The sequence below is a fragment of the Mesorhizobium sp. ZC-5 genome (genome assembly GCF_025753855.1).
Lineage (GTDB): Bacteria > Pseudomonadota > Alphaproteobacteria > Rhizobiales > Rhizobiaceae > Neomesorhizobium.
The window spans coordinates 453,949-508,486 of record NZ_JAOWPT010000004.1 but is presented as its reverse complement, the minus strand read 5'-3'; the positions used below and the strand labels follow the sequence as shown (position 1 = coordinate 508,486).

The window sequence follows — 54,538 nt, the reverse complement described above, 5'->3', positions numbered from 1 at the left end:
ATCGGCTACCGAACGCAGCTCACAAGAAGCGCGAACGAAAAGGGGAATTTGACAATGACCAGAGTCATCAAGAACGGCACCGTCGTCACCGCCGACCGCACCTGGAAGGCCGACGTGCTGTTCCAGCACGGCAAGATCGTCGCCATCGGTTCCGACCTGCATGCCGATCACGAGTTCGACGCTACCGGCTGCTATGTGATGCCGGGCGGCATTGACCCGCACACCCATCTCGAAATGCCTTTCATGGGCACGTATTCCGCCGATGATTTTGAATCCGGCACGCGGGCGGGGCTTTCCGGCGGCACCACGATGGTGGTCGATTTCTGCCTGCCGTCGCCGCAGCAATCGCTGCTCGAAGCGCTGCAGATGTGGGACAACAAGACCTCGAAGGCCTGCTCCGATTATTCCTTCCACATGGCGATCACCTGGTGGGGCGAGCAGGTGTTCAACGAGATGGCCGAGGTCGTCGACCGGGGCATCACCTCGTTCAAGCACTTCATGGCCTACAAGGGCGCGCTGATGGTCGACGACGACGAGATGTATTCGTCGTTCCAGCGCTGCGCCGAGCTTGGCGCGCTGCCGCTGGTGCATGCCGAGAACGGCGATGTGGTGGCACAGCTCAGCCAGAAACTTCTTGCCGCCGGCAACAACGGGCCGGAGGCGCACGCCTATTCGCGTCCGCCGGAGGTGGAAGGCGAGGCGACCAACCGCGCCATCATGATCGCCGACATGGCGGGCGCGCCGCTTTATGTCGTCCACACCTCCTGCGAGCAGGCGCATGAGGCGATCCGCCGTGCCCGCCAGAAGGGCATGCGCGTCTATGGCGAGCCGCTGATCCAGCATCTGGTGCTCGACGAAACCGAATATTTCAACAAGGACTGGGACCATGCGGCGCGTCGCGTGATGAGCCCGCCCTTCCGCAACAAGCTTCACCAGGATTCGCTGTGGGCCGGCCTGCAGGCCGGTTCGCTGCAGGTGGTGGCGACCGATCACTGCGCCTTCACCACCAAGCAGAAGCGCAACGGCGTCGGCGATTTCACCAAAATCCCCAATGGTACCGGCGGCCTCGAAGACCGCATGCCGGTGCTCTGGACCAAGGGCGTCAACACGGGCCGGCTGACGATGAACGAGTTCGTCGCCGTGACCTCGACCAACATCGCCAAGATCCTCAACATGTATCCGAAGAAGGGCGCCATCGTCGAAGGGGCCGACGCCGACATCGTCGTCTGGGACCCAAGCAAGAAAAAGACTATCTCGGCCGGCAAGCAGCAGTCGGTGATCGACTACAACGTCTTCGAGGGCGTCGAGGTGACCGGCCTGCCGCGCTTCGTCTTCACCCGCGGCGAGGTGGCGGTGAACGACGGCAAGGTGGACGTGAAGCCCGGCCACGGCGAGTTCGTGGCGCGCGAGCCGAACGCCGCGGTCAACCGGGCGCTGTCGACCTGGAAGCAAATCACCGCGCCGCGCAAGGTAGAGCGCAGCGGCATTCCGGCGACCGGCGTTTGACGGTGCGGCCATGCGGTTAGCTTTCGCGGCGGTGGCATTGTTGACGGCTGGCGCGGCGGCGGCTGCAACGCTCGATCTGCCGGGTGTCTATGGCTCGCCGGAAGGCTGCAAATACCTGAAGGACCAGACACTGTGGGAAGAAGCCGTGACCGTGCTCACCTCCACCCAGTACAAGGACTTCGTCACCGAGTGCGAATATGTCCAGGTGCTGCCCGCGAGCGACGGAAGCCGCATCGTCACCATGCTCTGCCAGCAGGAGCTGGACGTGCAGACCGTCGAGATCGTGCGGGTGGTCAAGACGCCAAACGGCGACGCCTACCGCTTGTTCAACGCCGAGGGCGGGCGACTGGCCGAACTATCGGCTTGCCCGACCTGAGAATGAGCAGGGCCGCCAGCATCCGCGACAGTCGCGATTTCTATTACCCGTCAGCGCGGGACGAGGCCGTCCAGTTCCGGCAGCAACACCACGCTCTCCTGCTCATTCGCGTCGGTGCGGGCGATCACGGCGGTGCAGGGCGCGTCGGACACATTGGCCGGCAGATGCGGCACGCCGGCCGGGATGTAGAACATGTCGCCGGCCCTGGTGACCGCCATGTGCTCCAACCGGTCGCCATACCAGGTCACCGCCTCGCCGGAGATGACGTAGAGCGCGGTCTCGTGGCTCTCGTGAAGGTGGGCCTTGGCGCGCGCGCCGGGCGGGATGGTAACGACATGCATGCAGATGCCGCACGACCCCACGCTTTGCGCCGAGACACCCTCGAAGTAGGACAGGCCTTGCTTGCCGTGGTAACTGCCGGAAGGGCGAACGAGACTGCAGGTCCGCCTGTCTGTTTTGTTCATTGCAGTACACTCGTTGAGCTTGCCGCCGCGCGGCGGGCGAGGGAGCCGGAGGCAATCGCATGAAATGCAGGACCATCGTCGCGGCATCCATCGCGATGCTTTTCAGCGCCACCATCGCTTCGGCAAATGTCGTCGACCTCACCGGCATGTACGGCAACAAAGCCGGCTGCAACTACCTCTACAACGCCGATCGGGACGATGACAGCCTAATCGCGCTGACCTCTCAAGCCTACGAGCGCTTCGCTACCGGCTGCGAGTTCGTGCAGGCGTCGAAGGCGATGGACGGCAGCCAGGTGGCGACAATGCTGTGCAGCCACGAAGGCGAGACGTTCCGCTCGATCGAATTCATGCTTATCATGAAGGCAGGCGAGAGGGACGCCTACGAGTTGTACAGCGAGAGCGGCGAGCAGATCGCCGTCGTCGATCGATGCGAATGAACGGGTAGCGTATGGCGGGGCCGGCAAAGTCAAACTCGGTCGTCGAGGCGAAGGGTCTCGGGCTGACCTTTGAGACCAATGACGGCCCCGTCGAAGCGCTGTCGAATGTCGACCTCACCATCGGCAAGGGCGAGTTCGTCTCTTTCATCGGGCCTTCGGGTTGCGGCAAGACGACGTTCCTGCGGGTGATCGCCGATCTCGAAAAAGCCACCGCGGGGTCGATTTCCGTCAACGGCATGACGCCGGAACAGGCGCGCATGAAACGCGCCTATGGTTATGTCTTCCAGGCGGCGGCGCTTTATCCGTGGCGTACCATCGAGCGCAATGTTGGACTGCCGCTGGAAATCATCGGCATGCCGAAAGCCGAACAGGCGGAGCGCATCCGGCGCACGCTCGACCTGGTCAACCTGACCGGCTTCGAGAAGAAATATCCGTGGCAGCTTTCCGGCGGCATGCAGCAGCGCGCGTCGATCGCCCGCGCGCTCGCCTTTGACGCCGATCTTCTCCTGATGGACGAGCCGTTCGGGGCACTCGACGAGATCGTGCGCGATCATCTCAACGAGCAGCTTCTTGAACTCTGGGAGCGCACCAACAAGACGATCTGCTTCGTCACCCACTCGATTCCCGAGGCCGTCTACCTCTCGACGCGCATCGTCGTGATGTCGCCGCGACCCGGCCGCGTCACCGACGTCATCGAATCGACGCTGCCGAAAAAGCGCCCGCTGGATATCCGCGAGTCGCCGGAGTTTTTGGCCATCGCAGCGCGGGTGCGCGAGGGGCTGAGAGCGGGGCACAGTTATGATGATTGACGTCAAGAAAGTCCCCCTCCCCCTTGTGGGGAGGGGTTAGGGGTGGGGGTACTCATCGTGCCAACCGGCATCAAGCCAAGCGCCATTCCTCGTGCTCGAGGTTTGCGCCAGAACATGACCGATGGTGAACGGAAACTTTGGTCGGAGTTGAGGCAATTCCGGCGCTGGTATGGAATTCATGTGCGAAAGCAGGTTCCGATTGGCCCCGATGTCGTAGACTTTGCGATCCACGAACATCGACTCGTGATTGAGGTTGATGGTGAGCTTTAGCCCGGAAGGTCTTGCCAGAGAAGTCAAGCGAGATGTGTGGCTTGGATCACAGGGTTATAAAGTTCTTCGTCTCAACACGGGCGAATTAGCGGATTCTTTCGAAGGATGCATCGTGGCGATACTGCACGAACTCGGACTGATGGAGGAAAAAGTTACCCCCACCCCTAACCCCTCCCCACAAGGGGGAGGGGGATTCCGGTCCGCCTCATGACAGATCCGCTCCGCGCCAAATTCCTTCCCGTCACCACTATCCTGCTCGGCATCGTGGTGGGCTGGTACGTCCTTGCCGTATTCATGAACGCGCCGTTCCAACGCGATCTGGACCGGCGCGCGGGTGAACCGCCCCGCATCGTCGTCGACTTCGTGGAAAAGACGCTGTCGCAGCCGAAGCCGATCGTGCCGGCACCGCACCAGGTGGCACAGAACTTTTTCGAGAACACGTTCTTAAGGAAAATCACCAGCAATCGCAGCCTGGTCTACCATGCCGGGGTGACGCTCGCCTCGACCATGCTCGGCTTCGCGTTCGGCACGGCGCTCGGCATCCTGATCGCCGTCGGCATCGTGCATGTGCTGGCGCTCGACCGCAGCCTGATGCCGTGGATCATCGCCTCGCAGACTATTCCGATCTTGGCGATCGCACCGATGATCATCGTGGTGCTGGCGGCGATCGGCATCACCGGGCTTCTGCCGAAGGCGCTGATCTCGACCTACCTGTCGTTCTTCCCGGTGGCGGTCGGCATGGTGAAGGGGCTGCGGTCGCCCGAAATCATGCATCTTGACCTGATGCACACCTACAATGCCAGCCCGTCGCAGACCTTCTGGAAGCTGCGCGTGCCGGCTTCGGTGCCGTTCCTGTTCGCCTCGATGAAGGTGGCGGTCGCAGCCAGCCTGGTCGGCGCCATCGTCGGTGAACTGCCGACCGGCGCGGTGGCCGGCATCGGCGCCAAGCTGCTCAACGCCTCCTATTTCTCCAACACCATCGACATGTGGGCCGCACTTGTCGCAGGCTCGGTCGTCGCGCTGCTTCTGGTCGGGCTGGTGGGCTTTGCCGGGCGCATTGTGGATCGCGCCATGGGAGCGCGGCCGGCATGAACACCGCCTTCTACCTCTCCTGGCAATGCCTTGTCGCCGGCCTGCTGGCGATCGCCTCGCTGTTTTTTTTGCCCATAGCGGCGGTTGAGCCGGCCTACTCGGCCCCCGCCACGTCCATGCTTGTCACGGCGCTGATTGTCGGGTTGATCCTGATCGGCTGTGTCGTGGATGCGAAGTTCAGCAGCGCTGCGGTCAAGGCCACCGCGCTGTTCCTCGGCGCGCACATTGCCGTGTTCCTGCTGTTTGCCGAAATCGCCTCGGCCAACGGCATCGCCCGCACGCCATTCTATCTGCTGCTCGCCGCCTGCTGGTTGCTGGCCTGGCGTTGCGTGACGGTTCTTTCATCGATGCATCCGGCCAACCGGACTGCCAACGCTCTCCTCAGGCTTTTGATCCCGGCGATCTTCGGCGCCTGGATTCTGATCATCTGGGAGGCGGTGACGCGCGGCGCGGGCATCCCATTTATCCTCTTGCCGCCGCCGAGCGCCATCGGCGCGCGCATCGCAAATTCGCTGCCGGTTCTCGCGGCAGACGTCAACCAGACGATCTTCAAGGCGGTGATCGCCGGCTATGTCATCGGCTGCGGTGCCGGCTTCGTCACCGCCATCCTCGCCGATCGCGTTTCCTTCCTGCGCAAGGGCCTGCTGCCGATCGGCAACATGGTGTCGGCGCTGCCGATCATCGGCGTCGCGCCCATCATGGTGATGTGGTTCGGCTTCGACTGGCAGTCCAAGGCGGCGGTGGTCGTCATCATGACTTTCTTCCCGATGCTGGTGAACACCGTCGCCGGGCTCGCCGCCTCCGGCCACATGGAGCGCGATCTGATGCGCACCTATGCGTCCAATTACTGGCAGACGCTGGTGAAGCTCCGGCTGCCTGCTGCTGCTCCCTTCATCTTCAATGCGCTGAAGATCAACTCGACGCTGGCGCTGATCGGCGCCATCGTCGCAGAGTTCTTCGGCACTCCGGTTGTCGGCATGGGATTCCGCATCTCGACGGAGGTGGGGCGGATGAACATCGACATGGTCTGGGCCGAAATCGCGGTTGCGGCGCTCGCGGGTTCGGTCTTCTATGGCGTGATCGCTCTTGTCGAAAGAGCGGCCACGTTTTGGCATCCGTCCGTCCGTGGTGGGCGGGCGTAATCTCCAGAGGTAGGGCAATGAAAAAAACAATGACGGTACTTTTGGCGGGGGCATTTTCGCTCGCCGCCTTCCAGGCGCTGGCAGCCGACAAGGTGACGCTGCAGCTCAAATGGGTGACGCAGGCCCAGTTCGGCGGCTACTACGTCGCCAAGGACAAGGGCTTCTATGAAGAGGAAGGGCTCGACGTCGAGATCAAGCCGGGCGGCCCGGACATCGCGCCCGAGCAGGTGATCGCCGGCGGCGGCGCCGACGTGATCGTCGACTGGATGGGCGGCGCGCTCGCGGCCCGCGACAAGGGCGTCAACCTCGTCAACATCGCGCAGCCGTTCAAGAAGGCCGGCATGGAGCTCGTCTGTCCGAAAGACGGGCCGGTGAAGACCGAAGCCGACTTCAAGGGCAAGACACTCGGCGTCTGGTTCTTCGGCAACGAATATCCGTTCTATGCCTGGATGAACAAGCTCGGCCTGCCGACAGAGGGCGGGCCCGACGGCGTCACCGTGCTCAAGCAGAGCTTCGACGTGCAGCCGCTGATCCAGAAGCAGGCCGATTGCATCTCGGTCATGACCTACAACGAATACTGGCAGCTGATCGACGCCGGCTACAAGCCGGAAGACCTGGTCGTTTTCAACTACACCGCCATGGGCGTCGACCTCCTCGAGGACGGCCTCTACGCGATGGAAGACAAGCTCAAGGATCCGGCCTTCGAGGAGAAGATGGTGAAGTTCGTCCGCGCTTCGATGAAGGGCTGGAAATACGCCACCGAAAATCCGGACGAGGCTGCCGAGATCGTCATGGACAATGGCGGTCAGGACGAAAACCACCAGAAGCGCATGATGGGCGAGGTTGCCAAGCTGATCGACAACGCCGACGGCAAGCTGATCGAAGCGGCCTACAAACGCACCGCCGACGCGCTGCTGGCGCAGAAGATCATCACCAAGGAGCCGTCCGGCGCCTGGACGTCAGCGATCACCGACAAGGCGATCAAATAGCGGATTTGCAATCGGAACTGGAAAGGGGCGGGCGACCGCCCCTTTTTCGTTGCTGCATCGGCAGATCTACATCGCGTTCATCGTTAAAAGCTCGTAGCCGGCCACCTGCTCGCCATCCTGGTTGTAGACACCGACATCCCAGCGCACCTCACCGTACTCGTCGTTGCGGCGGGTTTTCTGCTTGGCCGTCAGCCGAACCTTCAGGCTGTCGCCCGGCGATACCGGCTTCATGAAGCGCAGGTTGTCGAGACCGTAATTGGCAAGCACCGGACCCGGCGCCGGGTCGACGAACAGCCCCGCCGCGAACGACAGGATCAGATAGCCGTGCGCGACGCGGCCGGGGAAGAACGGGTTCGCCTTCGCCGCTTCCTCGTCCATGTGGGCGTAAAAAGTGTCACCAGTGAATTCGGCGAAATGCTCGATGTCTTCCAGCGTGACCGTGCGCGATGCGGTGTTGATCGTGTGGCCGATGTCGAGTTCGGAAAAGCGCATGCGGAACGGGTGCTGCGGCTTCTCGACCGTCTCAGAGCCCGGCACATAAGAGCGTGTGATGCCGGCCAGCAGATTAGGGCTCGCCTGCACCGCCGTGCGCTGCATGTAGTGCAGCACGCCGCGGATGCCGCCCATTTCCTCGCCGCCGCCGGCGCGGCCGGGACCGCCGTGGATCATATGCGGCAGCGGCGAGCCGTGCCCGGTCGCCTCCTTGCCGGTGTCGCGGTTGGCGAAATAAAGCCGTCCATGCCAGGCGCCCGATGCCAGCACTGCCTGCCTCGCCACCGCCGGATCGTTGGTGAAGATCGAGGCCACCAGCGAGCCCTTGCCGCGGTTGGCAAGCGCCAGGGCATGGTCGAGATCGCGGTACCCCATCACTGTCGACACGGGGCCGAAGGCCTCGACGGCATGGATGCTTTCGGCGCCGTCGGGATCGACGCACTCAAACAGCATCGGCGGCAGGAAGGCGCCGCCTTCGCTATCGGCGCCGTCCGCCTTGAAATTCCCGGGATCGCCGAACACGCGCCTGGTTTCCCGGCCGATGATGGCCGCCTTTTCCAGCACATCCGCACGCTGCGCCAGGCTGGCCAGCGCGCCCATACGGGTCGCTTCGTTGCGCGGGTCGCCGACCACCGTCTTCGCCAGCCGGTCGGCGACTGCCTCGATTACCGCCTCACGGTGCGCGCCGGGCACGATGATGCGGCGGATGGCGGTGCATTTCTGCCCGGCCTTGGCCGTCATCTCGCGGTGCACCTCCTTGACGAAGATGTCGAATTCGGGCGTGCCGGGCGCGGCGTCGGGACCAAGCACCGAAGCGTTGAGCGAATCCTGCTCGGCAATGAAACGGACGGAATTTTCGACCAGCCGGCGGTTCGAGCGCAGCATCTGCGCCGTCGCCGCGGAGCCGGTGAAGGACACCACGTCCTGCGCCGTCAGCCGGTCGAGCAAGTCGCCGGTCGGGCCTGCGATGAACTGCACAGCACCCTCCGGCAGGATGCCGGACTGTGCGATCATGCGGAAGCAGGCTTCCGCCAGCCAGGCGGTCGCGGACGCCGGCTTGACGATCGCCGGCACGCCGGCAAGCAGCGTCGGCGCCAGTTTTTCCAGCATGCCCCAGACCGGAAAATTGAAGGCGTTGACGTGGACCGCGACGCCTTGCAGCGGAGTGGCGATATGCTGGCCGAGGAAGTTGCCGCCCTTGGAAAGCTGTTCCAGCGCACCTTCGACGAACAGCACGTCGTCGGGCAGTTCGCGGCGGCCCTTGGAGGAGTAGGCGAACAGCGTGCCGATGCCGCCGTCGATGTCGATCATCGAATCGGCCTTGGTGGCGCCGGTGTCGTAGGAGAGCTCGTAGAGCGCGTCGCGCCGTTCGTTGAGATATTGCGCCAGCGCCTTCAGCATGGCGGCGCGCTCGTGGAAGGTGTGGCGGCGCAGGATCTTGCCGCCGACATCACGGGCGTGCTGCGTCATCGCGCCGAAGTCAGGGCCGGACGAGCCGATCTCGGCGATGACCTTGCCGGTGACGGCACTCTTCAGTTCGCTGATCTTGCCCGATGGCGGCAACCATTTGCCGGCGGCGTAGCTCTGCAGGAAGATGCGGCTCATTTCGAAGACTCCAATCCGTTCATGGTCGCCGGCAATGACGCGAAACCGCGAAAACGCACGCGCCCGGTGCGCTTCGGCGTGCCAGCCAGCGTGAAGTCGGGAAACCGTTTCAGGAACCGCGCCACCGCGATACGCCCCTCCATCCGCGCCAGCGAAAAGCCGACGCAAAGATGCGGCCCGCCGGCGAAGGCGAGATGCTTGTTGGGCTTGCGCGCAATGTCGAGGCGGTCGGGCTCGTTGAAATGGCGCGGGTCGCGGTTGGCGGCGCCAATGCACAAATGAATGCGCGTGCCGGCGGGAATCGTCTCGCCGTGGAAATCGGCCGGCTCGGCCGTCATCCGGTTGCCGAGCTGGTTGGGACTCTGGAAGCGCAGGAACTCGTCGACGGCTGTATCGATCAATTCAGGGTTCTCCAGGAGCCGCCGCTTTTCCTTCGGCCACTGCGCCAGTTCGAACAGCGCATTGCCGATCAAATTGGTCGTCGTCTCGTGGCCGGCATTGAGGATGAAGATACAGTTCTGCAGCAGTTCGGTTTCGGTCAGCAACTCGCCGTCATTGCCGTTGATCAACCGGGTCAAAACGTCGGTTTGCGGGTCGCCCGGCTTCTTGCGGCGCTTTTCGGCGAGTTCGCCGAGATAGGTCTTGAAGGCGATGACGGCGCGGTTGCCGCGCTCCTGCTGCTCCGGCGACAGCACCGGCTCCAGCGCGCCGAGAATCGCCAGCGACCAGTCGCGCAGCGGGCCGCGTTCCTCGTGCGGCATGTCGAACAGATTGCCGATCACCTCGACCGGAATCGCCGAGGCGAAGTCCTCGATCAGGTCGACATTTTGCTTCTCGGCGAGCCGGTCGAGCAGGCGGTCGACAAGCCGGACCAGTCCCGGCTCCATCGCGGCCAGCGCACGCGGCGTCATCGCGCCGACCATTATTTTCCTGACCCGCGTGTGCAGCGGCGGATCGTTGAAGACGAGGCTGGTCGTGTGATGCTCGTAGAGCGGCGCGTTTTTGCCGAACTTCGGCAGGAACTCGACCTTCTTGTCCGACGAGAACGTTTTCGTGTCGCGGTAGACGCGGTCGAGATCGGCCCAGCGCGACAGCATCACCGAGCCGTCGGCAAAGCGCTTCAGCGGTGCGTGTTCGAGCAGCGCTCGGTAGACCGGAAACGGGTCGTCCGCGAAATCCCGGGGCAGGGCGGTGATCTCGAAATCCCGCGCCAGCTGTTCGGACGCGTCCATCAGGCTTTCGGCCGGTTGTCGACGATGCGCTGTGCCTTGCCCTGGCTGCGCGCCACCTTTTCCGGTTCGGTCACGTCGACGATCACGGTTACGCCGACGACTTCCTTGATGCGCTCCTGCAAGACGCCGGCCGAGCCCGCGCGCACGCTCTCCGAATCTTGCCCTGGAGCGGCCTCCACATGCACCGTCATGCAGTCCAGCCTGCCGTCACGCCACAGCTCGATCTGGAAATGCGGTGCCAGGCTCTTCACCTTCAGGATCTGTTCCTCGATCTGCGTCGGGAACACGTTGACGCCGCGCAGGATCATCATGTCGTCGGAGCGGCCGGTGATCTTCTCCATGCGCCGCATCGAGCGCGCTGTGCCCGGCAGCAAGCGCGTCAGGTCGCGGGTGCGGTAGCGAATAATCGGAAACGCCTCCTTGGAAAGCGAGGTGAACACCAGTTCGCCCATCTCGCCGTCGGCCACCGGCTCGCCGGTCTCCGGGTCGATGATCTCCGGGTAGAAATGATCTTCCCAGATGTGCAGTCCGTCCTTGGTCTCGACGCACTCGTTGGCGACACCCGGCCCCATCACTTCCGACAGGCCGTAGATATCGACCGCGTGCATATCGAAAGCCTGCTCGATCTCTGCACGCATGGCGTTGGTCCACGGCTCGGCGCCGAAAATGCCGACCTGCAGCGGGCTTTCGCGTGGATCGAGCCCTTGCGCGCGGTACTCGTCGAGGATCGAGAGCATGTAGGACGGCGTCACCATGATCGTGGTCGCCTGAAAATCCTCGATCAGGGTGACCTGCCTTGTGGTCATGCCGCCCGACACCGGCACTACGGTGCAGCCAAGCCGCTCGGCGCCGTAATGGGCGCCGAGGCCGCCGGTGAAAAGCCCGTAGCCGTAAGCAACATGCACGATGTCGCCGGGCCGCGTGCCGGCCGCGCGCATCGAGCGCGCCATGCAGTCGGCCCAGACATCGAGGTCGTGCTTCGTGTAGCCCACCACCGTCGGCTTGCCTGTGGTGCCGGAAGAGGCATGGATGCGGGCGACTTTTTCACGCGGCACAGCGAACATGCCGAAGGGATAGTTGTCGCGCAGGTCGGTCTTCACCGTGAACGGAAAATTTTTCAGGTCCGCCAGGCTGTTCAGATCGCCAGGATGGATACCGGCCTCATCGAAGCTCTTCCTGTAGTGCGGGACGTTCGCATAGGCATGGCCGAGCGACCATTTCAGCCGGTTGAGCTGAAATGCGGCAATCTCGTCGCGCGAGGCGATCTCGATCGGATCGAGGTCCTTCCTCTCCGGAGTGAGGTTCCTCATTTTTCTCCTCCCGTGGCGGCGTCTTCGAAGTGGACGCCTTTGATGACGCGCGATGCGCCCCGGAATTCGGCGATCAGGCGGCCATCCTGGTTGGTCACCCGGACATCATAAAGCCCGGAACGCCCACTGCGCGAGATTTCGCGCGCTTGGGCCGTAAGCCGGTCGCCGCGAAAACCCGGCGCGATGAAGCTGATCGTGTTGTGCTGCGCGACCGCGATCTGGTTGTAGGAATTGCAGGCGAAGGCAAAAGCCGAATCCGCCAGCGTGAAGATGAAGCCGCCGTGGCAGATGTCGTGGCCGTTGGTGTGGTGCTTTTCCACCGTCATCGACAGCGAAGCGGTGCCAGGCCCGACCGTATCGAGCCGGGCGCCCAGCCATTTCGACGCGTCGTCGCGCGTCCACATCGCGTCCGCGCTTTTGCGCGCGATCTCCTCCGGCGTCATGCTCCCCCCTACGTGGCGTCGAAATCCAGCACCAGTTTCCCGCTGGTCGGGCGCGACTGGCAAGCCAGCGTGAACCCGGCCTCGATCTCCCATTTCTCCAGCGAATAGTTGACCGCCATCTCGGCCGAGCCCTCGACCACGCGGCAGCGGCAGGTGCAGCACATGCCGCCGGCGCAGGAGTAGGGCAGTTCGATACCGGCGGCATGTGCGGCGTCGAGCACCGACAGGTCTGCCTCGGCCATCGGAAAGTTGCGGCGCACGCCGTCCAGCACGATTTCGATGTCGACGCCTTGCGCCACCGCTTGCTGGACCGCTTCCGATGGCGCTCTTTTCGGCGCGATCTCGCCGGCTGGCGTGAACCGTTCGAAGCGGATCTTTTCGTCCGGAACACCGAGCGATTGCAGCGCGGCCGCGACCTCGTCGATCATTTCGCCGGGTCCGCACAGGAACACGCCGTCGGCATTCTGCGGATCGATCAGCCCGCGTTCGGCCATCGCGGTGATGCGGGCACCATCGATGCGGCCGTTCAGCAACTCTACGTCCTGCTTTTCGCGCGACAGCACATGCACCAGCGTGAAGCGGCCGAGATGGCTGTCCTTCAGGTCCTCGAGTTCCTCGCGAAACATGATCGCGTCGGTGGCGCGGTTGCCGTAGATCAGCGTGATGGTGCTCTTCGGCTCGTGGCCGAGCACGGTCGCGGCGATCGACAGCATCGGCGTGATGCCGGAGCCGGAAGCGATCAACAGATAGTCCTGCCGTTTGCCGCCGCCGAGCCTCGGCGTGAAGCGGCCTTCCGGTGGCATGACGCGGATGCTGTCGCCAACGCCGAGGTGGTCGTTGACGAAGCGGGAAAAGCGGCCATCCGCAACCTTCTTGACCCCGACGCGCACCAGCGGCTCTCCCGGCATCGAGCAGATCGAATAGGAGCGGCGGATTTCCTCGCCGTCGATGTCGGCTGCGAGCGTCAGATATTGCCCGGGACGAAAAGCGAAAGTTTCGCGCAGTTCCGCAGGAACCGCGAAGCCGAGCGCCACCGCTTCCGGCGTCTGCCGGTCGATCTCGGCGATGGTCAGTTGATGGAACCGCGGCGCCATTTTCGATCAGCTCAGATGCATTTGAAATAGTCGAACGGCTCGGCGCATGTCTTGCAACGGTAAAGCGCCTTGCAGGCGGTTGAGCCGAACTCGGACAGGCGTTCGGTCTCAACGGAACCGCATTGCGGGCACGCGACTTCCGTCTCGCCAAACAGCGCGCGGATTGAGTTCGAAGCCGTCGCCGGTGGCGCGATGCCATAGGCTTTCAGCTTGTCGCGGCCTTCCGGTGTGATCCAGTCGGTGGTCCAGGCCGGCGCCATCACCCGCTCGACACGCGCCTCGAAACCGGCGTCGCGCAATGCGGCCTCTATGGCAAGCTCGATGGCGAGCACGGCGGGGCAGCCGGAATAGGTCGGCGTGACTTTCGCCGCGGCGATACCGTCTTCGATTTCGACAGAGCGCAGGATACCGAGATCGGCGACGGTGACACACGGCACTTCCGGATCGAGCACGGATGCGGCGGCGGCCCAGGCGCGGCGTTGGTTGTCAATCGCCGCAAATTTTCGTTCGACGTTGCCCCCCTCTGTCCTGCCGGACATCTCCCCCACAGGTGGGGAGATTGGCAGCTTTTGCGCCGACGCCATTCTCGAAACATTGGCGATTGGCGAAAGCAGATGTGAAGGCTGATCTCCCCCCTTGCGGGGGAGATGGCCGGCAGGCCAGAGGGGGGCGCTGTCCCGCCTACGTTCGCCATGTTCAGCGCGGAAACTCACCACACCGCTCCCGGAAAAGTCCGCTGCATGTATTGCAACTCGGTCAGCAGAAAGCCCATCGCCTCGCCGTGACGGCCGGCGCGGCCGCCGGTCTGCGCATAGGCGGGCCTGGCGATCTCCAGCCCCGCTTCGGCGAAGATGCCGCCGATGGTGCGGTCGAATTCGGGCCGCAGCGATGCCGGATCGGGCGCGATGCCGGCTTCGGCAATCTCATCGCTCACCGCATCCGTCTCGAACAATTCGTCGAGGTAAGGCGCAAGCGCTGCTGCCGCATCGCGCGTGCGGGAAGCGCTCTCCTCGGTGCCGTCGCCCAGCCGGATGACCCATTCGCCGGCATGGCGGATGTGATAGGCAACCTCCTTCACCGCCTTGGCGGCGATGGCCGCCAGCGTTTCGTCGCTGGAGCGCGTCATGCGGCGCCACATCGGCTCCATGAACGCCGCGAAATAGAGCTGGCGCAGCATGGTATGGGCGAAGTCGCCGTTCGGCCGCTCCACCATCAGGCAGTTCAGATACTCGCGCTCGCGGCGCAGATAGGCGAAATCGTCCTCGCTGCGCCCCGTGCCTTCCAGTTCGGCGGCATAGGCATAGAGCAGACGCGCCTGGCCGATCAAATCGAGTGCCATGTTGGGCATGGCAAGATCTTCCTCCAGCATCGGCGCATGGCCGCACCATTCGGAAAGCCGGTGCCCGAGGATCAGGTGGTCGTCGGCCAGCCGGAGCAGGAAGGTGACGAGCGTCGCGTGGTCGCTCATCACATATGCCCCACATCGTCGGGGATCTTGTAGAAGGTCGGGTGCCGGTAGACTTTCGAGGCCGCCGGCTCGAAATTCTCGTCCTTGTGCTCGGGGTCGGAAGCCGTGATGGCGGAGGAGGGGACGACCCAGATCGAGACGCCTTCGCCGCGCCGCGTGTAGACGTCGCGCGCCGCCTGCAGCGCCATCACCTCGTCGGCCGCGTGCACCGAGCCGCAGTGCTTGTGCGACAGGCCGTTGCGCGGCCGGATGAAGACTTCCCAAAGCGGAATTTCGTTCTTCGCCATCTTCTTTGTCCTACGCGCAGCGCTCTTCCATCCAGCGCTTCAGATTTGGAAGGCCTTCCCAGCCGAAGGCATGGTCGCTGGTGCCGTTTGCGGCCAGGTGATCGAGCCTTGCCTTCGCCTCGGCGAGTGTCGGCTCATGCCCGGCCGGCACGTGCCACATAACGAAATGCGGCTTGCCCAATGGCGGGAACCACTCGCCACGGCGGCGGTAGATCGCCTTGTGCACGGTGTTCCAGACGAAGTGCTCGAGATGCTCGCCGCTCTCCCACACCGACATGTTGATGATCACATCGGGGTCGTCTTCGAAGCTGAGATCGGTGGCGTCGTTGCCGTCGCCGATCAGCCGCCAGACGAAACCCGGGCTGCGCTCGGCGACCGCGTTGACGCGGTCGAGATTGTCGACGAAGCCGGCCATGCGCGGATCCTCGAGGCGAAAGCGCGGCCGGGCGATGTTGAGCTGGGCAAGATGCATCGTCAGCCCCTTCCACGGTCGTGGTTTAAGCCGGGTTCCGAAACCCGATCGAGCACTTGGCCGAACGCGATGCGGTGGCCGTCGGGATCGATCACATCGAAGTCGATGCGGCCGTATTCGTCCGGAAAATGCATGTCGGTGAGCTGCGGCAGATCGGGTGCGGCGAACTCGTCCCGCAACGCCCTTGCATCGTCGACATAGATGTAAGCGGCCCACCACTGGTTGGTCGGGATGGGGCCGTCCTGCCGCGCCTTGTCGAGCGCCAGCGTCACCTGGCCCCGATGGACGATGGCGAAAAGCGGCGGCTCGCCCCAGGTGCCATGGCTGACGAAGCCCAGCCGTTCGTAAAAGGCCATGGAACACGAAACGTCGCCGACCTGCAGCACCGGCATGGCGCGTCGGGTGGCCATCACTCCGCCGCCATCCGCGCGGCTTCACGCCGCGCCTTGCGTTTTTCGGCGTGGGCAAGCGCTGCCTCGCGCACCCAGGCGCCGTCGTCCCAGGCTTTTTGCCGCGCGGCGAGGCGTTCCTTGTTCATCGGGCCGCCGCCCTTGACGACGCGCCAGAACTCGTCCCAGTCGATCGGACCGAAATCGTAAGAGCCGCGTTCTTCGTTCCATCTGAGATCCGGGTCCGGCATCGTCAACCCGATGAAATCCGCTTGCGGCACCGTGGCGTCGACGAATTTCTGGCGCAGTTCGTCGTTGGTGAAGCGCTTGATCTTCCATTTCATCGACTGGTCGCCATGCTGGCTGTCCGAGTCATGCGGGCCGAACATCATCAGCGACGGCCACCACCAGCGGTTCAGTGCATCCTGCGCCAGCTCCTTCTGGTCGGGCGTGCCGGCGGCCAGCGTCATCATGATCTCGTAGCCCTGGCGCTGGTGGAAGCTCTCCTCCTTGCAGACGCGGATCATGGCGCGTGCGTATGGTCCATAGGAGCAGCGGCAAAGCGGGATCTGGTTCATGATCGCCGCACCGTCGACCAGCCAGCCGATGGCGCCGATATCGGCCCAGGTCAGCGTCGGATAGTTGAAGATCGAGGAGTATTTCGCCTTGCCGGCCAGGAGTTCCTCGGTCATCTCCTCGCGGGAGACGCCGAGCGTTTCGGCGGCAGCATAGAGATAGAGCCCGTGGCCGCCTTCATCCTGTACCTTGGCGAGCAGGGCGGCCTTGCGGCGCAGCGACGGCGCGCGGGTGATCCAGTTGCCCTCCGGCAGCATGCCGACGATCTCCGAATGCGCGTGCTGGCCGATCTGGCGGATCAGCGTGCGGCGATAACCTTCCGGCATCGGATCGTTCGGCTCGATCTTTTCCTCGGCATCGATGCGCGCCTGGAACGCGGCCAGAAAGGCTTCGTCCTCGGTGGTTTCGGTCTTCGCGCCGATAAGGCCCTGGCTGTACATCCGCTCTCCTCCGTGGCTGGATGGCTCGCTTGCGCCGTCTTGTAATGTGTAACAAAAAATCCAGCAAGGCGCAAGTTTTTGTAACATAAAAAGCGAGGGTGGACGTGACGGATTTCGGGGTGAAGGAAGCGGAAGTGCTGATCGGCCGGATTTTCGCGCCGTGGATCGTCGATCTCGGCTTGAAGCCAGTGGCTTTCGACGCGGCAGGCGGCGATTTCGTGCTGCCGGAAAACCGCAGGCTGGTGCATGTCGGCGGTGTCGTCTGCGGGCAGGCGACGGCTTCAGCAGCCGATACCGCCTCGGTGGTGACGCTGTCGGCGCTGAACGGCCGCTTCCGCATCTGCACGACGGTCGACCTGACCACGCATTTCATCCGGCCGCTGCCGCCGGGCGAAATCGGCATCCGCGTCGACGTGCTCTCCAACGGCAAGCGCATGGCGTTCACCCGGGCCGAGATGCGGGCCAGGGGCGACGCGCGCGTCGCCGTCTCGGCGACGATGGCGTTCAGCTATCTCGAGGACTGAGGCCAATGCATGTCGCGGCGCGACGCGCTTCAGGGCCTCACCACGACAGGGCGGTAGATGATCGCCGGCTGGTTGTAGAACGGATCGGAATAAAGCGCGGCGCGCCGCGATGCGCGCCGGTCGAGGTCGAGTTGCAGCAGGCAGGATGCAAAGGCATCGCTGCCTTTCCGGAAGCCGTAGGACTTGCAGGTCGTCTCGTCGGCCGCCCGGCGTTCTTCCGGCGTCATCGTCTTGCAACCGGCGGCGAGCGCCAACACGGCCATCCCAGCGATCAGTGAGGCACGCATGTCTTTCTCCACTGCTTCCCCGGATGCCGGTCGAATCTGAATCGGCCCGGGAATTGTAGTGTATCATAGTCAAGTTTACTCGCCTGCAAAGCGCAAGGTGGCTTGGTTCGCGCCGGTCCAACATCAACCTGTGCGGCTGTGCTTGTATCGGACCAGCTGGCCTTCAGCCCGGCTCCCGCTTCATCCCGAAGCGGCCGGCGAATTTCTTCGGATCGACGAGTGGCGGTAGGCCGGCTTCGTCCAGCCATCGCTCGCTTGGCCGGGCCAGCTTCGCATAGATGCCGCGTGCGATCGCCCGCGCGTCGTCGCCTGGCCAGCCTTGGGGCAAAAGCGCGGCCGGCAGGCCGGGATCGTGCAGCACGATACGGCGCCAGTCGTGAATGAGCAGCGCGCGCGCGGCCATCGCTTCCAGCGGGGAGGCGGCTCCATCTTCCAACGCTTTGGCCAGCGGCGACATCGCCGTGGCAAAGGCCTCGTAGGCGCGCGCGGTTTCCTCCACCCGCCAGAAGCCGGCGGCGCCCGGCGGCGTTTGCAAGGGCCGCTGCCGGAAAACCAGCATGCCGGCGAGGGCTGCGTCCGCGTCGGGTGATCGCGCCGTTTCCGGGCGCAGCCAGGTACCGCCGCCGGCTTCGACAAAGCCGGCCTCGGTGAGAGCCGCCGCCCGGGCACTGTCCTTGCCGTTGCCGGGCGGTACGATGGCGACCGCCCAGGTGCCGTCCCAGTCCGGCGGGCCCGCGGCATAGATACGACGGGTCGCGAGATCGAAAGCATGGCGGCCGTGCTCGTCGAGCGCGTAGAGGCTGTTGCGCCCATCCTTCTCGCGGGTCACCCACTGGTCGGCGGCAAGCCGCGACAGGGCGGTGCGCAAGGCACCGGGCTCGACCTTCAGCCGGCCCATGATCTCCTGCAGCACCGTCAACGGCACCTGGCCGCCGCGCGGCACGATGGCGTCGCCGAAGATGGTGATCACCAGCGACCACACACGCAGCCTGCCGCGTTCGTGCAGGCGGGAAATCAGGTGGTCGAGGGCAGGGGTCATGGCTTTTTCCCTTCTCCCCTTGTGGGAGAAGGTGTCGCCGAAGGCGACGGATGAGGGGTGCTGGCAAGAACTTTGCTCACTGTTACCGGGTGAGAGCCCGGCAAAGGAGCGTTAAGGCCAACACCCCTCATCCGACCTCCCCCGGAACAAGTCCGGGGTCGGCCACCTTCTCCCACAAGGGGAGAAGGGGAGAATGTCGGCCGCATCGTCATCTCTTCTCGCGTATCTCCGTCAGCGTGCGCGTCGGCGTGATGGCTTCCGGATCGAGCTTGATCTCGATGAGCGACGGCTTGCGGCTGGCCCGCGCCCGCTCGAAGGCCGGTGCGAATTCCGCGGTTTTTTCCACCGTCTCGCCATGTCCGCCATAGGCGCGGGCGAGGGCTGCGAAATCCGGGTTCCTGAGATCCGTGCCCGAAACGCGGCCCGGATATTCGCGCTCCTGGTGCATGCGGATGGTGCCGTAGATGCCGTTGTTGACGACGATCACGATGATCGGCAGGTCGTACTGCACGGCGGTAGCGAATTCCTGGCCGTTCATCAGGAAGCAGCCGTCGCCGGCGAAGGCGATCACCTCGCGATCGGGGAAGAGAGCCTTGGCGGCGACGGCGCCGGGCGTGCCGTAACCCATCGAGCCGGATGTCGGCGCCGCCTGCGTGGCGAAGCGGCGGAAGCGGTGGAAGCGGTGCACCCAGCTGGCATAGTTGCCGGCGCCGTTGGTCATGATCGCGTTGTCCGGCAAAACGGATTCCAGGTAGTTCATGATCGGTCCCATCTGGACGTCGCCAGGCCCGGTTTCCGGTGGCGTCGACCAGTCGAGATAGGCCTTGTGCAGCCGCTCCGTCTCGTCCGCCCAGTCCGGCGTCGCTTCGGGCTTCAGTTTTGCGAAGGCGCTGGCAAAGGCTTCCGGCGAGGCATTGATGGCCAGCGTCGGGCGGTAGACGCGGCCGAGCTCGTTGGCGTCGGCATGCACATGCACCAGCGTCTGGTCGGGGTAGGGGCTCTTCAGCAGCGTGTAGTCGGATGACGGCATTTCGCCGAAGCGGCCGCCGACCAGAAGCACGAGGTCGGCCTGCTTGATGTAGGTCGCAAGCTTGGGATTGGGGCCGATGCCGACATCGCCGGCATAGCAAGGGTGGAGATGATCGAACAGCATCTGACGGCGGAACGAGACGCCGACCGGCAGTGCCCAGGTTTCGGCAGCACTCTCCAGCCGCGACTTTGCCTCGGCGCTCCAGCGCGAGCCGCCCAGAATGACGAAGGGACGCTTGGCGTTACCCAGAAGCTCGGCGAGCTTGTGCATTTCCGCTTCGCCCGGTGAGGTCTCGACCGGCGTATAGGGCAGCGCCTCGGGCGCCTCGGCGAGCGATGTCAGCATGTCCTCGGGCAGCGAGACGATGACCGGGCCGGGACGGCCGGAGGTGGCGACGGCGAAGGCGCGGGTGACGAGTTCCGGGATGCGCGCGGCGTCGTCGATCTCCACCACCCATTTGGCGATGTCGCCGAAGAAGCGCTTGTAGTTGACCTCCTGGAAGGCTTCGCGCTCGCGTGCGTGGCCGGCGATCTGGCCAATGAACATGATTATCGGCGAGGAATCCTGCATGGCGATGTGGATGCCGGCCGAGGCGTTGGTGGCGCCGGGTCCGCGGGTGACGAAGCAGATGCCGGGCTGGCCGGTGAGCCGGCCATGGCAATCGGCCATCATCGCGGCGCCGCCTTCCTGGCGGCAGACGATGGTGCGGATGCGGTTGGAATCGTGCAGTGCGTCCAGCACGGCGAGGTAGGATTCGCCCGGCACGCAGAAGATGCGGTCGACGCCATTGGCCTCGAGTGCTTCGACGATCAGTTTTCCGCCGGTTTTCATTCGCCTTGTTTCTCCAGTTCCGCGAGGATTTCCGCCGTGTGCTCGCCAAGCCGCGGCGAGGGCCGGTCATAGACCGGTGGTGTTTCCGACATCAGCATCGGCGCCCGCACCGAGGGCAATCTGTTGCCGTGGCCGTCGTCGAGGTCGAGCCGCATGCCGCGGGCGATCGCCTGCGGATCGGCGAACATCTCGCCGATCGTGTTGATCGGGCTTGCCGGCACGTTGGCTGCTTCCAGTGCCGTCAGCAACGGCGCCTTGTCGAGGGTCGCGAGCCGCGCCACCATTGCCTCGCGCAGCCTTACGCGATTGACCACGCGCGCCGAATTGGTGGCGAAATCCGGATCGCCGGGCAGGTCGTTCAGCTCGACGACGTGGCAGAAACGCTGAAACTGGCCGTCATTGCCGACGGCGAGGATGATGTGGCCGTCCCTGACGGGCAGCACCTCGTAAGGCGCGATGTTCATGTGGGCATTGCCCATCTGCACCGGCGACTTCCCGGATACCAAGTAGTTGAGGTTCTGGTTGCCGAGCACCGAGATCTGGGTGTCGAACAGCGCCATGTCGATGTATTGGCCCTGGCCCGTCGCTTCGGCGTGGCGGAGCGCGGCCTGGATGGCGATCACCGAATAAAGCCCGGTGAAAATGTCGGAGACGGCGACGCCGGCCTTCTGCGGCTCGCCGCCGGCCGCACCCGTGATCGACATCATACCGGCCATGCCCTGGATGATGAAATCGTATCCGGGCCGTGGCGCATAAGGTCCGTCCTGGCCGAAGCCGGTGATCGAACAGTAGACGAGGCGCGGGTTGATCTTGCGCAAGCTGTCGTAGTCGAGGCCGTACTTCTTCAGCCCGCCAAGCTTGAAATTCTCGATCAGCACATCGCCTGTGGCGACCAGCTTGCGCACGGTTGCAGCACCCTCGGGCGTCGAAAAATCGATGGCGACGGAGCGTTTTCCTCGATTGCAGGAATGGTAATAGGCGGCCGAAAGGTTCTCGCCGTCATGGCTCTGGACGAAGGGAGGACCCCATTTGCGGGTGTCGTCGCCGCCGTCCGGGCTTTCGACCTTGATGACATCGGCGCCGAGATCGGCAAACAACTGGCCGGCCCACGGACCGGCCAGAATGCGCGCCAGTTCGATGACGCGTATGCCTTTGAGCGGGGGATGGGACATGAAATCGGACCGGCGGTTGGAGAGGCGCCATTGACTAGCAAATGAACGGTGATGTTGCCAGCCATCCAGGCTCAGCGATTTGCCGACTTCCTCGGGCGCCCGCCCTTCATGCCATTGGCGCGCGCGGCCGCGGCCTTCGCCGGCGAAGTCGCCTGTCCGGCGCGTCGAGCCATATACGCTTTCGTCCCGAAAATACCGGCAAGCAGGCCAGGCACGGTGAAGTCGGCATCCAGCGCTTCCCAATGAAGTCCGTAGCCGGCACCCAGAATCTCGACTGTTTCAAGCTCTTCTTCGGTTGCGTGTTCGAGCCCTTGGGCCAGATGTGGTGGAAAAGCAAAGGTACAGCCATTGGTGAGTTCGACCACAACGCGGCGAAGCTTGCGGTCGTAACGTGCGGCGGCGGCGCGGGGTTCATCGGCAGCGGCAAGGCGGCCGCGTTCCAGCGCGGCGTCGATTTCAGTGTCGGTCAGTTCAGCCATGGATTTCTCTCCAGTGTGCCAGCAACGTGTCGCGATTGGCAGTTACCACGGCCATCGCGCGACGCAGTTCGCTTCGTTTCATGCCGACTGCCCAAACCAACTCGGGAACGCCCTGATTTCCGATAAGATTAATCTTGGCTTCGCCATCTCCAAATACGTGCACATGGGCCGGTTCATGGTCGTCGACGAAAAAACGCCCCATCACGCAGCACAGTAATCATTCAGATAACCTATCGTGATGGGTTTTTCAATCAGCAGTGATGCTCTTGGCCCACGTCACGAAATCCGCCGCGATGGCATCCCGGTTCAACTCGTTGAGAGATTCGTGGCGGGTTTGCGGATAAACCTTTGAAACCAGATTCGAAAAACCCATCCAGCGCATGCGGCCGGCAAGGTCCTCGACCGCCTTGCCGCCGAAGGTCGACGGGTCTTCGGCGCCGCCGGCGAGGTTGACCGGTAGGTCCTTGCGCACCGACGAAAAGTTGGCATCGTCCGCGCCGGTGAAGATGAAGCCGAACAGATCGCGCCACAGCGACACCGAAGCGTCCCAGCCGCAAAGCGGGTCGGCGACGTATTTGTCGACCTCGGCGGTATCGTGGGACAGCCAGTCGAAGCCGGTGCGGTGATTTGGAATCTTCTTCGCCCAGTTCTGGAAGGTCAGCTTCGGCAGGATGCGCGACGGCACGTCCGAGCCGAGGCGGAATTTTTCCCAGGCAAGGATGCCTTGCGCCAGGCGGCCGAGTAGGCCGGCCGACAGGTTGGCGTTCCAGATCGCGGCGCCGTGCAAACGGGCCGAGTGCCCGAGCACATAGTTGAGCGTAATGATGCCGCCCATCGAATGGCCGAAGGCGATGATCGGCAGGCCGGGGTTTTCCCCGGCGATCAAATCGTGCACGGCGTCGATGTCGGCGATGACTTTCGCCATGCCGTCGCTTCTACCGAACATGCCCTGAGGTGCATCCGGCGCTTTCGTGTAGCCGTGGCCGCGGTGGTCGTGGGCGTAGGTGTGAAAACCTTCAAGTGCCAGCGCGTCGGCGAAGCGGGCATAGCGGGCCGCATGCTCGGCAAGGCCGTGATTGACCTGGACGACGGCGCGGGCAGGGCCTTCGGCGCGGCGCGTGTAGAGATTGAGTGACGCCCCCGTCGGCGACGGATGGGCGCGCTGGCTGTCGAACGGCATGTTTTCTCCCCTCGAACGCGACTGTTGGCCAGCAAGGGCCAAGCGTCAAGTGTCGGTGCTGGCGGCGCGCCGGCGGACAAAACTGTGAAGCTCGGTCCCCGATTTCCAGTGGATCGGGCGCCCATGCCGACTTCGATGTTTCCCCAAGTTGCATTTTTTGAACGACCCGTTGCCTGCAACTCCATATTTGCAACATCGCCCGCACCTAGAGGTTGTTCTATATTGCGCTGCACAAATAGCGCACCCAGCGTGAGGCTCTTCGTGTCGCGCTCCTTATGGATTCCGGCCGCCCGCATTCCTCCAGGTGCCCGGGTCAATCGCCAGGGAGATGGTATTGACAGTTCAGCGATCCACGTCAGCGCCGAAACCGGTGGGCGTTGCGTCCGTCACGTCGTCGGTTTCCGACCGCATCAAGATCGCGCGCACGCTGTGCATCTTCTTCATGACCTTCGTGCATGTGCAGCCGGGCATCGCCGAAAACGTCTACGACCGAGCCATCGGCGTTTTCGACATCGTCTATTTCATTCTCACCCGCATGGTCGGGCTGAGCTCGGTCTCGCTGCTCTCCGTCGTTTCCGGCTATTTCATCGTCTCCAGCCTGCTCAAGGCCGGCGCCCGGCCGCTGATGGTATCCAAGCTGAAGACACTGGTGGTGCCGCTGGTCGCCTGGAACCTCCTGATGTTCGTGCTGCTCGTCGCCTACGGGCTGATGCGCGACAAATGGCAGGATATGCCCGACGCGACGCCGCTCGGCATCGCCAACGCCTTCCTGGCGCTCACCGAGTGGCCGCTCAACGTGCCGCTCTGGTTCCTGCGCGATCTCTTCGTCTGCTGCCTGTTTTCGCCGTTGCTCTATGCCGGCCTGAAGCGCTTCCCGGTCGCCACGCTTGCGGCGCTCGTCGTCTTCACCATCTTCGGCGAGAACCTCTATATCCTGCAAAGGCCGCAGCTCATGCTGTTCTTCGGCATCGGCATGTGGCTGCGCGTCGGCGCCACCAGCGAGCAGAAGATCGATCGCGTCGCCGGCTGGCTGACGCTCGGGCTGGTGGTCATGGCGGCGGTGTTCCTCACCATCCGCGTCGAGCGCATCCTCCTTGGCGAGATGGACCGGACGCTCTGGCTCACCCTCGACACGCTGCTCAGGATAACCATGGCGGCGGGTTTCTGGCGGCTGACCGGGCTGATGCGGAAATCGTCGCTCGCCGAACCTCTCATGCGGCTCGAGCCCTACGCGTTCTTCCTCTTCTGCAGCCATGCCATCTTGTTCAATTTCGCCGGCATCGTCTTCCGGCGCTTCTTCGGCAATTATGGCTCCGACCTGTTCCCGATCACCTTCTTCACGCTGCCGGTCCTCGCCGTCGTCGCCGCGGTGATCGGCCTGCAGATCATCAACCGCTCCAACCTGCTCGTCTTCCTGTTCAACGCCGGCCACCGCGTGCGGCCGCTGTTCCAGGCCGAACGGGAGCGGGTCTCGGCCTGACGGGACGCGATTTCGGGTCACATGATTTGAGCACGTTTGGCGTCTGGCGCCCTGTCGTCAGCGGGCAGCCCGCTCGGGATTTGCCGCCTCTGCCCGCTCACCCGCGCTTTCTCCGACCACCCGGTCGCGGCCCGTTGTCTTGGCGGTGTAAAGCCGCTGGTCGGCCAGTGCGAAAAGTTCGTCGAGCCCGCCCGTGGAGGCGCTGGCCGTCGCAATTCCGGTGCTGACCGAAATCTCCAGCCCGTTGGTTCTGCTCAAACCCTTCATGGCCTGGCGGATGTTTTCGCCGAGGAGCCTGGCGATGCCGTGCGGGTGTTCGCAAAGGATGGCGAATTCTTCGCCGCCGATGCGAAAGACGCGGTCCTTGGCGCCAGCGGCGTTGCTGAGCAGCCCGGCGATCGATTTCAGCACGCGGTCGCCCTCGGCATGGCCGAAGCGGTCGTTGATCGACTTGAAGTAGTCGACATCGATGATCAGCAGGCTGAGCGGCTTGCCGTCACGCCGGCTGGCCGCCAGCGCCACCTCCCCGTCGGTCTCGAAGCGGCCGCGGTGCAGGAGTCCGGTCAGGCCGTCGCGGCCCACATGCTCGACCAGGGCCTCGTAGCGTTCGCGATAGGTCAGCGTGTCGAAAATGCCGGTGAGGCCCCTGGGTTGAGGCAGCCGTTCCGTCTCGAACCAGCGCAGGTAGGTCACCAGCAACAGGCTGTAGACGAGGCCGGCGGCCATCTTGGCGACCCAGCCGCCGAACAGCACCTCCATCGGGGCTCCGGCGACGAAGTGAAGCGCTGTGAAGAAACCGATCTGGTCGAAGGTCAGCACCGTGCAGACCGCCGCCGCGACGCGGGCCAGCGGTTGCCTGCTCAGATGCCGGCCGAGTTTTTCGTAGAACAGGATGATAAGGATCGCGTCGACGTAGAGCAGCGCGGTGCCCCAGACCATCAGCCAGCCCATCTGGTCGATGAAGGCGATGTCGGGAACCTGGCCGCCGGGGAGTGCCGCGATCTCGTGCTGCCTCAGCACCAGCACCAGGCCGATCATCAGCGCATTCCCGAACAGCAGGCCGTAGATCGGCTGGCGGACGGTACGGGCGTCTTCCTTGATGTAGAGAAGCAGCAGCATGACCAGCTTGCCGGAAAACAGAACGGTCGAACCGGGCGACAGCAGTCCGAACGGCAGTGCGATGTAGAACACGCTGGCAAGGTAGGTTTCGAGGAAGTGCATGACGCCCAGCGCGCAGAGGAAGACGCCGATGCCGATGCGGTGGCGGAAACGGAAGAGCGCGACCATGACGCTGAAATAGAGAACCGCTTCAGCAAGGAGCAGCAGACTGTTCGCCAATTCCCGACCTCTGTCTCGAAATCGCGACCCGATGGCGATTTCCCCCGCTTCCTTTGTGGCGCGGAAGGGTTAACCGGTCCTTTCACCGAGGTGGAAGCCAGCGAATCTCCGGTGACGAAAGCGGCGCGAAGAGCGCTTCGAAGCCGTTTCGGACGATGATACGGATTGCCGTTCGCCGCCGCTTCGCCTACATAGCGCGCAACTCTCCTTCAACGTTTGACGGGAAAAGCGCGCGTGGCACGCCAGTTCATCTATCACATGTCGGGCCTCTCCAAGGCCTACGGCACCAAGAAGGTGCTCGATAACGTCCATCTTTCCTTCTACCCGGACGCCAAGATCGGCATCCTCGGGCCAAACGGCTCGGGCAAGTCGACGATCCTGCGCATCATGGCCGGGCTCGACAAGGAGTTCCAGGGCGAAGCCTGGCTCGCCGAAGGGGCGACCGTCGGCTATCTCGCCCAGGAGCCGCAGCTCGACCCGAAGAAGACCGTGTTCGAGAACGTCATGGAGGGCGTGGCCAAGAAACAGGCCATCATCGATCGCTACAACGAGCTGATGATGAACTACTCCGACGAGACGGCGGACGAGTCGGCGAGGCTCCAGGACGAGATGGACCGGCTGAACCTCTGGGACCTGGAACAGCAGGTCGAGATGGCGATGGATGCGCTGCAGTGTCCGCCCGGCGATTCCGAAGTGACGAACCTTTCCGGCGGCGAGCGCCGCCGTGTCGCGCTGTGCAAGCTGCTGCTCGAACAGCCCGACCTCCTGCTGCTCGACGAACCGACCAACCACCTCGACGCCGAGACCACCCAGTGGCTGGAAAAGCACCTGCGCGACTATCCGGGCTCGGTGCTGATCATCACCCACGACCGCTACTTCCTCGACAACGTCACCGGCTGGATCCTCGAGCTCGACCGCGGCCGCGGCATCCCCTACGAGGGCAACTACACCAAATATCTCGACGCCAAGGCCAAGCGCCTGATCCAGGAGGGCCGCGAGGACGACGCCCGCCAGAAGGCGATCTGGCGCGAGCGGGAGTGGATCGCGTCCTCGCCGAAGGCCCGCCAGACCAAGTCCAAGGCGCGCATCAGCGCCTACGAGAACCTGCTGGAGCAGGCCAACAGCCGCAAGCCGACCGACACGCAGATCGTCATCCCGCTCAGCGAGCGTTTGGGCAACCGCGTCATCGAGACCGACGGGCTGAAGAAGGGTTTTGGCGACGAAATCCTGATCGAGGACCTGTCTTTCCGGCTGCCGCCCGGCGGCATCGTCGGCGTCATCGGCCCGAACGGCGCCGGCAAGACGACGTTGTTCAAGATGTTCACCGGCCAGGAAAAGCCCGATGCCGGCTCGATCGCCGTCGGCGAAACGGTGAAGCTCGGCTATGTCGACCAGAGCCGCGACGCGCTCGACCCCAACAAGACGGTGTGGGAGGAGATCTCCGGTGGCGCCGAAGTCATCAAGCTCGGCAAGCACGAGGTCAACAGCCGCGCCTACTGCTCGTCGTTCAACTTCCGCGGCGGCGACCAGCAGCAGAAGGTCGGCAATCTTTCCGGCGGCCAGCGCAACCGCGTGCACCTGGCCAAGATGCTGAAGAACGGCGGCAACGTGCTCTTGCTCGACGAGCCGACCAACGACCTCGACACCGAGACGCTGGGCGCGCTGGAAGACGCGCTGGAAGCCTATGCGGGCTGCGCCGTCATCATCAGCCACGATCGCATGTTCCTCGACCGCATGGCGACCCACATGCTCGCCTTCGAGGGCGACGCGCATGTCGAGTGGTTCGAGGGTAACTTCGACGAATACGAAAAGGACAAGGCCCGCCGCCTGGGACCGGAAGCCCTCGTGCCGCACCGCATGACGCACAAGCGCCTGACACGGTAAAAACCTTCATTGCAGATGCATGTTGAAGGGTGCTGTTGATCGGAACGCTCCTGTGCTATACATGTATAGCACAGGAGTTTTCCATGCTTGCGCTGAGACTGCCGCCTGATCTCGAAAAGCGACTGGACGATCTGGCCCGGAAAACCGGACGGACGAAGAGCTTTTATGCGCGCGAGGCGCTTCTCGAACACATCGACGATCTGGAAGATCTGTATCTCGCTCAGCAACGCGTCGAGGAAAATGGCCCGCGCATTTCGCTCGATGAGATGGTCGAGAAATACGGTATCGATGATCGAGCCGAGTCTTGAGCTTGTGGCGGATCGAATTCGACGCCAAGGCCGACAAGGAAATCGCGCGGCTGCCGACGAAAGATCGACAGCGGATACTCCGATTCCTGCGCGAACGTGTGGCGCCGCTTGATACGCCGCGTGATCTTGGCGAGCCGCTTGCCGGTCCGCTGTCCGGATATTGGAAATACCGGGTCGGAGACTATCGCATCATCGCGAAGATCGAGGATCGACGGCTGACGGTTCTCATCGTGCGGATCGGCAACCGGCGCGAAGTCTATAGGTGACGGATTGCGCCGTAGTCCGCCGCCAACGGCCGGTGCATTGCTGCCGGCCTGGCGATCGTGTTGCTTGATCCCGCCGCCGTTTCGTCCCACATCGGAAACGATGAAGGACGAAACGGGCAATCGGCGCTGGGGAACGGGATGGGCGCTGCCCGTCTCGGTCGGCCTGCATCTGCTCGTCGCCGCCCTCCTGATTCTCGATCTGCCGCCGTTGCTGGCGGAGCCGCAGGAGGAAGAGCCGGTCCAGGTCGAGCTGGTGCCGCCGGAACCGGAGAAGCCGGAACCGCCTCAACCGCCCGCCGAGCCCGAGCCGCCTCCACCGCCCGCCGAACCCGAACCGCCCGCCGAGCCTGAGAAGCCGCAGGAGGCGGCGCAACCGCCAGCCGGCCAGGAGGCCCAGCCTCCGGCGCCGCCCGTCTTGAACCCGGTCGTGCAATTCGGCGAACGGGACGCCGGGCCGAGGCAAGCCCTCGACGGCAACAGCGCGGAGGAGGGGGCCGAGACGCAGCCCCCGGAGCCTACCCAGGCCGAAGCACCGGCTGAGCCGCCTCCGTCACCGGAGGCCCAGGCAGAAACACTCCCTGAACCGCCCGCAGGACCGCAGGACAACAACGCCGCACTTGGGCCGGAGGGCTTGCCGGCTGGCGAGGCGGAGGAGGCGGGAACAGAGGTCTCGTTGCCGGAAACGTCGGCGATTCCGGCGCCTCGACCGACACCCCGTGCCGTCGCCCCGTCTCAGCCGCCCTTGCAGGAAGCGCAGCGCCTTTTCTCGCAGTCGGCGACCGGCACGCAAGTCGCCACCACGGCAATGGGCAACATTCCCCGCGAAGTCCGCGCCGGCAGGCTCTGCACGACGGAACTCCGGGAGCAGCTGCGCGCCGGCTCGCCGCCATACTTCCCGGACCTTTTGCCGACCTATCCGCTGGAGAACGGCAATGTCCTCGACATTCCGGAGGCGGCATTCCGCGTCCGCGGACAATGGGTCGACCTCAGCTTCCGCTGCACCGTCGACAGCCAGGCGACGCGGGTCATGTCGTTCGCCCATCGCGTCGGCATGGCAATCCCGCGCGGCGAATGGGCGGCAAGAGGGCTGCCGGGGGGTTAGGCGATACCTTGTGCCGGCTCTGCACCGTCGTCATCAGCCACGACAGCATTTTTTTTGGACCGCATGGCGATCCACATGCTCGCCCTTCGAGGGCGACGTGCATGTCGAGTGGTTCAAGGAGATTTCGAGTAATACGAGAAGGAAAAGGCGCGTCGGCTGGAACCGTAAGCACTGGTGCCGCACCGCATAACGCACAAGCGGCTGACGCGGTAAAGCGCGGCTCGCTGCCATCGAGTGCTCGCTGGCGGTAAGGACGTCATTCTTCATATAAATCCGTCCGCTAATGGGTGGGAAGCTGCCCGACTGCTTCTGGGTGTCGTAGTAGGGAAAGCGGCCACTCAATTAGCCGCTGCAATTCGACAGCAGCGCGCTCCCGATCAACCATCCGCCGATCCGAACATCGCCCCTGCAAGCCGTTTTTCGGTTAACGGATGACAACCAACTCGTGATTTTCAATGAAGTGACTACTATCCCGAGCCGACAGTCTCCGGCATGCCACCGCGACATAGCCCTATTCGGGCAAGTTTTCTATCCCGCTAGCTCTATCGGCTGGCCAGTCTGGTCTCGAACAATGACGAATGGCGCTCCAGCTCGGACTATAGCGCCAGCAATCCCATCCGCTCGACTAGGGTATCGCTTAGCGCCCTTGGCAGCCGGAGACGCCCGTTCCAACCAACTCCCGTCCGCCTGCTCGTCGAGGAAGCGCGACGCACGCTTATAAGCCACAACATCTTTCTCGAGGTCCTTCTTGTCGAGGCATGCCTTGATTGCAGCGCCGGCATTCTTGGCCAGCACGTCACAGCAAATGCCAATAACGATAGCAGAACGAATGTGCGACTGAAGGTCTGCGACCGGGACGCTCGATACCGGATCATGAGCCGCCTTGTGGCGAGCATTGGACAGGGCTCTGTAGTTCTCGTTCAGACTAAGTACCGCACCGCCATAGGCCGCGGCTAGCGCATTCATCTTCCCCCAGGCATCTTTAACGCCAAAAGTGCTGAATGCCTGCTTGATATCCTCGTGCCCGACGTTCGACCCCTTTGGACTGAACCCCAAGGCTGTATATCCGGGAGGCACTTCCTTGTACTTCACGACGAGGTCGAGTGTTTGCGTGATGTAGTTGAGGCGGTCCGGAGAGCCTTTAACGAATGAGAGGCGGTTGTTCATGCCGATCGCCGAGTCTACGACGATGAAATCTCGGATATCGTCGGGTAAAGCAGCAAACCCCATGTGTGCGCTGCTGACGTCCTTCTCTACCAAGTGCTCAAACACCGCGGAAACGTATTTTTCCAGCATCGCGAAGGCCGAGACGGCCAAACCGAGTCTGAGCACACGGGCGCTCAGGTTAGCCGGGTCAGCGAGCGGCAACCGATCCTGGAGAAGCGGTTCTCCGCTGACCTTGAGCATCTGCTCGAGCGTGCTAAAAAACTCTCGCCGAAACTGCGCCATGGCTAGATAGCCTCGAGCAGCTCTTTCATTCGGCCCACTCGGTAGCGAATTCGCGCAGGTGTGTTGGTGCCAGTTCGGACCGACTTATCGAACTCCGCCACATCAAAGAGCGCCCGTGTGCGCCCAAGAGCGTCGCCCTGATTGGCGGCAGCCTTGTTGGCCACCTGCTGGGTTACCTGAGACGCCGCAATCATTTGTGCGTCGTACATGCCTGCAAGGGTTTGGTCGCGCCATCCGTGTCCTTCCGGTCGGCGAAAGGCAAATTCCCCCCAAATGGCTTGGCACCGCGCCACGGCTTGGTTGAACATTGCCGCCAAGTTGTCAACCTCTTGGCCGCTGTCCAATTGGTGCCTCCGCATGTATTCGTCCATCTCCTTCACCAAGCTGCCGCTGAAGGTAGTAATACGCTCAAAAAGGGTGAGGAATCGAAGAACGTATTCAGCGTCGTTCATCTCCCGGTACGCAGCCGATTTATTGCCATCGATCTTGAGCTGTTGTCGCAGAAACGCGTTTTCAGAAAGCTGGTAAATTTGATCGTTAAGCGGCCCCCTGAAAGCTACATTCCGAATCTCTTGGGCGTTTAGCGCCTCGCCGCCGCGGTTGAGCCGGAGAAATACCTCATACTTGAGCATCGGGTCGGTTTGCTTCAGCAGCGTCACAACACGCAGATACGGGCGAAGCTTGAACGAGTTCGTTATCTCACTCGGCAACTCATCGAATTTCAATCCTTGGGCTTCGGTAAGTCGTTCTAGGTTGCGAAGCGTAAGTCTGCCGAAAATGAAGTCGGAAATAGCCCGCAGGCGTTGTTTGCCGTCAATCGCGGTGTATGTGCCGGAAAGCTCTTCCGCCAAGTAGACCGGCGGCACTGGCACGTTCAGCAAAAAGGACTCTATGAGGGCGGATTGTTTGTCCGTGGACCACCGTTCACGCCGCTGAAAGCCTGGCTGCAGGTCAATCGCGCTGCTTTCGACCATCTGCGCGAGCGTAGCCAGCGGCAAGTCTGCAGTTTGCACAACCAGCTTCGATTGCGCATCCCGAAAACTCGATATCAGCTTTTCCAATGGCAACATGCCCCCTCCCGCCAATTACCTAAACAGGAAATCTTCTTTCTTTTAAGCTTTTTTTCACGAGACCTAGCTGTCTGTCCACGGCTGGCACTGAAGCATTACCGTGCCATCAAGCGCCAGACCAAGACAATGCTATCCCGGCTAAAGGGAAGGTTGTCATGAAATTCGTTGGAAAGGCTGCTTTTGGCGTGCTGTCGACGACCTCCAAACGACAGAAACGAGGTCGACTCCGGCCATTCAGATTCTTCCTTTCAATCTTGCGGCTCACGACTGCTTTTATCCACCCATCCGCCGCATGGCCTATAATGCTCTCGTCAATGGAGACGGCGATGGACTGGACTGAGGATGGCGAGGGGATGAGACAGCGGTTGATGCGCATTGTCGCGCTGCTGCTCGCCTTGGCCACCCTGGCCGAGCGCGCATGCCGCGCTCCGCTCGCCGTCCGGGTCTTGGTCATGGGCTTCCTGCGGCCGGCGGAACAGGTCGCGTGGAATTTTATCGCTGGCGGGTGCGCGTTGCCGGTTCCGGCCGGCGAGAGCGACGATCCGGCATCGGCGATGCGCCTTGCCGGGCGCTTCCGTGCTCTGGCCATCGCGCTGGCGGCCTTCGCCGACCGCTTCAGCGAATGCAGCCGCGTTCCTGTCGGCATCTCGCCGAGGGCTGTCGAAGCGGAGGCCGATTTTACCGACCTGGACCGCGCAAGGCCGCAACCGTTCGACACGTCCTGACCGGGAAAATGCGATCCGCGACACCCGGAAACGGTCCAGACGGTACATTTGCCTGAAATCATGGCCACCCTCAAGTTTGTACTGGGGGCAGGGTGGTAGGCATGCACGGATTTTCATCCTATAGGCGTGACATGACAAAGCCCGACTGGTCCGCCGCGCAATATCTCAAATTCGAGGACGAGCGGACGCGGCCGGCGCGCGATCTGCTGGCTCAGATACCGCTGGAAAAGCCCCGCCGGGTTGTCGACATCGGCTGCGGGCCGGGCAATTCCACCGAACTTCTTGCCGCGCGCTGGCCGGAGGCGGAGATCAGCGGCTTCGATACCTCGCCGGACATGATCGAGAAGGCGCGGGCGCGGTTGCCGGGCATTTCCTTCGACCTTGCCGACGCCGCGACCTGGCAGCCTGACGGGCCGGTCGACGTGATCTTCGCCAACGCGGTGTTCCAGTGGCTGCCGGACCATCCGACGATCCTCAGGCGGCTGCTCGGACTGCTGGCGCCGGGCGGCGTGCTCGCCGTGCAGATGCCCGACAACATGACCGAACCGTCGCACGTCCTGATGCGCGAGGTGGCGGCCGAGGCGCAATTCGTGGAAAAACTCGCCAGGGCGGCGCGCAGTCCGTTGCCGCCGGTTGCATTCTACTACGACCTGCTGCGTCCCGGCTCGGCGCGCCTGGACATCTGGCACACCGCCTACAATCACCCGCTGGCCGGCGCGGCGACGATCGTCGAATGGGTGAAGTCGACGGGGTTGAAGCCGTTCCTCGACCCGCTCGACGCGGCGGAACAGGCCGCATTCCTCGGCGCCTATACGGCGCGGATCGTCAGGGCCTATCCGGCAATGGGCGACGGCAAGGTGCTCTTGCGCTTTCCCAGGCTGTTCATCGTGGCGCAGCGCGGATAGCGGTTTTCATGGGCGTTAACCTCAGTTATGCCACGATCGGGCGGTTCAGAAGCCATGCCTTTGCAAGCCGCCCAAACTGGCATAAACCGCTCGGTGAAAACGGGCGGCGAGGATTCCGGGGCAGGCGGGCTGCGGAAATCGTGGCGGACAGCGCCGGCAGGACTTTAAGCAGCATGAATCGCGTCATCATCAGCGGCATAGGCGCTGAAATTCCCGAAGCTTCCATCACCAACGAGGAACTGGTCGCAAGCTTCAACGCATGGGTCGACGCGGAAAATCCGCGCCGCGAGGCGGCCGGGCTCGAACCGCTGCCGAAGTCCTCGAGCGAATTCATCGTCTACGCGTCGGGCGTCAAGAGCCGGCACGTCATCGAGCGCGAAGGCATCCTCGACCCGGCCCGCATGGCGCCCCGCATCCCGGCGCGGCCCGACGACGCGCTGTCGCTGGAAGCAGAGTTCGGCATCGCCTCGGCGAAAAAAGCGCTCGCCCATGCTGGTCTCCAGCCGGGCGATATCGATCTCGTCATTTGCGCGGCCTCGCACCACCAGCGGCCTTATCCGGCGATCGCCATCGAGATCCAGCATGCGCTCGGCACCGCCGGCGCCGGCTTCGACATGGGGCTGGGCTGCTCGTCGGCCGCGGCCGGGCTGCACGTGGCGGCCGGCCTGGTGCGCAGCGGCGCCCACAGGCGCGTGCTGGTGGTGACGCCCGAGATCATCACCGGGCACCTGAATTTCCGCGACCGGCAGACGCATTTCATCTTCGGCGACGCCTCGACCGCGATGGTCGTGGAGGCGCTCGGCGAGGGCGAGACCCGGCTCGGTCGCTTCGAGGTGCTCGACACGCGCAGCTGGACGCAGTTTTCCAACAATATCCGCACCAATCTCGGCTACCTGACCCGCACCGCCGCCGACGACCCCTACATGATCAACATGGAAGGAAACATGATCAAGCAGGTCGGCAACAAGGTGTTCAAGGAAGTCACCGTCGCCGGCCACAAGTTCATCGTGGGGTTCCTCGCCGAGCACGGGCTGACCCCCGACGACATCCGCCGCTTCTGGCTGCACCAGGCCAATGCGCGCATGAACGCGATGATCCTCAAGCTGTCGTTCGGCCACGAGGTCGGCCACGACCGCGCGCCGATGGTGCTGGAGCGGCTGGGCAACACCGCCGCCGCCGGCGCCATCATCGCGCTCAGCGAAAACCATGCCGACATGAAGCCGGGCGACTACGGCCTGCTCTGCGCTTTCGGCGCCGGCTATTCGATCGGCGGCGCGCTGCTCCAGATGATGTAGCGCCGGTCTGCGGCATCATCGCTTTTGCTGATGGGACGGTCAGCCGTTTTGGCTGGACCGCCGCCCGTGAAGCGGCCATATGCTCGGCGTCTGCAAACCGGATCAGGTCCCATGCTCGACCAGCTTACATTCGACCGCGACTTCGAAATCATCCCGGGCCGCAAGCTCCCCGCGTGCGTGGCGGGTATCTATATCGCCCCGCACGATCATTTCGTCACCCGCGAGGTCGGCGAACTGAGGCTCGGTTTCGAAGGCATCGAGGGTGATTTCCATGCCGGCCACACGCGCCGGTCGGGCGGGCGCGAGCCGTGGTATCCGCGCGGCACCGAAATGCGCAACGAGCGCCAGCTGTCGATCGTGGCGCGGGACGAACTGGCGATCGTGGCCGAGCGAATGGGAATTGCCGAGGTGAAGCCGGAATGGATCGGCGCCAATCTCGCCATCGACGGCATTTCCAGTCTGTCGATGCTGCCGGCGGGCAGCATGCTGTTCTTCAAGGGCGGCGTGACGCTGAAGGTCGATGCGCAAAACGGCCCCTGTCGCATCGCCGGCCGCTCGATCGCCGAGCATGCCGGTATGGCCGACCACGAAGCGGCTTCGCTGCTGTTTCCCAAAGTCGCCAAGCGGTTGCGCGGGCTTGTCGCCTGGGTCGAAAAGCCCGGCACCATCGAAGCCGACGAAGAGGTTTCGGTCCGTGTTCCGGAGCAGTGGATTTATCACCCCTAGCGCGGCGGCGATCAGGGATACGCTACCGGCGTCGACCAAGCCGGATCCTCATGCTTCTGCCAGTAAAGCTCCTTGAGCCGGGTCGTGATCGGCCCGACCTTGCCATCGGCGACCGGCGCGCCGTCGATTTTCGTGACCGGCATGATGCCGCCGGCGGTCGAGGTGATGAAGACTTCGTCGGCGGCGCGCAACTCGGCGACGCTGACGTCCCTCGCTTCCGCGACAAGGCCTATCTCGGCGCAGAGGTCGAAGGTGGTGCGGCGGGTGATGCCGGGCAGCACACCGGTTGCCGGCGTTGCGAGGCGTCCATCCTTCACCGCAAAGACGTTGAAGCCCGGCCCCTCGGCGACATTGCCGTTGAAGTCGAGCAGCAGTGCCGTCTCGGCATTGCGATCGTAGGCGTCGTAGAGGCCGCGCACCAGATCCAGCCAGTGATAGTTCTTGATCGCCGGGTCGAGCGATGCTGGCGGGATGCGCACCTTGTCGCTGATCGCGACATGCAGGCCACGCCCCATCTGCTCGGCATTGGCGACGGAGCCGAGCGGGATGGCGAAGGCCATGAAACGATTGATGGCGTCGCGCGGGTCGCGGCTGAAGGTCGGCGAGGCGCCGCGCGTGCACAGCATCTCGACATAGGATGCGCGATGGCCGGAGAGCGCGACGCAATCGTGGAGGATTTCGACAACACCGTCGCGGTCGAACGGGATATTCATGCGCAGCCGCTCCAGTCCGCCGAAGAAGCGCTCGATATGCAGATCGAGCCGGAAGAAGCGGCCGTTCCAGACGTGCACGGTGTCATAGGTGGCGTCGGAATGCAGGAAGCCCCAGTCGAGGACGGAAATCTTGGCTTCCGACATCGGTAGGTATTGGCCGTCGAGGAACGCGATACCGTTCGGATAGGAATGCGGGTCGGCATGGCGGGCCGACAGGGCGGGGAATTGTTTCGCCGTCATTCGGTGTCCCTTGATCCAGTGAGCAGGTCCATATCCATCGTGGCTGCACGGTATCCTGCGGAGGCCTCCAATATAGAGCCAGCAGGGATGCGCTATTCGTCCTCGTCGTCGGGATCGAGCAGGCGGGTGGCGCGCCAGGTCGTCAGCGTCTCGTTGATTTCGCCGACGACAAAGAAACGCGCGGAATCGCGGTCGTAGCCTTCGGCAAGCAGCTTTTCATAGGCAGTATGCTCGTGGCGCACATGCGCGACGGTCGCCAGCCACACCGCGATTGTCGGCGGCAGCGTCTTCATGTGTTTCGCGTTGGCGTCGGCCCGGATCTTTTCGGTGTCGGAATAAGGCGCCAGCGGCAGCAGCGCGGTAAGCGCCTTGGCGATGGCGCGCTGGCGGCCGGTATTCCCGATCATGTGCTGCCGCGTTCCGGTTTCGCGTGGGGTACCGAATCGGTCGAGGCGAAATAGGGTTTCAAGTCGATGACAGGCGTGCCGTCGAGAACATCGATACCGTCGAGCGTGATCAGGCCGGTAGCGGCATCGAGCGCGATGATGCCGGCGATGTGAAGACCTACCGGGTTCGGCCGCGCCGGTGACCGCAGAGCGAAAACACCTTTCGCGACAGTGGCATGGCGGGGTTTTTGCACAATCAGATTCCGCAGCGCGCGATCGAGCCAGGAGAGGATCGCGACGTGGCTGTAAGCCTCCAGCCCCTGCAAGCCCGGCCGGAACGGCGGGTCTATCACGAGCGTCGCCGGCTGGCCGCGTTCGCGGGCCGCCGCCATGTTCTTCGGGCATTCGTCGCGGTTTTTCCAGGGCGAACGGATGCGGCCGATGAAGACGACATGGCCGTCAGCGATGGCGCGTCCGGGATCGAAGGGTAGTTCCTGCTCGCCTTCGCGGCTGCCGAAATCGTTCATTCGAATCACCATAACGTCATTTTGTTGTCGGAAAACGACATGGCGGGTTGCGCATCGTCCTGATATCACATAAAGATATGTTTATATCTGTTGGAGCCATAGATGCCTCTCCACCCGCACGCAACCCTGGATACGATGGTTGATACATTGAAGGCGGCGGCCGAATCCAGCCGGCTTCGCATCCTGGCGCTCTTGTCGCGTGGCGATCTGACGGTTTCCGACCTTACAGAAATCCTCAACCAGTCGCAGCCGCGCGTGTCGCGGCACCTAAAACTGCTGCTGGAGGCCGGGTTGATCGGCCGTTACCAGGAAGGCTCGTGGGCTTATTTCCGGCTGTCCGACTCGGATACCGAGCGCGATTTCGTCAACGGGCTGGTGTCGCGGGTGCATTTGAGCGACCCGCAGGTCGAGCGCGACCTCGAGCGTCTGGCCGCCGTTAAGCGCAAGCGGCAGGAGCGCGCCAAGGAATATTTCAGCGAGAACGCGACGAGCTGGGACCAGATACGTTCGCTGCATGCCTCGGATGCTTCCGTCGAAGCGGCATTGAAGCGGCTCGTCGGCAAGAAGCCGTTCCAGGCCATGCTCGACCTCGGCACCGGCACCGGGCGGCTCTTGGAAATCTTCGCCCCGCTCTACCGCCGCGGCGTCGGCATCGATCTTTCGCGCGAGATGCTGACGGTCGCGCGCGCCAATCTCGACCGGGCAGGGGTCGCTAACGCGCAGGTGCGGCAAGGCGACATCTACGCCCCGCCGGTGGAGCGCGACGCCTACGACCTGGTGACCATGCATCAGGTGCTGCACTATCTCGATGACCCGCAACTAGCGATCCGCGAAGCCGCCAGGCTGCTTCGACCGGCCGGTCGGCTGGTCATCGTCGATTTCGCGCCGCACGCGCTGGAGTTCCTGCGCGACGAGCATGCGCATGTACGGCTCGGCTTCTCCGACCGGCAGATCGGCGAGTGGTTCGCCGAGGCCGGGCTCGATCTCGAAGAAACCGAGAATTTCGAACCGCGCGCCGCCGCAGGCGCCAGGCTGACCGTCAAACTCTGGCTTGGCCGCGACCGCCGCCTGCTGATCGCCGACCCCCAACAAACTGCCGTTCCGGAAAAGGAAACCGCCTGATGAACCAGTTCCGCTTTTCCCGCCGGCCCGACATCGGCGACAAGATCCGGGTTTCGTTCGAGTTCTTCCCGCCGAAGACCGACGAAATGGAAGCAAGGTTGTGGGAAACCGTGACCCGGCTTGAGCCGCTGCGGCCGAAATTCGTCTCGGTGACCTACGGCGCCGGCGGCTCGACCCGCGAACGTACGGGACGCACCATCAAGCGCATCCTCACGGAAACCGGCATCCCGGCCGCAGCGCACCTGACCTGCGTCGGCGCGACGCGCGAAGAGGTCGACGCGGTGATCCGCGAGTTCCAGGGCATCGGTATCGAGCGTTTCGTCGCGCTGCGCGGCGACCCCGCCTCGGGCGTCGGCAACGCCTATCGCCCGCATCCCGGCGGCTATCAGAACGGCGCCGACCTGGTCGGCGGGCTGAAAGCCATCGCCGATTTCGATATTTCGGTCGCAGCCTATCCGGAAAAGCATCCCGAGAGCCCGGATTTCGCCACCGATATCGAAATGCTCAAGCGCAAGGTCGACAACGGCGCGACGCGGGCGATCACCCAGTTCTTCTTCGACAACGATCTCTATGAACGCTACGTCGAGCGGGTGCGGCGCGCCGGCATCTATGTCCCGATCGTGCCGGGCATCCAGCCCGTTCACAGCTTCCGCCAAGTGGCGAATTTTTCGCGCAAGGCCGGCGCGCATGTGCCGGCCTGGCTCGCGGAGCGTTTCGACGGTCTCGAAAACGACCCGCAGACCCATGCCCTTGTGGCGTCTGCCGTTGCCGCCGAACAGGTCATGGACCTGGTCGAGCGTGGCGTCAGCGACTTCCATTTCTACACGATGAACCGTGCCGACCTGGTGTTCGCCATCTGCCACATGATCGGCATCCGCGCCGATTCCGCGACGCCGGCCGCGAACACGGCTCCGGCCGCCGCCTGAAATGCGGCCGCCGATAGGATTAAGCGGCCGCGCTTCAGATCCTTTGATTTGATGCATGTCGTTTTCCCGCTTTCGGGCGACATGCATTAGACAATGAAAAAGGCCGGGAAGACCCGGCCTTTTCTTAATTCGTTGTCACCTGAGGTGTGGGGCTCCAGCCGCTTTGCGGCTTAAGGGAGTACTCCCATAATGAGGGCGCCGATAAATGCGAAAGCGGCGCAGATCATCAGAGCGTTTATTGGCCGTGTCAGTCCCATGGCATGACCTCCTCTGTGGCGTACGAAGGCTGAATCTAGGGGCAATTTGGCAACAGGCAAGCGGAAAATGTGCTGCAATGCGACAGGATTGTGGAAATTCCGACCTTTGAAATCCGGTAAGTCTACGAATTCACTTAGCAATCGGGTGCTTTCAGACTTGTGGAAAAAATGTGACGGATCCGCCTTGATTGTGCCGCATCTCGTTAGGGAAGGGCGGCACGCAATGCACCATTTTTCGACGCAGTGATTTGCACGCCGGCAAGCAAGGTCTCCAACCACGAGGCAGCCGACAGCGCCATGCGGTCGCGGCCGAAGCGGGCGAGCACCTGAACCCCAAGCGGCAATCCGGCCGCGTCGCTGATGCCCGGCACGTTGACGCAGGGATTGCCCGTCAGCGTCCACAGCTTGTTGAAGGCCGGCGAACCGGTCGACGACAGGCCCAGAGGCGCGGCGCCGGTCGCCGACGGCGTCAGGAGCACATCGACGGTTTCGAACAACGCACCGGTTTCGCGCCTGGCGCGCCGGGCAATGCGGCGCGTCTCGTCATAGGCTTCCGCTGACGTCGCACGGCCTTGCTCGAGGTTTTCGCGCAAGACGTCGCTCAGGCGGTCGCGATGGTTCTCGTATTCGAAGGCTAGCGCCAGTGCTGCCTCGAAGTTCTGCAGCGCGAGGTGGGCATCGCGCGCGGCAGTCAAAGCCGGCGGTTCGTCGATCTCGACGACCGCGGCGCCGGCCTTTGCGGCGCGTTCGGCTGCCAGTTCGACGGCGGCCTGCATGTCGGCGCTTGCCTCGCCCCATATGGATGTCCGGTAGAAGCCGACCCGCAGGGCTTTCGGGTCGACCGGTTCGACAGCCAGCGCGCGCCCGGTCAGCCGCGCCACGAAAGCCGCGGCGTCCGCGACGCTGGCGGCAAAGAAGCCGGCGGTGTCGAGCGACCAGGCGAAGGTTTTGACGCCGACCATCGGGACAAGCCGGAAGCTCGGCTTGTAGCCCGCGACGCCGCAATAGGCCGCCGGGCGGATCACCGAACCGCCGGTCTGCGTGCCCACCGCGACCGGAACCATGCCGGCGGCCACCGATGCGGCCGAGCCGGACGAGGAGCCACCCGGCGTGTGGGCGAGATTGCGCGGGTTGCGCGTGCCGGCCGGCTGCAGGAACGCGAATTCGGTGGTCACCGTCTTGCCGGCCAACACTGCGCCCCTGGCGCGCATCATCGCGACCAATGCCGCATCGCCGGCCGGGCGATTGCCGACATAGATGGCCGAGCCGAATTCGGTCGGCATGTCGTGCGTGTCGAAAATGTCTTTCACGCCGACCGCGATCCCTGCAAGCGGGCCGGTGGCCTTTCCGGCGATAGCCAGCGCGCCATCGCGGTCGGCCAGACTGCGGAACGCGCCGATCCGCGCATCCGTGGCGGCGATGGCATCGAAGCTCCGCGCCACTGTTTCTTGCGGCGTCGTCTCGCCGTTCTCGATGGCATTCAGGATGAACAATACCGACTGCAAGATTTCCCCCGGATGGCTTCCGAGGTCCACCTATCGCCGCTTGAGCAGCCGGCCGTCAATGGTGACGAGGCCGAGACCGATCAGGACCATGCCGCCCACTTCGAACAATTCCAGACGTTCGCCGAGGAAAACCGCGCCGAGCAGGATGGCGCTGACGGGCACCACCAGCGTCACCAGCGACGCGTTGGTGGCACCGGCCGACGCGACAATGTTGAAGAACAGAATGTAGGCGAAGGCGGTCGACAGCAGCGCCAGCGAGAACACGGCTAACCAGACATGCGGGCTGGCGGCGAAAAGGTTCGCGCCGCCGCTCATCGCCAGCACGACTGGGGTCATCATGACCGTCGATGCGGTCAACTGCCCGGTGGCAATCACGGTCGGCGGCAGCGCCCTGAAGCGCTTGGCGAAGATGACGGCAAAGGCATAGGAAAGCGAGGCGCCGACCAGCGCGAATTTCGCCCATACCGGACCGCCGATGCCGGCAAGCAGGCCGGGACCGATCATCACCGCGGTCCCTGCGATGCCAAGCAGGATGCCGGCGACTTTGTTCCAGGAGAGTTTCTCGTCGCTGGTCACCATGTTGGCCAGCAGCACCGTCCAGAACGGCGTGGTGGCGTTGAGCACCGAGGCGAGGCCGGCGCCGAGTTCGGTCTGGCCGGCGAAGATCAGCGAGAACGGGATGATGTTGTTCAGCAGCGCCAGCACGAAAAAACTTGCCGCATAGGGCAGTGCCAGCCGGAACGACGGCCCGCGAAAGCCGAGATAGAGATGCAGCGCCAGCGCGGCGATGGTGACGCGGAACAGCACCAGCGTCAGCGGCGGGATTTCGGCGACGGCAATACGGGCGAAAAAGAACGAACCGCCCCAGATGGCGCCGAGGAACAGAAGTCGTGCCCAGTTGCGGGCGCTCATCGTTGCTTGCAGGGGCGGATTGGCGATGTCGGCGGTCATTCGGTGTGTCCGTTGATGCGGCAGGTATAGCCGTAGGGACGACACAAAAGCAGTGCCACCCGATTTCGGCACTGGTACCAACCAACGGCTGCGCTTCGGATCGCGTAGGCCGAAAATGCTCGTTGCTTGTTGCGATTGAATTCCCATTGACTTTGGGTCAGCGCTATCGAGCGCGCCGGAAAGCCCTTCCGTCAATGGTGACCAGCCCGAGACCGATCAGCGCGATGCCGGCCAGTTCGAAAGTCTCGAACCGTTCACCGAGGAAAAGCGCGCCAAGGAAGATGGCGCTGACCGGCACGACGAGTGTTACCAGCGAGGCGTTTGTTGCGCCGGCCGAAGCGATGAGATTGAAATATAGGATGAAGGCGAATGCCGTCGAAAGCACCGCCAGCGCAACGACCGCGGACCAGACGGGCAAGCTTGCCGAAAGGAAGCCTGCCGATCCATGCGTCGCCAGAACGAGCGGGATCATGATGACCGTGGAGGCCGACAATTGTCCCGTAGCGACCACCACCGGCGAAACGTCGCGGAATCGCTTTGCGAAGATAACGGCCAGCGCATAGGAGATTGCCGCGCCGATCAGGGCGAGTTTTGCCCATAACGGGCTGCCGAGGCCGGTGAGAAGGCCTGGGCCGATCATCACCGCGGTTCCGGCGATGCCAAGCAGGATGCCGGCGACTTTGTTCCGGGAGAGCTTTTCATCGCTGGTGAGGATGTTGGCCAGGATCACCGTCCAGAACGGGGTTGTGGCATAGAGCACCGAGGCCGGACCTGCTCCAAGTTCGGTCTGGCCAACGAAAATCAGCGAGAAGGGGACCACATTGTTGAGCAGGGCAAGTAGCAGAAAAGCGGGTGCGCGCGTGAACACGGGCCGGAAAGAAAGGCCGCGCAGCGCCAGATAGACTTGTAGCACCATGGCCGCGATGCCGACCCGCAACAGGACGAGCATCAGTGGTTGAATTTCCGCGACCGCGACACGGGCGAAGAAAAACGAGCCGCCCCAGATAAGGCCGAGCAGCAGGAGCTGGCCCCAGTCGCGAGCGACCATTGTACTGGGTACCGGTTTTGCGAGATCTGCGACCATCGAGCGAATTTATGCAAACTCGCCGGCGGGACAAAAGGCATGGATTGCGCTCAAACCGCCTGATTCAAGTCGATATTTGCGTGCTTTAGGCATTGAAACGACGCTTGGTCCACGGCGTCGACGCTGTTAGGTTTCGCGCGCATTCGAGGAACGCCCATGCAACGATTCGATACCGCGCACGAGGCCGCGCTGGCGCTCAGACCCGACGATCCGATCTATTGCTTCCGTCCCGAGGTGCTGAAGGCGGATTGCCGGCAATTCATGGGCATGTTTCCCGGCAAGACTGCCTATGCGGTGAAGACCAATGGCGAGCAGATCGTGCTGAAGGCGCTGGTGGAAGCCGGCGTGACGGCCTTCGACGTTGCTTCGCCCGGCGAATTTGCGGCGGTCCGCGCGGTCTCGCCTGATGCCGAGATGCTCTACATGCATCCGGTCAAGGCGCAGTCCGACATCAGGCTGGCGCTGGAGAAATATGCGATCCGTGTCATCTCGATCGACCATGAAGACGAGGTCACCAAGCTGACGCGCGTCGTCAGGGCGCTCGACATCGATCCGGGCCAGATCACGGTCTTCGTGCGCATCCAGACCAAGGGTTCGGCAGCCTACGAACTTTCGAAGAAATTCGGGGCAGCGCCGGCCTACGCCGTCGAACTGGCCGAGCGGCTCAACCGCACCGGCTACAAGGTCGGCATCGCCTTCCATGTCGGCAGCCAGATCGAGGATCCGGACACATACGAACGGGCGCTGGCGACGGCCGACTGGATCCGCAACCGCATGGATGTGCCGCTTGCCGGCCTCGATGTCGGCGGCGGCTTTCCCGCCGAATACGGCCACGATCCCAACCGCAAGAAGCCGGAGATGCCTTCGCTCGGCCAGATCATGTCGCGGTTGCGGAACGACATCAGCGAATATCAGTTCGACGAAGTGCCGCTAGTCGCGGAGCCTGGCCGCGTCATCGTTGCTAAGGCATTCTCGCTGATCGTGCGCGTTCTGCTGCGCAAGGGGAGGCGGCTCTACATCAATGACGGCATCTGGGCGTCGCTGTCGGATTCATGGACCGGCAAGATCACGCTACCGGCGCGCTTCATCCCCGATCCGGCGATCCGCACCCGCAACGGCGAGGCCAAGAACATCGTGCCGTTCAAGGTATGCGGCGCGACCTGCGACTCGGTCGACATCCTGTCGAGGCCGTTCTGGCTGCCGGAAACCGTCGACACCGGCGACTGGATCGAGATCGGCCACATCGGCGCCTATTCGCTGTCGCTCCGCACCCGCTTCAACGGATTTTACCCGGACACGTTCGTGGAGATCGCGACGCCGTTCGACGAGGGCAAGGCGCCAGAAGGGTTTGCCAGCCTGGAGACGATGGCGGATTGAGGAAGGCTCTCCCTTCTCCCCTTGTGGGAGCAGATGGATCGGTGCGCAGCGCCGAGACGGATGAGGGGTGCTCGAGGAATTGAGGTGTTGAGTCCCGCCCAACACCCTTCATCTGCCTTCGCTCCGCTCAGGCACCTTCTCCCACAAGGGGAGAAGGGATGGTCTCACAGATTCGCCAGCAATGCCGGTGTCGGCCAACCGTCTACCGGCAGGCCGAGGCGGGCCTGCTCCTTGCGCACCGCTTCGCGGGTGCCGACGCCCAGGATGCCGTCGACCTTGCCGACGTCGTGGCCGAGCGCCTGCAGCTTGGTTTGCAGAAGCTTCATCGTTTCCCCGACGAGGCCTTCTTCAGGGGTGCGGCGTTCGAACGCCGGGTCGCCGGCGAGCCGTGCGGCGAAGTGTGCGGCAGTCAGCGTGTAGATGAACGACTGGTTCCACTCGAGATAGATGTCGTAGTTGTCGTAGCTGAGGAAGGCTGGGCCCTTGTGACCCATCGGCAGCACCAGGCCGGCGTTCAGGCCGTTGTCCTGCAGCGGCGAGCCGTCGCGCTGGGTGACGCCCCACTCCGCCCATTTCGGCAAGGGCAGCTTGTTGGTGCGGCCGGTCTCGTGCCACGGCAGTTCGTCCGGGATTTTTACTTCCTGCAGCCAGGGCTGCCCCGCTTTCCAGCCGCGCGATTGGATCTTGCTGGCGGTGGTGAGGATGACGTCGGGGGCACTGTTGCGCACGTCGACAAGGCCGTCGCCATCACCATCGACGCCGCGCTTGAGGATGTCGCTCGGCAGCATCTGGGTCTGGCCGATTTCGCCGGCCCAGGCACCGGTGACGCTGGCGGGCAAGTCGCCGTGGTTGATGAGGGTCAGCAGCGGCACGATCTGCGGCCGGAAAAGCTCCGGCCGGCGGCAGTCATGGGCGAGCGTCACCAATGCGTTCAGTGTGCGGAAATCGCCCTGCACGGCGCCATAGTCGGTCTCCAGTCCCCAGAACGCGGCGATCACCGGAGCCGGGATGCCGAACTCCTGCTCCGCGCGGGCGAAGACATCGGCATATTTCTTCAGGTTGGCCGCGCCCTGAGTCAGCCGGTATTTGTTGATCATCCGGTCGGAGAATTCGGCAAACGTCTGCGTGAAGACGCCCTGCGCTCGGTCCCGCTTGAGCACGTTCTCGTCAATCGCGGCGGTGGCCAGCGCGGCGAGGCCGGTCTCGCCGACACCTGCCTGGCGCGCTTCGTCCATCATCTGCTGCATCCAGGCGGAAAAATCGCCACCGCATTGTTGTGCCCACACCGGCGATGCCGCAAAGGCCATACAAAGCGCTGCTAGCGCTGTCTTCCGCAAGGTCATCAGCCCCGTCTCCGGTCATTTCATGGTTGCCTGCCGGTGCTTTGCCCAAAACCTGTGGCGAAAAGCAGGCAAGCCGGCGGATCAGTGCGTATTTGCCCTCAACCACTTCTTCCAGGACGCTTCGCTGCCGTTGAAGACGTTGATGTCGGCATCGCCCGTGATACCCGGCACCACGCCCGTGCCGGTGTACTGCCAGAAGGTGAAGGGGTGGCTGCCATACCTTTCCTGCGGATGGCCGGCGACCGAGCGCAGCCAGTAGGGATAACCGTGGAACGTCGACAGCTTGTTGTCGTCGAAAAAGTCGATCGAGGTGTAGATGATCGGCTTCTTGCCGTAGTGCTTCTCGACGATCTGGAGAAAGGTACGCATTTCGCTGCGCACAGTCTCGGCCGGCGGCCTGATCTTGCACGTCGGCGATTGCGGGTTCCACTCCATGTCAAGCACCGGCGGCAACGCGGCCTTGTCGCGCGGCACGTTGCGGATAAACCATGCCGCCTGCTGCTCGGCAGGCCGGCAGAAATAATAGAAATGATAGGCAGCGCGCGGGACGCCGGCGACGCGGGTCGAATTCCAGTGCTCGACGAAATAATCGTCGACGCGGTCGCCGCCCTCCGTCGCCTTGATGAAGGCAAAGGAAATGCCGCTGGCGCGGGCCGTCGGCCAGTCGATCGATCTCTGGTATTTCGAGACGTCGGTGCCGTGGACGGCATACTTCCACGGCGTATGGCCGCTCCAGTCGTGCGGGTCGCTGTCATTGAAACGCGGATAGGCGCGGGTCACCTTGCTGGTCACGGAGACATCGGTGCGGTTGGCGACTGGCGCCAGATCTTCCACCGTCGTGCAGGCTGTCAGCAGCCCTATCAAAGTCAAAGCCGCTAGACGGCGCATCCGTATTCCCCTCCGACCGCACATGCCCGAACGGACACAGCATACCACCCAGCGACCGCGGCCGCGATGGTCCGCATGCCGGACGGTCACCCCAGGACAAAGCCGGCATCCTCATGTCATCGCCGATCATGGTTGATTTTCGGTTGACCACGCTCGACATGCCCCGAAAATTGCGTGAGGAATGTCGGCAATTCGATGGCGGGGTTGAGGGACACCATGCGGATCGTGCTGAAAATCGTGAAATGGCTGCTTGGACTTGTCGTGCTGGCGATCGCCGGCGTCGCGATCTGGCTCTACGCCACGCCGCCTGCCCTGATCCGTGTTGCCTCCGGCTATTCCGCCAAGATCGTCTGCTCCAACGTGTTTATCGCCCGACGCGATCCCGACAATATCCTGCGCGTAGATGTGCAGGCGCCTGGCCACTGGCTGCTCGGCTATATGAACGTCGACGTGGACCGGGATCAAAAAACCGTTGGCGCGGCGCTACTCGGCATCTTCGGCAAGAGCGTCGCCGTGGCGCGCGACGGGCTGGGCTGCGCATCGGTGCCCGACGGCGACGTCGCCAGGGCAAAAGGCGTGGAGGTTTCCACGGCCGCGCCGGCAGCGCAGCAGGACGCCTTGTGGCCGGAAGGCAATCGCGTCGCGCCGTCGCAGGCTCCCGATTTCCAGGCCATCCTCAACGACGCCAGCCTGATCGGCAAAGGCATGCGCGCCGTCGTCGTGGTTCACAATGGCCGTATCATCGGCGAACGCTACGCCGACGGTTTTTCCGCCGACACGCCGCTGCTCGGCTGGTCGATGACGAAAACGGTGACGGCGGCGATCGTCGGCACGCTGGTGAAAGGCGGCAAGCTCGCGGTCGACAGGAAGGAACTGTTCGAACCGTGGAAGGCCGACGGGCGCAAGGACATCAGTCTCGCCGATCTGATGGCGATGTCCTCCGGGCTGGAATTCAACGAGGATTACGGCGACGTCACCGATGTGACGCGCATGCTCTACTTGGAGCCGGATATGGCTGGCTTCGCCGAGGCGAAGCCGCTGGCTGGCGATGTCGGCAAGGTGTGGAGCTATTCCAGCGGCACGACGCTGATGCTGTCGCGCATCTGGCAGGATGCGCTCGGCGAACCCACCAAGGCGCTCGATTGGCCGCGCCAGGCACTGTTTGGTCCGCTCGGCATGAACAGCGCGGTGCTGGAGGCCGACGAGAACGGCACCTTCGTCGGTTCGTCCTATCTCTATGCCACCGGACGCGATTGGGCGCGCTTCGGCCAGTTCCTGCTGAAGGACGGCAACTGGAACGGCACTCAGATCCTGCCGGCCGGCTTCGTCTCCTGGATGCGCGAGGAAGCACCGGCCTCGAAAGGTGAATACGGCAAGGGACAATTGTGGCTGCACGGGCCGGACGCCGGCGTGCCTGCGGGCGCCGACCCGGATGCCGGTTTCGACCTGCCGGCCGACACGTTCTGGATGCTCGGCCATGACGGCCAGTCAGTGGCGATCATCCCGTCTAAGAAACTGGTGGTGGTGCGGCTCGGGCTGACGCCGTCGAAGCTCGGCTTCAGAACGCAAGGGCTGGTGGCAGCGCTGGCGCAGGTGGTGGAGTAGAGGCCCGGATCAGTTCGGTTTGCGCAACACCGCAAGCACCGCATAACCCCGGTAAAGCGTTTCGAAACGAAGGGTTGAGCCGGTTCGTTCGGATTCCGATTCCAGCACTTCGCGCATCGAATCGCGCGGGCTGACATGGAACTTCGCCAACCAGGCGCGCAGCACGCTGCGGAACCAGCGCGGCAGGCGCTCCTGACCGCCGAAATCGACGATATGCAGCGAACCGCCGGGTTTCAGCGCGGCCAGCGACGCCGCGACGGCCTTTTCCCAGCCGGGAATCATCGACAGCGAATAGGAGATGAACACGCGGTCGAAATTTTCGCGGGCAAATAGTTTTCCGGCATCGAATGCCGTGGCATCGCCCTGGGCAAGCCTGACCTTGTGCTGCAAATCCTCGCCGGTGATTGCCGCCGACGCTGTCTCCAGCATCTCGCTCGAAATATCGAGGCCGAAGAAGCGAGCCTCGGGATAACGGCGTGTGGCGAGGATGATGTTGCGGCCCGTGCCGCAGCCGAGTTCCAGCACGGTTCCGTTCGGCGGCACGTCGAGCCCGTCGATCATCCGATCTCGGCCGAGCAGGTAATATTTACGCGTCAGGTCGTAGATGTGTCGCTGGCGCCGGTAGACGCCGTCCATCAGCGCGGCGTGGCCCGAATGGCGTTCGACCGCGCTCATCAGGCTTTCTTCACGTAGAGGTGGAAGCCGCCATAGATGGCCGAGCGGTCGCGCGCGGACAGATCGAGCGACTGCTCCTCCTCGTAGGTCCACTGGTCGAGCAGGGCGGGCGAGACGCGGCCGGGCAGCAGGCTGGGCTCGGCTGCCGTGCGGAAGATGACGCGCGCGCTGGGCGCGGCGGTGCGGGTGATCTCGGTCCACACCGCGTTCAGCTGGTCGTCGGTCATCCAGTCCTGCGCGTCGAGCAGGATGTAGCGGTCGACGCTTGCGGCGCCCTTGCCGGCGAGCAGTTCGGTGAAGTTGGCGTGATGAACGGTGACGCGGCCGGCGTTGCGGCGGATCGTGTCGTAGCTTTCCGGTTCGAGATAGGCGGGCAGCCGCGCCTCGCCGGGCTGGGGGTAGCGGCGCGCGAACGCCTGCCAGGCGAAATAGTTGTCGCGGAGCGGAAAGTGGCAGGCGAGCTTTTCCAATCGCACCGACAGCACGTTGGCCATGGTGCCGTCGCCCGAGGTAATCAGCGAGTCGTACTGCGCCGGCGGAATGCCGAGGCCGAAGAGCGAGGCCTTCCTGGCGGTCGCCCAGCGCAGCAGCCGGCGGTCGAACAGCGGCGCCAGATATTCCTCGAAGAAGCGGCGCTGGTCGCGCAGCGTGCGCGCCTCCATGATGCGTGCCGGGTCGATGCCATAGAGCTTTGCGACACGATGGCCGGTGGCGATGAAGAAGCCGAGCAGGCCGGTCTGGTAGAAATTCTTCTCGAACACCGCGATGCGGCGCTGGCCGCGCCAGTTGCGGCGTTCCCAGTAGGCGCGCGTGACGCGGTCGAGATGCGGCGCGATGAAACGGTCGTAGGCGGCGGGATTGTGGGCGTGGCCGTTGCCGCCGAAGAAGCGGAAGAGATCGGCCTGGGCCGGCAGGTGACGCACCGCCGCGAGCTTCATGCGGTTCAGCGCCACATGTGCGGTGTTGAGGTCAACGGCATCGATCCTGGCTGGAGAACGCGTAAGATAGGCCAGCGCGTTGCAGCCGCCCGATGCGATGGTGACGATGCGATGGCCTTCGGACAGCTGCATCGCTTCCATGTCGATTTCCGGGTCCTCCCATATCTGCGGATAGACGAGGCCGGAGAAGAGCAGGGCGAACAGCCGCTCCGACAGGCCGGCCTTCGACAGTGCACGATTCTGGTAGACAGCTTTTCCAAGACGCTTGTTACGGACGAAACCAATTTCCGATGAGACGTCGGTCATGGCAAAGCGATTCCCCATTGCAATTGAGGCAAGCGGGTAGCGCAGAGTGATGACAGGCGGGTGACAGAGCGATGACGGTTCGGCGGCGACGGATCGCTCGAAAAATCCTGCGCCCAATCAGAAGTTCCTTGTCAAAAACAAATCTGTTATATAACATAAAATTTATATAAAGGACTCGTGATAATGCGAAACCTGGATACAGCATTTCTGGCGCTGGCCGATCCGACCCGGCGCGCCATTCTGGCGCGGCTGGCGCTCGGGGAGGCGACGGTGATGGAACTGGCGGAGCCTTTCGACATGACGCAGCCCGCCGTTTCACGGCACCTGAAGGTGCTCGAAGGAGCAGGGCTGATCACACGCCGGGTGGAGGGCACGAAACGTCCTTGCCGCCTGGCGCCCGACGCGATCGCCGAAATCGATCGATGGCTGGACTGGCTCCGCCAGGCGATGGCCCGCAACTACGACCGGCTCGACGACGTTCTGGCCGAAATGCAAACCGAGGAAGGAAAGGAAAAACCATGAGCAAGCTTACGCTCACCACCGAGGGCGACCGGCATGTCGTCGTCACCCGCCGTTTTGCTGCTTCGCCGGAAGCCGTGTTTCGTGCCCATACCGACCCGAAGCTTGTCCAGAAATGGCTGCTCGGGCCGGACGGCTGGTCGATGCCGATCTGCATCAACGAGGCAAAGCCGGGTGGAAAGATCCGTTACGAGTGGTCGGACGGCAAGGGCGCCGGTTTCCACCTGACGGGGGAGTACGTCGAAGTCGAGCCCTACAGCCGCATCGTTCATATCGAGCGCATGCATCTGCCCGACCCGACGCCCGACAATCATGTCGAGACGCGGTTCGAGAAGGATGGCACCGGCACCCTGATGATCATGCGCATGACGCTACCGGACGCGGAAACGCGCGCGGCCATGCTGGCGACCGGCATGGACGAAGGAATGGAGGCAAGCTACGCCCGCATGGAAGGCATGCTCCAGCGAGGCGAACTGGCGGCCTGAGGGTGGGGGCTTGCACTCCTGCGTTGCGCTGAGCATCCTCGGCTCTACCCAGGAGGTTCAATGACTCGGCGCGATTTCGACCCTGCGACCGTCACACCGGACGGTCGCCATCCTGCCAAGGCCAAGCTCTTCGACGGCACCCTCGATGGTCCTTATCGCGGCTCGGTCAACGGCGAAGCCCTGGCAACGCAGATCACGGTGCTGAGCTACGGCAACGACGAACCGGGGACGGGCCCCGGGCTGCACGTGCATCCCTACGACGAGGTATTCGTGGTCCAGCAGGGCCGTGCGCGGTTCTTCGTCGGCGATCAGGTGATCGACGCGGAGGCCGGCGAAACGGTGATGGGACCCGCCGGCCTGCCGCACCGGTTCATCAATCTCGGTCCCGGGAGGCTCCAGACGCTCGACATTCACCTCTCGCCCCGCTGGATACAGACCAATCTGGAATAGGGGGGACGCGGCTCAGCCGCGCCCAAATCCTCCTGCCGTCGGGGTGGTGACGATCACCGCCTCGCCCGCCTCCAGAATCGTCTGGTCGCAGGCTTTCAGCGTGTCGACGCTGCCGTCCAGGCGGCGCACTTCGGTCTTGCCCACCTTGCCGTCGCCGCCGCCATCGACGCCGCGCGGCGGGTGCGATCGATGCGAGGACAGAATCGCGCATTCCATTTTCTCCAGAAAGCGGATCGTGCGTCGCGTGCCATCGCCGGCGTTCCACTTGCCCGTGCCGCCGGATGCCGCGCGGACATAAAAATCCTCGAGCAGCACCGGGAAGCGCAGTTCGAGGATTTCTGGATCGGTGAGGCGCGAATTGGTCATGTGGGTGTGCACGCCCGAGGTGCCCGTGAAACCGCGGCCATCGTTCATTTGGCCCGCCGGCGAGCCAGAGCAGATCGTTTCGTAATACTGATATTTCGCGTTGCCGAAGGTGAGGTTGTTCATGGTGCCCTGCGCGTTGGCCAGTGCCCCCATGGCGCCGAACAGCGCGTTGGTGACGTGCTGCGAGGTCTCGACATTGCCGGCCACCACGGCGGCGGGATAGGCGGGCTTCAACATGCAGCCGTCCGGAATGACGATGTTGATCGGCCTCAGGCAGCCGGCATTCATCGGGATCATGTCTTCGACCATGACGCGGAAGGCATAGAGAACCGCCGCGCGCGCCACCGGTTCCGGCGCGTTGAAATTGTTCTTCTCGACGTTGGACGTGCCGGTGAAGTCGAGCGTCGCCTCGCGCTTTTGCCGGTCGACGGTGATCTTCACCTTGATGACCTGGCCGGTGTCGGTCGGATATTCATATTCGGAACTGTCGGGCAGCCGCTCCAGCACGCGGCGCACACTCTCGGCGGCGTTGTCCTGGACATGGCCCATATAGGCTTCGACCACGTCGAGCCCGAAATGCGCGACCATCTTGCGAAGTTCGGCGACGCCCTTCTCGTTGGCGGCAATCTGCGCCTTCAGGTCGGCGATGTTCTGTTGCGGATTTCTCGCGGGATATGGGTGGTCGGTCAGCAGCGTCTGCAGTTCCTTCTCGCGGAACCGGCCGCGTTCGACGATGCGAAAATTATCGAACAGCACGCCTTCCTCATCAACCGTGGTCGCCAGCGGCGTCATGGAGCCCGGCGCGGTGCCGCCGACATCCGCGTGATGGCCGCGTGCGGCGACGTAGAAGAGGATTTCCTTGCCGCCGTCGTCGAACACCGGCGTCACCACGGTTATGTCCGGCAGGTGCGTGCCGCCATTGTAGGGCGCGTTCAGTGCAAACACGTCGCCCGGACGGATATCGCCTTCGTTCAAGCGGATGATGGTTTCGACGGAGCGGTCCATGGAGCCGAGGTGCACCGGCATATGCGGCGCGTTGGCGACCAGCGCCCCGGTGCGGTCGAACACGGCACAGGAAAAATCGAGCCGCTCCTTGATGTTGACCGAATAGGCGGTGTTCTGGAGCGTCACGCCCATCTGTTCGGCGATCGACATGAAGAGGTTGTTGAACACTTCGAGCATGACCGGGTCGGCCGCGGTGCCGAGCGCTGCCCGGCGCTGCTTCTTCTCGGTGCGGCGCAACAGCACGTGGTTGCGGAGGGTTATTTCGGCCTGCCAGCCGGCTTCGACGACAATGGTCTGGTTGGCCTCGATGATGAGGGCAGGGCCGGCGATCAGGTCCGAAGAGCGCAAGGCATCGCGCCGATACACGCCGGCTTCCTGCCACTGGCCGTCGGCGTAGAGCTCTCGCGTTTCCGCCGCGGCAGGCCTTGCGCGAGGTGGGCCGGAGGCGGCGATAGCCTCGTCATTTCGCTCGGTGCCGACATTGCTGCCCTCGACGGCGACGGTCTCCACGATCAGCTTCTTGTCGTCGTATATGAAACCGAACTGCGCCTTGTGGGCAGTCTCGAAATCGGCTTTAGCCGCGTCCACGGACCTGTGGGCGAAATGGATCGGGAGGGTGGTGTCGGTTCCGTCGTAGCGGATGTGGAGCAGGGGCCTTGCGTCCACCGCTTCGCCGGATATTCCCTGGGCGGCGAGTTCGCCGGCCACTGCTTGCGTCAGCGAGCCGATCAATTCCTCGATGGCAGGCAAGGAATCGGCTGCCAGCGGTGCGAGCAAAGCCTGCTGGCGCGCGGCAAAGATGCTGGCCAGGCCGATGCCGTAGGCCGAGAGCAGGCCGGAGAATGGGTGGATCAGCACTGATTCCATGCCGAGCGCGTCGGCGACGA

Annotated in this window: 58 protein-coding genes (1 of these 58 cut by a window edge); 25 read left to right on the top strand and 33 right to left on the bottom strand. The window is 63.6% G+C overall.

Annotated elements, in window-relative coordinates:
- Nucleotides 1–54: 54 nt before the first annotated feature.
- Together hydA and OHD58_RS14630 are read left to right on the top strand one after the other, a co-directional pair.
- The gene (hydA, locus tag OHD58_RS14635) at nucleotides 55–1,506 is read left to right on the top strand and encodes a dihydropyrimidinase (RefSeq protein ID WP_263804123.1); all 1,452 of its coding nucleotides are present in this window, start codon (nucleotides 55–57) and stop codon (nucleotides 1,504–1,506) included.
- 10 nt (nucleotides 1,507–1,516) lie between these two features.
- On the top strand, nucleotides 1,517–1,882 hold the full coding sequence (locus OHD58_RS14630) for a hypothetical protein (RefSeq protein WP_263804122.1): 366 nt from the start codon (nucleotides 1,517–1,519) through the stop codon (nucleotides 1,880–1,882).
- A gap of 50 nt (nucleotides 1,883–1,932) precedes the next feature.
- Here the strand turns inward: OHD58_RS14630 and OHD58_RS14625 are convergent, their stop codons facing one another.
- Nucleotides 1,933–2,346: a cupin domain-containing protein gene (locus OHD58_RS14625; RefSeq protein ID WP_263804121.1), complete on the bottom strand. Its 414-nt coding sequence runs from the start codon at nucleotides 2,344–2,346 to the stop codon at nucleotides 1,933–1,935.
- Nucleotides 2,347–2,405: 59 nt separating this feature from the next.
- On the opposite strand from OHD58_RS14625, the gene OHD58_RS14620 reads away from it, so the two are divergent.
- The 6 genes from OHD58_RS14620 to OHD58_RS14595 all read left to right on the top strand — a co-directional run bounded on the left by OHD58_RS14620 (nucleotide 2,406) and on the right by OHD58_RS14595 (nucleotide 7,085).
- On the top strand, nucleotides 2,406–2,783 hold the full coding sequence (locus OHD58_RS14620) for a hypothetical protein (protein WP_263804119.1): 378 nt from the start codon (nucleotides 2,406–2,408) through the stop codon (nucleotides 2,781–2,783).
- 11 nt (nucleotides 2,784–2,794) lie between these two features.
- A complete protein-coding gene (locus OHD58_RS14615) occupies nucleotides 2,795–3,592 on the top strand; it encodes an ABC transporter ATP-binding protein (protein ID WP_263804117.1) in 798 nt (265 codons plus the stop codon).
- A gap of 42 nt (nucleotides 3,593–3,634) precedes the next feature.
- Nucleotides 3,635–3,862 carry an endonuclease domain-containing protein gene (locus OHD58_RS14610; RefSeq protein ID WP_263804116.1) on the top strand — a complete coding sequence of 76 codons (228 nt, stop codon included), beginning with the start codon at nucleotides 3,635–3,637 and terminating at the stop codon, nucleotides 3,860–3,862.
- Nucleotides 3,863–4,069: 207 nt separating this feature from the next.
- Nucleotides 4,070–4,954, top strand: coding sequence for an ABC transporter permease (locus tag OHD58_RS14605; RefSeq protein WP_263804115.1), 885 nt, complete (start codon nucleotides 4,070–4,072; stop codon nucleotides 4,952–4,954).
- Complete coding sequence (locus tag OHD58_RS14600; RefSeq protein ID WP_263804114.1) at nucleotides 4,951–6,096, top strand: ABC transporter permease; 1,146 nt, start codon at nucleotides 4,951–4,953, stop codon at nucleotides 6,094–6,096. Before OHD58_RS14605 ends, OHD58_RS14600 begins: the two co-directional genes overlap by 4 nt.
- 17 nt (nucleotides 6,097–6,113) lie before the next feature.
- Nucleotides 6,114–7,085: an ABC transporter substrate-binding protein gene (locus OHD58_RS14595; RefSeq protein ID WP_263804113.1), complete on the top strand. Its 972-nt coding sequence runs from the start codon at nucleotides 6,114–6,116 to the stop codon at nucleotides 7,083–7,085.
- Nucleotides 7,086–7,151: 66 nt separating this feature from the next.
- On the opposite strand, the gene paaZ is transcribed toward OHD58_RS14595, so the two are convergent.
- The 11 genes from paaZ to paaA all read right to left on the bottom strand — a co-directional run bounded on the left by paaZ (nucleotide 7,152) and on the right by paaA (nucleotide 16,893).
- Entirely contained in the window at nucleotides 7,152–9,182 is a 2,031-nt protein-coding gene (paaZ, locus tag OHD58_RS14590) for a phenylacetic acid degradation bifunctional protein PaaZ (RefSeq protein WP_263804112.1), read from the bottom strand.
- Entirely contained in the window at nucleotides 9,179–10,414 is a 1,236-nt protein-coding gene (locus tag OHD58_RS14585; RefSeq protein WP_263804111.1) for a cytochrome P450, read from the bottom strand. The genes paaZ and OHD58_RS14585 overlap by 4 nt, the downstream gene beginning before the upstream one ends.
- Nucleotides 10,414–11,724 (bottom strand): phenylacetate--CoA ligase PaaK, encoded by a 1,311-nt coding sequence (gene paaK / locus OHD58_RS14580; RefSeq protein WP_263804109.1) that lies wholly within the window; start codon nucleotides 11,722–11,724, stop codon nucleotides 10,414–10,416. Before paaK ends, OHD58_RS14585 begins: the two co-directional genes overlap by 1 nt.
- Nucleotides 11,721–12,167 (bottom strand): hydroxyphenylacetyl-CoA thioesterase PaaI, encoded by a 447-nt coding sequence (gene paaI, locus OHD58_RS14575; RefSeq protein WP_263804107.1) that lies wholly within the window; start codon nucleotides 12,165–12,167, stop codon nucleotides 11,721–11,723. The genes paaK and paaI overlap by 4 nt, the downstream gene beginning before the upstream one ends.
- Nucleotides 12,168–12,175: 8 nt before the next feature.
- On the bottom strand, nucleotides 12,176–13,261 hold the full coding sequence (gene paaE / locus OHD58_RS14570; protein ID WP_263804106.1) for a 1,2-phenylacetyl-CoA epoxidase subunit PaaE: 1,086 nt from the start codon (nucleotides 13,259–13,261) through the stop codon (nucleotides 12,176–12,178).
- 11 nt (nucleotides 13,262–13,272) lie between these two features.
- Entirely contained in the window at nucleotides 13,273–13,800 is a 528-nt protein-coding gene (gene paaD / locus OHD58_RS14565; RefSeq protein WP_263804105.1) for a 1,2-phenylacetyl-CoA epoxidase subunit PaaD, read from the bottom strand.
- 170 nt (nucleotides 13,801–13,970) lie between these two features.
- The gene (gene paaC, locus OHD58_RS14560; protein ID WP_263804103.1) at nucleotides 13,971–14,729 is read right to left on the bottom strand and encodes a 1,2-phenylacetyl-CoA epoxidase subunit PaaC; all 759 of its coding nucleotides are present in this window, start codon (nucleotides 14,727–14,729) and stop codon (nucleotides 13,971–13,973) included.
- A complete protein-coding gene (gene paaB, locus OHD58_RS14555; protein ID WP_263804102.1) occupies nucleotides 14,729–15,016 on the bottom strand; it encodes a 1,2-phenylacetyl-CoA epoxidase subunit PaaB in 288 nt (95 codons plus the stop codon). Before paaB ends, paaC begins: the two co-directional genes overlap by 1 nt.
- A 10-nt stretch (nucleotides 15,017–15,026) precedes the next feature.
- Nucleotides 15,027–15,488 carry a DUF3291 domain-containing protein gene (locus OHD58_RS14550; protein ID WP_263804101.1) on the bottom strand — a complete coding sequence of 154 codons (462 nt, stop codon included), beginning with the start codon at nucleotides 15,486–15,488 and terminating at the stop codon, nucleotides 15,027–15,029.
- A gap of 2 nt (nucleotides 15,489–15,490) precedes the next feature.
- Nucleotides 15,491–15,898, bottom strand: coding sequence for a VOC family protein (locus OHD58_RS14545; RefSeq protein ID WP_263804099.1), 408 nt, complete (start codon nucleotides 15,896–15,898; stop codon nucleotides 15,491–15,493).
- Nucleotides 15,898–16,893, bottom strand: coding sequence for a 1,2-phenylacetyl-CoA epoxidase subunit PaaA (gene paaA / locus OHD58_RS14540; RefSeq protein WP_263804097.1), 996 nt, complete (start codon nucleotides 16,891–16,893; stop codon nucleotides 15,898–15,900). The genes OHD58_RS14545 and paaA overlap by 1 nt, the downstream gene beginning before the upstream one ends.
- 104 nt (nucleotides 16,894–16,997) lie before the next feature.
- Here paaA and OHD58_RS14535 point away from each other — a divergent pair, with 104 nt between their 5' ends.
- Nucleotides 16,998–17,417, top strand: coding sequence for an acyl-CoA thioesterase domain-containing protein (locus OHD58_RS14535; protein WP_263804096.1), 420 nt, complete (start codon nucleotides 16,998–17,000; stop codon nucleotides 17,415–17,417).
- Between the two features lie 29 nt (nucleotides 17,418–17,446).
- Here OHD58_RS14535 and OHD58_RS14530 read toward each other — a convergent pair whose 3' ends face one another.
- The 7 genes from OHD58_RS14530 to OHD58_RS14500 form a co-directional block, all read right to left on the bottom strand.
- Nucleotides 17,447–17,704, bottom strand: coding sequence for a hypothetical protein (locus OHD58_RS14530; RefSeq protein ID WP_263804095.1), 258 nt, complete (start codon nucleotides 17,702–17,704; stop codon nucleotides 17,447–17,449).
- Between the two features lie 163 nt (nucleotides 17,705–17,867).
- Nucleotides 17,868–18,743, bottom strand: a complete 876-nt coding sequence (locus OHD58_RS14525; RefSeq protein WP_263804094.1) for a PaaX family transcriptional regulator C-terminal domain-containing protein — start codon at nucleotides 18,741–18,743, stop codon at nucleotides 17,868–17,870.
- 208 nt (nucleotides 18,744–18,951) lie between these two features.
- Nucleotides 18,952–20,604, bottom strand: a complete 1,653-nt coding sequence (locus tag OHD58_RS14520; protein ID WP_263804093.1) for a thiamine pyrophosphate-binding protein — start codon at nucleotides 20,602–20,604, stop codon at nucleotides 18,952–18,954.
- Nucleotides 20,601–21,776: a CaiB/BaiF CoA transferase family protein gene (locus OHD58_RS14515; RefSeq protein ID WP_263804092.1), complete on the bottom strand. Its 1,176-nt coding sequence runs from the start codon at nucleotides 21,774–21,776 to the stop codon at nucleotides 20,601–20,603. The genes OHD58_RS14520 and OHD58_RS14515 overlap by 4 nt, the downstream gene beginning before the upstream one ends.
- Nucleotides 21,777–21,847: 71 nt before the next feature.
- Entirely contained in the window at nucleotides 21,848–22,255 is a 408-nt protein-coding gene (locus tag OHD58_RS14510) for a DUF2442 domain-containing protein (protein WP_263804091.1), read from the bottom strand.
- Nucleotides 22,248–22,457, bottom strand: coding sequence for a DUF4160 domain-containing protein (locus OHD58_RS14505; protein ID WP_263804090.1), 210 nt, complete (start codon nucleotides 22,455–22,457; stop codon nucleotides 22,248–22,250). Before OHD58_RS14505 ends, OHD58_RS14510 begins: the two co-directional genes overlap by 8 nt.
- Before the next feature lie 45 nt (nucleotides 22,458–22,502).
- Nucleotides 22,503–23,435, bottom strand: a complete 933-nt coding sequence (locus OHD58_RS14500) for an alpha/beta fold hydrolase (RefSeq protein ID WP_263804089.1) — start codon at nucleotides 23,433–23,435, stop codon at nucleotides 22,503–22,505.
- A gap of 334 nt (nucleotides 23,436–23,769) precedes the next feature.
- Here OHD58_RS14500 and OHD58_RS14495 point away from each other — a divergent pair, with 334 nt between their 5' ends.
- Nucleotides 23,770–24,915, top strand: a complete 1,146-nt coding sequence (locus OHD58_RS14495; protein WP_263804088.1) for an acyltransferase family protein — start codon at nucleotides 23,770–23,772, stop codon at nucleotides 24,913–24,915.
- A 57-nt stretch (nucleotides 24,916–24,972) separates the two neighbouring features.
- Here OHD58_RS14495 and OHD58_RS14490 read toward each other — a convergent pair whose 3' ends face one another.
- Nucleotides 24,973–26,253 carry a sensor domain-containing diguanylate cyclase gene (locus OHD58_RS14490; RefSeq protein WP_263804087.1) on the bottom strand — a complete coding sequence of 427 codons (1,281 nt, stop codon included), beginning with the start codon at nucleotides 26,251–26,253 and terminating at the stop codon, nucleotides 24,973–24,975.
- A 234-nt stretch (nucleotides 26,254–26,487) separates the two neighbouring features.
- Between OHD58_RS14490 and ettA the strand changes: the two genes are divergently transcribed.
- From ettA to OHD58_RS14470, 4 genes are all read left to right on the top strand, one after another.
- Nucleotides 26,488–28,137, top strand: coding sequence for an energy-dependent translational throttle protein EttA (gene ettA / locus OHD58_RS14485; RefSeq protein WP_263804086.1), 1,650 nt, complete (start codon nucleotides 26,488–26,490; stop codon nucleotides 28,135–28,137).
- Between the two features lie 83 nt (nucleotides 28,138–28,220).
- Nucleotides 28,221–28,445: a DUF6290 family protein gene (locus tag OHD58_RS14480; RefSeq protein WP_263804084.1), complete on the top strand. Its 225-nt coding sequence runs from the start codon at nucleotides 28,221–28,223 to the stop codon at nucleotides 28,443–28,445.
- Nucleotides 28,442–28,711 carry a type II toxin-antitoxin system RelE/ParE family toxin gene (locus OHD58_RS14475; protein ID WP_318528258.1) on the top strand — a complete coding sequence of 90 codons (270 nt, stop codon included), beginning with the start codon at nucleotides 28,442–28,444 and terminating at the stop codon, nucleotides 28,709–28,711. Before OHD58_RS14480 ends, OHD58_RS14475 begins: the two co-directional genes overlap by 4 nt.
- Nucleotides 28,712–28,811: 100 nt before the next feature.
- Complete coding sequence (locus tag OHD58_RS14470; RefSeq protein ID WP_263804082.1) at nucleotides 28,812–29,813, top strand: DUF930 domain-containing protein; 1,002 nt, start codon at nucleotides 28,812–28,814, stop codon at nucleotides 29,811–29,813.
- 528 nt (nucleotides 29,814–30,341) lie between these two features.
- On the opposite strand, the gene OHD58_RS14465 is transcribed toward OHD58_RS14470, so the two are convergent.
- On the bottom strand, nucleotides 30,342–31,262 hold the full coding sequence (locus OHD58_RS14465) for a hypothetical protein (RefSeq protein WP_263804081.1): 921 nt from the start codon (nucleotides 31,260–31,262) through the stop codon (nucleotides 30,342–30,344).
- A 2-nt stretch (nucleotides 31,263–31,264) separates the two neighbouring features.
- Entirely contained in the window at nucleotides 31,265–32,332 is a 1,068-nt protein-coding gene (locus OHD58_RS14460; RefSeq protein WP_263804080.1) for a DUF262 domain-containing protein, read from the bottom strand.
- 326 nt (nucleotides 32,333–32,658) lie between these two features.
- Between OHD58_RS14460 and OHD58_RS14455 the strand changes: the two genes are divergently transcribed.
- From OHD58_RS14455 to OHD58_RS14440, 4 genes are all read left to right on the top strand, one after another.
- Complete coding sequence (locus OHD58_RS14455) at nucleotides 32,659–33,057, top strand: hypothetical protein (protein WP_263804079.1); 399 nt, start codon at nucleotides 32,659–32,661, stop codon at nucleotides 33,055–33,057.
- Nucleotides 33,058–33,158: 101 nt separating this feature from the next.
- The gene (gene tam / locus OHD58_RS14450; RefSeq protein WP_263804078.1) at nucleotides 33,159–33,962 is read left to right on the top strand and encodes a trans-aconitate 2-methyltransferase; all 804 of its coding nucleotides are present in this window, start codon (nucleotides 33,159–33,161) and stop codon (nucleotides 33,960–33,962) included.
- Between the two features lie 173 nt (nucleotides 33,963–34,135).
- The gene (locus tag OHD58_RS14445) at nucleotides 34,136–35,257 is read left to right on the top strand and encodes a beta-ketoacyl-ACP synthase III (protein ID WP_263804077.1); all 1,122 of its coding nucleotides are present in this window, start codon (nucleotides 34,136–34,138) and stop codon (nucleotides 35,255–35,257) included.
- 111 nt (nucleotides 35,258–35,368) lie between these two features.
- A complete protein-coding gene (locus tag OHD58_RS14440) occupies nucleotides 35,369–35,983 on the top strand; it encodes an MOSC domain-containing protein (protein ID WP_263804075.1) in 615 nt (204 codons plus the stop codon).
- Between the two features lie 11 nt (nucleotides 35,984–35,994).
- Here the strand turns inward: OHD58_RS14440 and OHD58_RS14435 are convergent, their stop codons facing one another.
- From OHD58_RS14435 to tsaA, 3 genes are all read right to left on the bottom strand, one after another.
- A complete protein-coding gene (locus tag OHD58_RS14435; RefSeq protein WP_263804074.1) occupies nucleotides 35,995–36,936 on the bottom strand; it encodes a D-amino acid aminotransferase in 942 nt (313 codons plus the stop codon).
- 92 nt (nucleotides 36,937–37,028) lie between these two features.
- Nucleotides 37,029–37,343: a DUF2293 domain-containing protein gene (locus OHD58_RS14430; protein WP_263804073.1), complete on the bottom strand. Its 315-nt coding sequence runs from the start codon at nucleotides 37,341–37,343 to the stop codon at nucleotides 37,029–37,031.
- A complete protein-coding gene (gene tsaA, locus OHD58_RS14425; protein ID WP_263804072.1) occupies nucleotides 37,340–37,849 on the bottom strand; it encodes a tRNA (N6-threonylcarbamoyladenosine(37)-N6)-methyltransferase TrmO in 510 nt (169 codons plus the stop codon). The genes OHD58_RS14430 and tsaA overlap by 4 nt, the downstream gene beginning before the upstream one ends.
- Before the next feature lie 102 nt (nucleotides 37,850–37,951).
- Between tsaA and OHD58_RS14420 the strand changes: the two genes are divergently transcribed.
- Complete coding sequence (locus tag OHD58_RS14420) at nucleotides 37,952–38,971, top strand: ArsR/SmtB family transcription factor (protein WP_263804071.1); 1,020 nt, start codon at nucleotides 37,952–37,954, stop codon at nucleotides 38,969–38,971.
- Nucleotides 38,971–39,897: a methylenetetrahydrofolate reductase [NAD(P)H] gene (gene metF / locus OHD58_RS14415; RefSeq protein WP_263804069.1), complete on the top strand. Its 927-nt coding sequence runs from the start codon at nucleotides 38,971–38,973 to the stop codon at nucleotides 39,895–39,897. The genes OHD58_RS14420 and metF overlap by 1 nt, the downstream gene beginning before the upstream one ends.
- Nucleotides 39,898–40,357: 460 nt before the next feature.
- On the opposite strand, the gene OHD58_RS14410 is transcribed toward metF, so the two are convergent.
- From OHD58_RS14410 to OHD58_RS14400, 3 genes are all read right to left on the bottom strand, one after another.
- Nucleotides 40,358–41,659, bottom strand: coding sequence for an amidase (locus OHD58_RS14410; RefSeq protein WP_263804068.1), 1,302 nt, complete (start codon nucleotides 41,657–41,659; stop codon nucleotides 40,358–40,360).
- Nucleotides 41,660–41,689: 30 nt separating this feature from the next.
- Nucleotides 41,690–42,610: a DMT family transporter gene (locus tag OHD58_RS14405; RefSeq protein ID WP_263804067.1), complete on the bottom strand. Its 921-nt coding sequence runs from the start codon at nucleotides 42,608–42,610 to the stop codon at nucleotides 41,690–41,692.
- Between the two features lie 163 nt (nucleotides 42,611–42,773).
- On the bottom strand, nucleotides 42,774–43,694 hold the full coding sequence (locus tag OHD58_RS14400) for a DMT family transporter (protein WP_263804065.1): 921 nt from the start codon (nucleotides 43,692–43,694) through the stop codon (nucleotides 42,774–42,776).
- Between the two features lie 156 nt (nucleotides 43,695–43,850).
- On the opposite strand from OHD58_RS14400, the gene OHD58_RS14395 reads away from it, so the two are divergent.
- Entirely contained in the window at nucleotides 43,851–45,071 is a 1,221-nt protein-coding gene (locus OHD58_RS14395) for an alanine racemase (RefSeq protein ID WP_263804064.1), read from the top strand.
- A gap of 164 nt (nucleotides 45,072–45,235) precedes the next feature.
- Here OHD58_RS14395 and OHD58_RS14390 read toward each other — a convergent pair whose 3' ends face one another.
- Nucleotides 45,236–46,414, bottom strand: a complete 1,179-nt coding sequence (locus OHD58_RS14390) for a lytic murein transglycosylase (protein ID WP_263804063.1) — start codon at nucleotides 46,412–46,414, stop codon at nucleotides 45,236–45,238.
- A gap of 81 nt (nucleotides 46,415–46,495) precedes the next feature.
- On the bottom strand, nucleotides 46,496–47,302 hold the full coding sequence (locus tag OHD58_RS14385) for a glycoside hydrolase family 25 protein (RefSeq protein ID WP_263804062.1): 807 nt from the start codon (nucleotides 47,300–47,302) through the stop codon (nucleotides 46,496–46,498).
- A 216-nt stretch (nucleotides 47,303–47,518) separates the two neighbouring features.
- On the opposite strand from OHD58_RS14385, the gene OHD58_RS14380 reads away from it, so the two are divergent.
- Nucleotides 47,519–48,907: a serine hydrolase domain-containing protein gene (locus OHD58_RS14380; protein WP_263804235.1), complete on the top strand. Its 1,389-nt coding sequence runs from the start codon at nucleotides 47,519–47,521 to the stop codon at nucleotides 48,905–48,907.
- A 9-nt stretch (nucleotides 48,908–48,916) separates the two neighbouring features.
- Here the strand turns inward: OHD58_RS14380 and OHD58_RS14375 are convergent, their stop codons facing one another.
- Nucleotides 48,917–49,582 carry a class I SAM-dependent methyltransferase gene (locus OHD58_RS14375; RefSeq protein WP_263804061.1) on the bottom strand — a complete coding sequence of 222 codons (666 nt, stop codon included), beginning with the start codon at nucleotides 49,580–49,582 and terminating at the stop codon, nucleotides 48,917–48,919.
- Nucleotides 49,582–50,826, bottom strand: coding sequence for a DUF3419 family protein (locus tag OHD58_RS14370; protein ID WP_263804060.1), 1,245 nt, complete (start codon nucleotides 50,824–50,826; stop codon nucleotides 49,582–49,584). The genes OHD58_RS14375 and OHD58_RS14370 overlap by 1 nt, the downstream gene beginning before the upstream one ends.
- Before the next feature lie 183 nt (nucleotides 50,827–51,009).
- Here OHD58_RS14370 and OHD58_RS14365 point away from each other — a divergent pair, with 183 nt between their 5' ends.
- Genes OHD58_RS14365 through OHD58_RS14355 form a run of 3 tightly spaced genes read left to right on the top strand, consistent with a single transcriptional unit; the run spans nucleotide 51,010 to nucleotide 52,280 of the window.
- A complete protein-coding gene (locus tag OHD58_RS14365) occupies nucleotides 51,010–51,348 on the top strand; it encodes an ArsR/SmtB family transcription factor (RefSeq protein WP_263804059.1) in 339 nt (112 codons plus the stop codon).
- Nucleotides 51,345–51,830, top strand: coding sequence for an SRPBCC domain-containing protein (locus OHD58_RS14360; RefSeq protein ID WP_263804057.1), 486 nt, complete (start codon nucleotides 51,345–51,347; stop codon nucleotides 51,828–51,830). The genes OHD58_RS14365 and OHD58_RS14360 overlap by 4 nt, the downstream gene beginning before the upstream one ends.
- Nucleotides 51,831–51,890: 60 nt before the next feature.
- Entirely contained in the window at nucleotides 51,891–52,280 is a 390-nt protein-coding gene (locus OHD58_RS14355; protein ID WP_263804055.1) for a cupin domain-containing protein, read from the top strand.
- Between the two features lie 12 nt (nucleotides 52,281–52,292).
- On the opposite strand, the gene OHD58_RS14350 is transcribed toward OHD58_RS14355, so the two are convergent.
- Nucleotides 52,293–54,538, bottom strand: the 3' portion of a protein-coding gene (locus tag OHD58_RS14350) for a hydantoinase B/oxoprolinase family protein (RefSeq protein ID WP_263804054.1). 1,510 nt of this gene lie beyond the right edge of the window; 2,246 of the gene's 3,756 nt are visible here — the last part of the coding sequence; the start codon falls outside the window, past its right edge — the gene reads right to left on this strand; its stop codon occupies nucleotides 52,293–52,295.

Excerpts from the sequence above, each read along its gene's own strand:
- hydA (WP_263804123.1), top strand. The coding sequence starts at position 55 with ATGACCAGAGTCATCAAGAACGGCACCGTCGTCACCGCCGACCGCACC.
- OHD58_RS14630 (WP_263804122.1), top strand. The coding sequence starts at position 1,517 with ATGCGGTTAGCTTTCGCGGCGGTGGCATTGTTGACGGCTGGCGCGGCG.
- OHD58_RS14625 (WP_263804121.1), bottom strand. The coding sequence starts at position 2,346 with ATGAACAAAACAGACAGGCGGACCTGCAGTCTCGTTCGCCCTTCCGGC.
- OHD58_RS14620 (WP_263804119.1), top strand. The coding sequence starts at position 2,406 with ATGAAATGCAGGACCATCGTCGCGGCATCCATCGCGATGCTTTTCAGC.
- OHD58_RS14615 (WP_263804117.1), top strand. The coding sequence starts at position 2,795 with ATGGCGGGGCCGGCAAAGTCAAACTCGGTCGTCGAGGCGAAGGGTCTC.
- OHD58_RS14605 (WP_263804115.1), top strand. The coding sequence starts at position 4,070 with ATGACAGATCCGCTCCGCGCCAAATTCCTTCCCGTCACCACTATCCTG.
- OHD58_RS14600 (WP_263804114.1), top strand. The coding sequence starts at position 4,951 with ATGAACACCGCCTTCTACCTCTCCTGGCAATGCCTTGTCGCCGGCCTG.
- OHD58_RS14595 (WP_263804113.1), top strand. The coding sequence starts at position 6,114 with ATGAAAAAAACAATGACGGTACTTTTGGCGGGGGCATTTTCGCTCGCC.
- paaZ (WP_263804112.1), bottom strand. The coding sequence starts at position 9,182 with ATGAGCCGCATCTTCCTGCAGAGCTACGCCGCCGGCAAATGGTTGCCG.
- OHD58_RS14585 (WP_263804111.1), bottom strand. The coding sequence starts at position 10,414 with ATGGACGCGTCCGAACAGCTGGCGCGGGATTTCGAGATCACCGCCCTG.
- paaK (WP_263804109.1), bottom strand. The coding sequence starts at position 11,724 with ATGAGGAACCTCACTCCGGAGAGGAAGGACCTCGATCCGATCGAGATC.
- paaI (WP_263804107.1), bottom strand. The coding sequence starts at position 12,167 with ATGACGCCGGAGGAGATCGCGCGCAAAAGCGCGGACGCGATGTGGACG.
- paaE (WP_263804106.1), bottom strand. The coding sequence starts at position 13,261 with ATGGCGCCGCGGTTCCATCAACTGACCATCGCCGAGATCGACCGGCAG.
- paaD (WP_263804105.1), bottom strand. The coding sequence starts at position 13,800 with ATGTCCGGCAGGACAGAGGGGGGCAACGTCGAACGAAAATTTGCGGCG.
- paaC (WP_263804103.1), bottom strand. The coding sequence starts at position 14,729 with ATGAGCGACCACGCGACGCTCGTCACCTTCCTGCTCCGGCTGGCCGAC.
- paaB (WP_263804102.1), bottom strand. The coding sequence starts at position 15,016 with ATGGCGAAGAACGAAATTCCGCTTTGGGAAGTCTTCATCCGGCCGCGC.
- OHD58_RS14550 (WP_263804101.1), bottom strand. The coding sequence starts at position 15,488 with ATGCATCTTGCCCAGCTCAACATCGCCCGGCCGCGCTTTCGCCTCGAG.
- OHD58_RS14545 (WP_263804099.1), bottom strand. The coding sequence starts at position 15,898 with ATGGCCACCCGACGCGCCATGCCGGTGCTGCAGGTCGGCGACGTTTCG.
- paaA (WP_263804097.1), bottom strand. The coding sequence starts at position 16,893 with ATGTACAGCCAGGGCCTTATCGGCGCGAAGACCGAAACCACCGAGGAC.
- OHD58_RS14530 (WP_263804095.1), bottom strand. The coding sequence starts at position 17,704 with ATGCGTGCCTCACTGATCGCTGGGATGGCCGTGTTGGCGCTCGCCGCC.
- OHD58_RS14525 (WP_263804094.1), bottom strand. The coding sequence starts at position 18,743 with ATGACCCCTGCCCTCGACCACCTGATTTCCCGCCTGCACGAACGCGGC.
- OHD58_RS14520 (WP_263804093.1), bottom strand. The coding sequence starts at position 20,604 with ATGAAAACCGGCGGAAAACTGATCGTCGAAGCACTCGAGGCCAATGGC.
- OHD58_RS14515 (WP_263804092.1), bottom strand. The coding sequence starts at position 21,776 with ATGTCCCATCCCCCGCTCAAAGGCATACGCGTCATCGAACTGGCGCGC.
- OHD58_RS14510 (WP_263804091.1), bottom strand. The coding sequence starts at position 22,255 with ATGGCTGAACTGACCGACACTGAAATCGACGCCGCGCTGGAACGCGGC.
- OHD58_RS14505 (WP_263804090.1), bottom strand. The coding sequence starts at position 22,457 with ATGGGGCGTTTTTTCGTCGACGACCATGAACCGGCCCATGTGCACGTA.
- OHD58_RS14500 (WP_263804089.1), bottom strand. The coding sequence starts at position 23,435 with ATGCCGTTCGACAGCCAGCGCGCCCATCCGTCGCCGACGGGGGCGTCA.
- OHD58_RS14480 (WP_263804084.1), top strand. The coding sequence starts at position 28,221 with ATGCTTGCGCTGAGACTGCCGCCTGATCTCGAAAAGCGACTGGACGAT.
- OHD58_RS14470 (WP_263804082.1), top strand. The coding sequence starts at position 28,812 with ATGAAGGACGAAACGGGCAATCGGCGCTGGGGAACGGGATGGGCGCTG.
- OHD58_RS14465 (WP_263804081.1), bottom strand. The coding sequence starts at position 31,262 with ATGGCGCAGTTTCGGCGAGAGTTTTTTAGCACGCTCGAGCAGATGCTC.
- OHD58_RS14460 (WP_263804080.1), bottom strand. The coding sequence starts at position 32,332 with ATGTTGCCATTGGAAAAGCTGATATCGAGTTTTCGGGATGCGCAATCG.
- OHD58_RS14455 (WP_263804079.1), top strand. The coding sequence starts at position 32,659 with ATGGACTGGACTGAGGATGGCGAGGGGATGAGACAGCGGTTGATGCGC.
- tam (WP_263804078.1), top strand. The coding sequence starts at position 33,159 with ATGCACGGATTTTCATCCTATAGGCGTGACATGACAAAGCCCGACTGG.
- OHD58_RS14445 (WP_263804077.1), top strand. The coding sequence starts at position 34,136 with ATGAATCGCGTCATCATCAGCGGCATAGGCGCTGAAATTCCCGAAGCT.
- OHD58_RS14440 (WP_263804075.1), top strand. The coding sequence starts at position 35,369 with ATGCTCGACCAGCTTACATTCGACCGCGACTTCGAAATCATCCCGGGC.
- OHD58_RS14435 (WP_263804074.1), bottom strand. The coding sequence starts at position 36,936 with ATGACGGCGAAACAATTCCCCGCCCTGTCGGCCCGCCATGCCGACCCG.
- OHD58_RS14430 (WP_263804073.1), bottom strand. The coding sequence starts at position 37,343 with ATGATCGGGAATACCGGCCGCCAGCGCGCCATCGCCAAGGCGCTTACC.
- tsaA (WP_263804072.1), bottom strand. The coding sequence starts at position 37,849 with ATGAACGATTTCGGCAGCCGCGAAGGCGAGCAGGAACTACCCTTCGAT.
- OHD58_RS14420 (WP_263804071.1), top strand. The coding sequence starts at position 37,952 with ATGCCTCTCCACCCGCACGCAACCCTGGATACGATGGTTGATACATTG.
- metF (WP_263804069.1), top strand. The coding sequence starts at position 38,971 with ATGAACCAGTTCCGCTTTTCCCGCCGGCCCGACATCGGCGACAAGATC.
- OHD58_RS14405 (WP_263804067.1), bottom strand. The coding sequence starts at position 42,610 with ATGACCGCCGACATCGCCAATCCGCCCCTGCAAGCAACGATGAGCGCC.
- OHD58_RS14400 (WP_263804065.1), bottom strand. The coding sequence starts at position 43,694 with ATGGTCGCAGATCTCGCAAAACCGGTACCCAGTACAATGGTCGCTCGC.
- OHD58_RS14395 (WP_263804064.1), top strand. The coding sequence starts at position 43,851 with ATGCAACGATTCGATACCGCGCACGAGGCCGCGCTGGCGCTCAGACCC.
- OHD58_RS14390 (WP_263804063.1), bottom strand. The coding sequence starts at position 46,414 with ATGACCTTGCGGAAGACAGCGCTAGCAGCGCTTTGTATGGCCTTTGCG.
- OHD58_RS14385 (WP_263804062.1), bottom strand. The coding sequence starts at position 47,302 with ATGCGCCGTCTAGCGGCTTTGACTTTGATAGGGCTGCTGACAGCCTGC.
- OHD58_RS14380 (WP_263804235.1), top strand. The coding sequence starts at position 47,519 with ATGCGGATCGTGCTGAAAATCGTGAAATGGCTGCTTGGACTTGTCGTG.
- OHD58_RS14375 (WP_263804061.1), bottom strand. The coding sequence starts at position 49,582 with ATGAGCGCGGTCGAACGCCATTCGGGCCACGCCGCGCTGATGGACGGC.
- OHD58_RS14370 (WP_263804060.1), bottom strand. The coding sequence starts at position 50,826 with ATGACCGACGTCTCATCGGAAATTGGTTTCGTCCGTAACAAGCGTCTT.
- OHD58_RS14365 (WP_263804059.1), top strand. The coding sequence starts at position 51,010 with ATGCGAAACCTGGATACAGCATTTCTGGCGCTGGCCGATCCGACCCGG.
- OHD58_RS14360 (WP_263804057.1), top strand. The coding sequence starts at position 51,345 with ATGAGCAAGCTTACGCTCACCACCGAGGGCGACCGGCATGTCGTCGTC.
- OHD58_RS14355 (WP_263804055.1), top strand. The coding sequence starts at position 51,891 with ATGACTCGGCGCGATTTCGACCCTGCGACCGTCACACCGGACGGTCGC.